At 67.4% G+C, this 57,671-nt stretch carries 47 protein-coding genes, 1 tRNA gene and 3 riboswitches (2 of these 51 cut by a window edge); of the genes, 22 read left to right on the forward strand and 26 right to left on the reverse strand.

Annotated features, from left to right (window positions below):
- Positions 1–406, reverse strand: partial view of a serine hydroxymethyltransferase gene (gene glyA / locus AC5RUK_RS16675; RefSeq protein ID WP_494152882.1) — the start only. 890 nt of this gene lie to the left of the window's left edge; only the first 406 of its 1,296 coding nucleotides appear in the window; its start codon is at positions 404–406; its stop codon lies off the left edge, out of view.
- A gap of 168 nt (positions 407–574) precedes the next feature.
- Here glyA and AC5RUK_RS16680 point away from each other — a divergent pair, with 168 nt between their 5' ends.
- From AC5RUK_RS16680 to AC5RUK_RS16715, 8 genes are all read left to right on the forward strand, one after another.
- Positions 575–1,243, forward strand: a complete 669-nt coding sequence (locus AC5RUK_RS16680; RefSeq protein WP_494152883.1) for a GntR family transcriptional regulator — start codon at positions 575–577, stop codon at positions 1,241–1,243.
- Positions 1,244–1,435: 192 nt separating this feature from the next.
- On the forward strand, positions 1,436–2,803 hold the full coding sequence (locus AC5RUK_RS16685; RefSeq protein WP_494152884.1) for an MFS transporter: 1,368 nt from the start codon (positions 1,436–1,438) through the stop codon (positions 2,801–2,803).
- A gap of 332 nt (positions 2,804–3,135) precedes the next feature.
- On the forward strand, positions 3,136–4,896 hold the full coding sequence (locus tag AC5RUK_RS16690; RefSeq protein ID WP_493987650.1) for a BCCT family transporter: 1,761 nt from the start codon (positions 3,136–3,138) through the stop codon (positions 4,894–4,896).
- A 64-nt stretch (positions 4,897–4,960) separates the two neighbouring features.
- Positions 4,961–5,773 carry a creatininase gene (locus AC5RUK_RS16695; protein ID WP_494152885.1) on the forward strand — a complete coding sequence of 271 codons (813 nt, stop codon included), beginning with the start codon at positions 4,961–4,963 and terminating at the stop codon, positions 5,771–5,773.
- Between the two features lie 181 nt (positions 5,774–5,954).
- The gene (locus AC5RUK_RS16700; RefSeq protein ID WP_493987648.1) at positions 5,955–7,208 is read left to right on the forward strand and encodes a M24 family metallopeptidase; all 1,254 of its coding nucleotides are present in this window, start codon (positions 5,955–5,957) and stop codon (positions 7,206–7,208) included.
- Positions 7,209–7,295: 87 nt separating this feature from the next.
- Entirely contained in the window at positions 7,296–8,135 is an 840-nt protein-coding gene (locus tag AC5RUK_RS16705) for an IclR family transcriptional regulator (RefSeq protein ID WP_494108324.1), read from the forward strand.
- A 1-nt stretch (position 8,136) separates the two neighbouring features.
- A complete protein-coding gene (locus tag AC5RUK_RS16710) occupies positions 8,137–8,559 on the forward strand; it encodes a cupin domain-containing protein (RefSeq protein ID WP_494152886.1) in 423 nt (140 codons plus the stop codon).
- A gap of 65 nt (positions 8,560–8,624) precedes the next feature.
- Entirely contained in the window at positions 8,625–9,434 is an 810-nt protein-coding gene (locus AC5RUK_RS16715) for an IclR family transcriptional regulator (RefSeq protein ID WP_494152887.1), read from the forward strand.
- 24 nt (positions 9,435–9,458) lie between these two features.
- On the opposite strand, the gene AC5RUK_RS16720 is transcribed toward AC5RUK_RS16715, so the two are convergent.
- On the reverse strand, positions 9,459–10,607 hold the full coding sequence (locus AC5RUK_RS16720; protein ID WP_494152888.1) for an aromatic ring-hydroxylating oxygenase subunit alpha: 1,149 nt from the start codon (positions 10,605–10,607) through the stop codon (positions 9,459–9,461).
- A 48-nt stretch (positions 10,608–10,655) separates the two neighbouring features.
- Positions 10,656–11,861 (reverse strand): NAD(P)/FAD-dependent oxidoreductase, encoded by a 1,206-nt coding sequence (locus tag AC5RUK_RS16725; protein WP_494108328.1) that lies wholly within the window; start codon positions 11,859–11,861, stop codon positions 10,656–10,658.
- A gap of 250 nt (positions 11,862–12,111) precedes the next feature.
- Here AC5RUK_RS16725 and AC5RUK_RS16730 point away from each other — a divergent pair, with 250 nt between their 5' ends.
- The 3 genes from AC5RUK_RS16730 to AC5RUK_RS16740 all read left to right on the forward strand — a co-directional run bounded on the left by AC5RUK_RS16730 (position 12,112) and on the right by AC5RUK_RS16740 (position 16,997).
- The gene (locus AC5RUK_RS16730) at positions 12,112–12,462 is read left to right on the forward strand and encodes a bifunctional 3-phenylpropionate/cinnamic acid dioxygenase ferredoxin subunit (protein ID WP_494152889.1); all 351 of its coding nucleotides are present in this window, start codon (positions 12,112–12,114) and stop codon (positions 12,460–12,462) included.
- Between the two features lie 32 nt (positions 12,463–12,494).
- A complete protein-coding gene (locus AC5RUK_RS16735) occupies positions 12,495–14,405 on the forward strand; it encodes a BCCT family transporter (protein ID WP_494152890.1) in 1,911 nt (636 codons plus the stop codon).
- 108 nt (positions 14,406–14,513) lie between these two features.
- Entirely contained in the window at positions 14,514–16,997 is a 2,484-nt protein-coding gene (locus AC5RUK_RS16740; protein ID WP_494152891.1) for a GcvT family protein, read from the forward strand.
- 31 nt (positions 16,998–17,028) lie between these two features.
- On the opposite strand, the gene AC5RUK_RS16745 is transcribed toward AC5RUK_RS16740, so the two are convergent.
- The 5 genes from AC5RUK_RS16745 to pcrA form a co-directional block, all read right to left on the reverse strand.
- Positions 17,029–18,084 carry a zinc-dependent alcohol dehydrogenase family protein gene (locus AC5RUK_RS16745; RefSeq protein WP_494152892.1) on the reverse strand — a complete coding sequence of 352 codons (1,056 nt, stop codon included), beginning with the start codon at positions 18,082–18,084 and terminating at the stop codon, positions 17,029–17,031.
- Positions 18,085–18,280: 196 nt separating this feature from the next.
- Positions 18,281–19,201: a succinate--CoA ligase subunit alpha gene (gene sucD / locus AC5RUK_RS16750; protein ID WP_493987638.1), complete on the reverse strand. Its 921-nt coding sequence runs from the start codon at positions 19,199–19,201 to the stop codon at positions 18,281–18,283.
- An 18-nt stretch (positions 19,202–19,219) separates the two neighbouring features.
- Complete coding sequence (gene sucC / locus AC5RUK_RS16755; RefSeq protein ID WP_494152893.1) at positions 19,220–20,383, reverse strand: ADP-forming succinate--CoA ligase subunit beta; 1,164 nt, start codon at positions 20,381–20,383, stop codon at positions 19,220–19,222.
- Between the two features lie 220 nt (positions 20,384–20,603).
- A complete protein-coding gene (locus AC5RUK_RS16760; protein WP_494152894.1) occupies positions 20,604–21,650 on the reverse strand; it encodes a mechanosensitive ion channel family protein in 1,047 nt (348 codons plus the stop codon).
- 76 nt (positions 21,651–21,726) lie between these two features.
- Positions 21,727–24,123, reverse strand: a complete 2,397-nt coding sequence (gene pcrA, locus AC5RUK_RS16765; protein ID WP_494152895.1) for a DNA helicase PcrA — start codon at positions 24,121–24,123, stop codon at positions 21,727–21,729.
- Between the two features lie 97 nt (positions 24,124–24,220).
- Between pcrA and AC5RUK_RS16770 the strand changes: the two genes are divergently transcribed.
- Both AC5RUK_RS16770 and AC5RUK_RS16775 read left to right on the forward strand, forming a co-directional pair.
- Positions 24,221–24,874, forward strand: coding sequence for a hypothetical protein (locus AC5RUK_RS16770; protein WP_494152896.1), 654 nt, complete (start codon positions 24,221–24,223; stop codon positions 24,872–24,874).
- Between the two features lie 17 nt (positions 24,875–24,891).
- Positions 24,892–24,964 (forward strand) — tRNA-Arg (locus tag AC5RUK_RS16775).
- Between the two features lie 438 nt (positions 24,965–25,402).
- Here AC5RUK_RS16775 and AC5RUK_RS16780 read toward each other — a convergent pair.
- The 12 genes from AC5RUK_RS16780 to AC5RUK_RS16835 form a co-directional block, all read right to left on the reverse strand.
- Positions 25,403–26,632 (reverse strand): ROK family transcriptional regulator, encoded by a 1,230-nt coding sequence (locus AC5RUK_RS16780; RefSeq protein ID WP_493987633.1) that lies wholly within the window; start codon positions 26,630–26,632, stop codon positions 25,403–25,405.
- Positions 26,633–26,746: 114 nt separating this feature from the next.
- Positions 26,747–28,627 (reverse strand): ABC transporter ATP-binding protein, encoded by a 1,881-nt coding sequence (locus AC5RUK_RS16785; protein ID WP_494108339.1) that lies wholly within the window; start codon positions 28,625–28,627, stop codon positions 26,747–26,749.
- Positions 28,628–29,365: 738 nt separating this feature from the next.
- Positions 29,366–31,675, reverse strand: a complete 2,310-nt coding sequence (locus AC5RUK_RS16790) for an FdhF/YdeP family oxidoreductase (RefSeq protein ID WP_494152897.1) — start codon at positions 31,673–31,675, stop codon at positions 29,366–29,368.
- A gap of 51 nt (positions 31,676–31,726) precedes the next feature.
- Positions 31,727–32,611 carry a formate dehydrogenase accessory sulfurtransferase FdhD gene (fdhD, locus tag AC5RUK_RS16795; protein ID WP_494152898.1) on the reverse strand — a complete coding sequence of 295 codons (885 nt, stop codon included), beginning with the start codon at positions 32,609–32,611 and terminating at the stop codon, positions 31,727–31,729.
- Positions 32,612–32,653: 42 nt separating this feature from the next.
- A complete protein-coding gene (locus AC5RUK_RS16800; RefSeq protein ID WP_494108342.1) occupies positions 32,654–33,823 on the reverse strand; it encodes a molybdopterin molybdotransferase MoeA in 1,170 nt (389 codons plus the stop codon).
- Complete coding sequence (locus AC5RUK_RS16805) at positions 33,820–34,098, reverse strand: DUF6457 domain-containing protein (protein ID WP_493987628.1); 279 nt, start codon at positions 34,096–34,098, stop codon at positions 33,820–33,822. The genes AC5RUK_RS16800 and AC5RUK_RS16805 overlap by 4 nt, the downstream gene beginning before the upstream one ends.
- A gap of 51 nt (positions 34,099–34,149) precedes the next feature.
- Positions 34,150–34,851 carry a molybdenum cofactor guanylyltransferase gene (gene mobA, locus AC5RUK_RS16810; RefSeq protein WP_494108343.1) on the reverse strand — a complete coding sequence of 234 codons (702 nt, stop codon included), beginning with the start codon at positions 34,849–34,851 and terminating at the stop codon, positions 34,150–34,152.
- A complete protein-coding gene (locus tag AC5RUK_RS16815; protein WP_494152899.1) occupies positions 34,848–35,348 on the reverse strand; it encodes an HNH endonuclease in 501 nt (166 codons plus the stop codon). Before AC5RUK_RS16815 ends, mobA begins: the two co-directional genes overlap by 4 nt.
- A 268-nt stretch (positions 35,349–35,616) precedes the next feature.
- Complete coding sequence (locus AC5RUK_RS16820) at positions 35,617–36,411, reverse strand: NlpC/P60 family protein (protein WP_494152900.1); 795 nt, start codon at positions 36,409–36,411, stop codon at positions 35,617–35,619.
- A gap of 4 nt (positions 36,412–36,415) precedes the next feature.
- Positions 36,416–36,590: riboswitch (cyclic di-AMP (ydaO/yuaA leader) on the reverse strand.
- 338 nt (positions 36,591–36,928) lie between these two features.
- Positions 36,929–37,552, reverse strand: a complete 624-nt coding sequence (locus tag AC5RUK_RS16825; RefSeq protein WP_494152901.1) for an NlpC/P60 family protein — start codon at positions 37,550–37,552, stop codon at positions 36,929–36,931.
- Between the two features lie 103 nt (positions 37,553–37,655).
- Positions 37,656–37,829, reverse strand: a riboswitch (cyclic di-AMP (ydaO/yuaA leader).
- 117 nt (positions 37,830–37,946) lie between these two features.
- Positions 37,947–38,714: a M23 family metallopeptidase gene (locus AC5RUK_RS16830; RefSeq protein WP_494152902.1), complete on the reverse strand. Its 768-nt coding sequence runs from the start codon at positions 38,712–38,714 to the stop codon at positions 37,947–37,949.
- Between the two features lie 5 nt (positions 38,715–38,719).
- Positions 38,720–38,932: riboswitch (cyclic di-AMP (ydaO/yuaA leader) on the reverse strand.
- A gap of 98 nt (positions 38,933–39,030) precedes the next feature.
- The gene (locus AC5RUK_RS16835) at positions 39,031–39,726 is read right to left on the reverse strand and encodes an iron-dependent transcriptional repressor DtxR (RefSeq protein WP_494112911.1); all 696 of its coding nucleotides are present in this window, start codon (positions 39,724–39,726) and stop codon (positions 39,031–39,033) included.
- A 248-nt stretch (positions 39,727–39,974) separates the two neighbouring features.
- Here AC5RUK_RS16835 and serC point away from each other — a divergent pair, with 248 nt between their 5' ends.
- On the forward strand, positions 39,975–41,108 hold the full coding sequence (gene serC / locus AC5RUK_RS16840) for a phosphoserine transaminase (protein WP_494152903.1): 1,134 nt from the start codon (positions 39,975–39,977) through the stop codon (positions 41,106–41,108).
- 314 nt (positions 41,109–41,422) lie between these two features.
- Positions 41,423–43,438 carry an HNH endonuclease signature motif containing protein gene (locus AC5RUK_RS16845; protein ID WP_494152904.1) on the forward strand — a complete coding sequence of 672 codons (2,016 nt, stop codon included), beginning with the start codon at positions 41,423–41,425 and terminating at the stop codon, positions 43,436–43,438.
- 77 nt (positions 43,439–43,515) lie between these two features.
- Here AC5RUK_RS16845 and AC5RUK_RS16850 read toward each other — a convergent pair whose 3' ends face one another.
- The 3 genes from AC5RUK_RS16850 to AC5RUK_RS16860 are packed head-to-tail and all read right to left on the reverse strand — an operon-like array spanning position 43,516 to position 46,023.
- Positions 43,516–44,781 carry an MFS transporter gene (locus AC5RUK_RS16850; RefSeq protein ID WP_494152905.1) on the reverse strand — a complete coding sequence of 422 codons (1,266 nt, stop codon included), beginning with the start codon at positions 44,779–44,781 and terminating at the stop codon, positions 43,516–43,518.
- A gap of 48 nt (positions 44,782–44,829) precedes the next feature.
- Complete coding sequence (locus tag AC5RUK_RS16855) at positions 44,830–45,630, reverse strand: DUF3027 domain-containing protein (RefSeq protein ID WP_494152906.1); 801 nt, start codon at positions 45,628–45,630, stop codon at positions 44,830–44,832.
- Positions 45,631–45,639: 9 nt separating this feature from the next.
- Positions 45,640–46,023, reverse strand: a complete 384-nt coding sequence (locus AC5RUK_RS16860; RefSeq protein WP_493988228.1) for a cold-shock protein — start codon at positions 46,021–46,023, stop codon at positions 45,640–45,642.
- A gap of 228 nt (positions 46,024–46,251) precedes the next feature.
- Between AC5RUK_RS16860 and AC5RUK_RS16865 the strand changes: the two genes are divergently transcribed.
- From AC5RUK_RS16865 to AC5RUK_RS16875, 3 genes are all read left to right on the forward strand, one after another.
- Positions 46,252–46,506 (forward strand): hypothetical protein, encoded by a 255-nt coding sequence (locus AC5RUK_RS16865; protein WP_494108351.1) that lies wholly within the window; start codon positions 46,252–46,254, stop codon positions 46,504–46,506.
- Between the two features lie 74 nt (positions 46,507–46,580).
- On the forward strand, positions 46,581–49,178 hold the full coding sequence (locus AC5RUK_RS16870) for a helicase-associated domain-containing protein (RefSeq protein ID WP_494152907.1): 2,598 nt from the start codon (positions 46,581–46,583) through the stop codon (positions 49,176–49,178).
- Positions 49,179–50,834, forward strand: coding sequence for a DNA repair helicase XPB (locus tag AC5RUK_RS16875; protein ID WP_494108353.1), 1,656 nt, complete (start codon positions 49,179–49,181; stop codon positions 50,832–50,834).
- A 160-nt stretch (positions 50,835–50,994) separates the two neighbouring features.
- Here AC5RUK_RS16875 and AC5RUK_RS16880 read toward each other — a convergent pair whose 3' ends face one another.
- On the reverse strand, positions 50,995–51,258 hold the full coding sequence (locus tag AC5RUK_RS16880; protein WP_494152908.1) for a hypothetical protein: 264 nt from the start codon (positions 51,256–51,258) through the stop codon (positions 50,995–50,997).
- 177 nt (positions 51,259–51,435) lie between these two features.
- Here AC5RUK_RS16880 and AC5RUK_RS16885 point away from each other — a divergent pair, with 177 nt between their 5' ends.
- From AC5RUK_RS16885 to AC5RUK_RS16895, 3 genes are all read left to right on the forward strand, one after another.
- Entirely contained in the window at positions 51,436–52,146 is a 711-nt protein-coding gene (locus tag AC5RUK_RS16885; protein WP_494108355.1) for a response regulator transcription factor, read from the forward strand.
- A 3-nt stretch (positions 52,147–52,149) separates the two neighbouring features.
- Positions 52,150–53,607: a sensor histidine kinase gene (locus AC5RUK_RS16890; RefSeq protein WP_494152909.1), complete on the forward strand. Its 1,458-nt coding sequence runs from the start codon at positions 52,150–52,152 to the stop codon at positions 53,605–53,607.
- A 120-nt stretch (positions 53,608–53,727) separates the two neighbouring features.
- Positions 53,728–54,018 (forward strand): WXG100 family type VII secretion target, encoded by a 291-nt coding sequence (locus AC5RUK_RS16895; protein ID WP_494108357.1) that lies wholly within the window; start codon positions 53,728–53,730, stop codon positions 54,016–54,018.
- A gap of 145 nt (positions 54,019–54,163) precedes the next feature.
- Here AC5RUK_RS16895 and AC5RUK_RS16900 read toward each other — a convergent pair whose 3' ends face one another.
- The gene (locus AC5RUK_RS16900; protein ID WP_494152910.1) at positions 54,164–55,171 is read right to left on the reverse strand and encodes an RNase H family protein; all 1,008 of its coding nucleotides are present in this window, start codon (positions 55,169–55,171) and stop codon (positions 54,164–54,166) included.
- Positions 55,172–55,253: 82 nt separating this feature from the next.
- Between AC5RUK_RS16900 and AC5RUK_RS16905 the strand changes: the two genes are divergently transcribed.
- Positions 55,254–56,177, forward strand: a complete 924-nt coding sequence (locus AC5RUK_RS16905; protein ID WP_494152911.1) for a DUF4031 domain-containing protein — start codon at positions 55,254–55,256, stop codon at positions 56,175–56,177.
- Between the two features lie 97 nt (positions 56,178–56,274).
- On the opposite strand, the gene groL is transcribed toward AC5RUK_RS16905, so the two are convergent.
- Positions 56,275–57,671, reverse strand: partial view of a chaperonin GroEL gene (gene groL, locus AC5RUK_RS16910; RefSeq protein ID WP_493987608.1) — the 3' portion only. 232 nt of this gene lie beyond the right edge of the window; only the last 1,397 of its 1,629 coding nucleotides appear in the window; its start codon lies beyond the right edge, outside the window; its stop codon occupies positions 56,275–56,277.

Consider the following 57,671-nt stretch of genomic DNA (forward strand, 5'->3'; position numbering starts at 1 on the left):
AGTTGATCTTCATGCCGTGGGTCAGGTGCCCGCCGTGCGCCAGGTTCAGGCCCAGGATGGTGTCGCCCGGGGACAGCAGCGCGAACATGGCTGCGGCATTGGCCTGCGCACCCGAGTGGGGCTGGACGTTGGCGGCTTCCGCGCCGAACAGTGCCTTGACCCGGTCGATGGCCAGCTGCTCGATCACGTCCACGTGTTCGCAGCCGCCGTAGTAGCGCCGGCCGGGGTAGCCCTCGGCGTACTTGTTCGTCAGCACCGAGCCCTGGGCCTCCATCACCGCGGTGGGGGCGAAGTTCTCCGACGCGATCATTTCCAGCGTGGACTGCTGGCGCTCCAGCTCCCGGGCAATGGCGCCGGCGACCTCGGGATCCGCTGCGGACAATCCGGTTGTCAGGGTGTTCACCATCCGACTTCTCCTTCTAAGAACCTGCTCAATCAAACTAATATTTGACTGATATATCAGAACTGATTGCAATAGTATGATGGGGATCACAAGACGTCAAGAGAACCCTTCCAACAGCGCATTTCGAGCTGGCGGGATCCCGAAACAGGCCACGGACGAGTCAGGAGCATCATGAGCATCACCGCGGAACCCGACGCCGGAACCGAGCCGCTGTCGCTGGCCGAGCAGGCCTACCGTGCGGTGCGGGACAAGCTGATCATGTTGGATATCCGCCCCGGCGCCCCGATCAATGACGGACAGCTGGCGGCGGAACTGGGCTTCGGGCGCACCCCGGTGCGCGAGGCCCTGAAGAAGCTGGAGATCGACCACCTGGTCATCTCCTATCCGCGCCGCGGCACGTTCGCGACCATCGTGGACATCACCGAACTGGCCGCCGTCTCGGAGCTGCGCCGGGTGCTGGAACCGCTGGCCGCCCGGAAGGCCGCCGAGTCTGCCGGCGAGGCCATGCGAGGCGAGCTTTCGCAGCTGGCCCGGGACATCGGGAAGCTCGAAGACCGCCTCCCGGACAAGCACGACCTGATGCGTTACGACCTCAGCGTGCACCGGGCCATCTACCGCGCCGCCGGCAATCCCTACCTTGAGGACACGCTGATCCGGCTGGACAACCTGGCCACCCGGATCTGGTGCCTGGTGCTGGATAAGGTGCCGTCCGTTGCCGGCCACATCACCGAGCACGTGGAACTACTGGACTCAATTGTCGACGGCGATGCCGACCGCGCTGCCCGCCTCGCCCTCGAGCACATCGCAGGCTTCGAACAGGCCATCCGCGCGGTACTGTAGGCGTTTGAACAACCCCCAAGAGGTGGACAGACAGGCGCCGCGCCCTCATCTTCCGGTGTTTGCTGACGAAACAAGCAGTCGTGCTCGCCAGCACGAGCCCAAAAACGCCTTGACAGTGATATACCTCACTCTTAGTCTGGTGCAACATTGTTGCATTGCATGCAACTCAGCTGACTAATTGGCGGTAATCCCATGACACACAGCGATAAACTTCCTTCTGTCCCGGCCAATGGAGCTGGACTAGGCCCAACGTTGAGCGGACAGCACCGCACGGACCCTTCCGGCGTCGGGAAACAAACCCGCCGGAAAGTCGTTGCCGCAAGTTTCATCGGCAATTTCGTCGAATGGTTCGACTACGCGGTCTACGGCTATCTGGCAGTGAACATCTCCGCTGTCTTCTTTCCGGAATCGGACCCCCAGACAGGGTTGCTGCTGACTTTCGGTTTGTTCGCCATCTCCTTCTTGGTCCGTCCGGTCGGCGGGTTCATTTGGGGCCACATCGGTGACCGGATCGGACGCCGATCCGCCCTTTCGTGGTCGATCCTCATCATGTCTGCCGCCACGTTTTGCATCGCGTTGATCCCCGGCTACGCCACCATCGGCATCTGGGCACCGGTGCTGCTCCTGCTCATCCGCGTCATTCAAGGCTTCTCGGCCTCTGGCGAGTATGCCGGCGCTTCCGCCTTCCTCGTTGAATATGCCCCGGCGAACCGACGAGGCCTCTACGCAGCCGTCGTTCCCGCCAGCACCGCCACCGGCCTGCTGCTGGGCTCACTGCTGGCAGCTCTCCTGACCGGCCTGCTCAGCACCGAGGCGATGAACGATTGGGGATGGCGCCTGCCGTTCCTCTTGGCCGCACCCATGGGCCTCATCGGCCGCTACATCCGCACCCGCCTGGAAGACACTCCCGCTTTCCGCGAGCTAGCCCTAGAGGACCAGGCCATCAAGGCCCCGGTGAAGAGTATGTTTCAGGAACACTGGCGCCAACTGCTGCAGGCCGTCGGTGCCGTGCTCCTTAACGCCGTCGGGTTCTACGTCATCCTCAGCTACATGCCCACGTACCTGTCCGAGGAAATCGGCATGGACGCAACAGCTTCATACATCGCCACCACGGTGGCTCTTCTGACCTACATTGGATTCATTTTCCTCACCGGCATGTTGTCAGACCGGTTTGGCAGAAAGAAGGTCCTAATCACGGCGTCCGTGCTGTTCATTGTCCTGACCGTGCCGGCGTTCGCGGCCCTCGGCACCGGGGACTTCATGACGATCTTGCTCGTGCAGATCCTGCTGGGCGGAATGCTTACGCTCAACGACGGCACGCTCCCCAGCTTCCTGGCCGAGAAGTTCCCCACCAGGGTGCGGTTCAGCGGGTTCGCCGTCAGCTTCAATCTGTCGAACGCCATTTTCGGCGGCACTGCCCCGTTCATGGCCACCCTGCTGATCGCTTCCACCGGAAGCGACCTGGCTCCGGCGTGGTACTTGATCGCCGCCGCCGCTGTCTCTTTGGTCGCCGTCGCGCTTTCACGCGAGACCAGCCGCGAGCCGCTTCGCCATCAGTAACGATTTCCCGGCCTACTCCCCATTTAGACTTTGGTGCCGGTCGCTATAGCGATCACGGCATCCTCACGATCGGACGCCGACCACGCTGTCCGCCTCGCCCTCGAGCACATCACCGGCTTCGAAAAGGCCAACCGCGCGGGGCTCCAGCTGACCGAAAGACCTTCATCCCCCATCAGAAAAACATTCCCCTTGACTGTGACGCCCCTCACTGTAGACTTTGCTGCAACCGTGTTGCCTGTATTGCAACAACACGTTCCCGGCATTGTGCTCCTCACCCATAGACACCATCGCAGCCGACCAGCCACTGGTCGCCCATTGAAAGGGACGCTGGCATGTCCGTTCATGAGCAAGAGAAACCCAAAGGAACCACCACTCCTCTCGGAGTCGGGGAGGACGATGCAGTCACCCCCGACCGAGCCGAGGACCTAACCGCGGCGGGAGACAGGGCAGCGCCTTCCACAGTGGATCTCCCGCGGTTCCGGGGTCGCTTGATCCCGCCGCTTGATCGGGCGATCATCAAGATCCTGCCGCCCGTTCTGATCATCGCCCTCATTGTCGCCGTCACCACGAATCCCAGCGGCGCAGCGGATGTGATCGGCCAACTGCGCACGTTCGTTACCTCGGGCTTCACCTGGCTCTTCGTCCTGTATTCGCTCGTTGCCGTGGTCGTTTGTGTTTGGCTAACGGTCAGCAGGGTGGGCAGGATCCGCCTGGGCGGCCCCAAGGCCAAGCCTGAACACAGCAAGTTCGCGTGGTACTCCATGCTGTTCGCCTGCGGGCAGGGCATCGGTTTGATCTTCTGGTCCGTCGCCGAACCGATCATGCTCCGTGATGAAACCCCTGTTATTCCTGCCGCCGCCGGCGAGGGCGGCATGGTGTGGACGTACTTCCACTGGGGGCTGACCGCCTGGGCCATGTACTGCGTCGTAGCAGTTTGCCTGGCATACTCGCACCATAATCTGGGCAAGACCCTCACCTTCAGGGAAGCCACGGTTGATATTCTGCCCAAGCGCGCCCAGCGTGGCGCGGGGGTCGTCGTAGAGCTCCTGGCCATCATGGCCACGGTCCTCGGGCTGGCCACCTCCTTCGGATTCGCCGCCCTGCAGTTCACGTCGGGCCTCTCCTCGTTTACCGGCCTAACATCCGGGCCCGGCCTCTGGATCGGCGTCATCGTCGCCCTCGGCGGCCTGACGGCGCTGTCCGCCTTCCTCGGCGTCAACAAGGGCATGAAGCGCATCAGCGAGGCGAATTCGGTGTTGAGCATTGTCCTCATGGCAGCCGTCTTCATCTTCGGGCCGGCGGCCTTCATCATCTCCAACATGTCGCAGACCTTCGGCTCGTTCTTCTACAACTTCATTCCGATGAGCTTCTGGACGGATGCGCCGACTTCTGCCGCCCCCTTGGAATCCTGGCAGGACAGCTGGAACGGATGGTGGACTGTCTTCATCTGGTGCTGGGTCATCGCCTTCTCACCATTCGTCGCCGGCTTCATCGCACGGATTTCGCGCGGCCGGACCATCCGCGAGTTCGTCATAGGCGTGACCGTCATCCCCTCCCTGATCGTGATGGTCTGGGTCGGGATCCTCGGCTCGGCCGCTATCCACTACGACAACACCTCGGACCGCTCCATCTCGTCCGACGTTGCGGCAGACACCTCCAGCGGCCTGTTCTCCATGCTGAACATGATTCCTGTCGTGGGCGGACTGCTCCTCGTCATCGCCACCATTCTCGTCGCGACCTACTACGTCACGAGCCTTGATTCCGGGGCCTATGCGCTGGCGGAATTCGTGTCGGCGCCTAAGAAGTCGGGCCCCTGGTTCCGGGTGGTACTGGTCGCCAGCATTGCCTCTGTTGCACTGATCCTGTTGTCCCTTGGCGGAACTTCGGTCGTCGACACAGTACAAACAGGCACGATTATCGGCGGCTTCCCCTTCGCCTTCGTCATTCTCCTCATGATCGCCAACCTGATCCGGCGGCTGAGACTGCGAAACAAGGAAGTCAAACGCCTTGAGAAAGAGATCAACGACCCGAATCACCGCGTCGAAGACGACTTTGTCGACGAAGACGGGCTGCCCACGCGGCAGATCGACTAGCCCCACCACCGTCGGCTCGGCGGGGCCGCCGCCCCGCCGAGCCCACCCCTTCAGGAGAAGCATCATGGATCCAAACCTGCCCACCCCCGCTCGCCCATCCAGTATCCACATGTCAGAAACCGACGCCCACACCTTCAATGAATGGCTGAACGCCGGTCCCGGCGGAGTCGTGCTGGTCCCGGTCGGAGCCCTGGAGCAACACGGGCCGCACCTGCCTCTGGGGACGGATACTTTCCTATCGACCCGCATCGCCGCGGCGGTTGCGGAAACCGCCGGGGCGCTGGTCGCGCAGCCCATTACCTACGGCTACAAGTCGCAGCAAAAATCCGGCGGCGGAAACCATCTTGCGGGCACCACCAGCCTCGATGCTGCAACGATGATCGGCCTTACAAGAAGCCTGACAGTTTCGCTATTTAGGCAGGGCGTGCGGAACATCGTCTTCGTCAACGGCCACTTCGAGAACTACCAGTTCCTCTACGAAGGCATAGACCTCGCGCTCGGCGAGTTGGGCATCGGCCCAGGGGACGACCGCAGCGTGCTGCTGCTGTCCTATTGGGACTACGTTTCACAGGAGACGCTCCAGACCGTCTATCCGAACGGCTTCCCCGGATGGGAGATCGAACACGGCGGAGTGTTGGAGACATCGCTCATGCTCCATTTGGAGCCGAGCCTGGTGAATCTGGACCGAAGCGTTGACCACCCACCCGCAGACCTGCCCAGGTTCGACCGCCTGCCAGTCGTTGCCTCACGTACGCCTGCCACCGGATGCCTCTCCTCTCCCACTGGCTCAGACGCCGTCAAAGGCAAGATTCTGTTCGACCAGGTCGTTGATGCTCTGGCCAAGGACATCGTGCGGGAGCTTCAGCTCGCGCGATAGCTCGCAACCTGCGCTGCAACTCTTGACGTGGGGCGCATCACACGACATACTCAATGCAACACCGTTGCAGGGAACGCAACAGGTCAACACATTCTCTAGCTTCCATCTACCCCCGCCGGCATCCCCGCGGACGGGCCGGTACCTCCAGGCCGCTTGGCCCACACACCCAGAAGGAGTCATCATGTCCATCGAAGCATCGACCGCGAATTCGGTTTCCGAGCTCGAACGCCTGAAAGTTCTGCACAACGGAGAAAAGCAGCAGCTGACCTTCTCCGACGCCGAGTTCGAGCGCCGCCTGGCCGGGCTGCGGCAGATTATGGCTGCCAAGGAACTCGACGCGGTCATCCTGACCAGCTACCACGGCATCAAGTACTACTCGGACTTCCTGTACACGACGTTCGGCCGTAACTACGCGCTGGTCGTCACCGCCGACGACTCCGTCACCGTCACCGCTAACATCGACGCCGGCATGCCGTGGCGCACCAGCTATGGCGAGAACATCGTCTACACGGACTGGAAGCGCGACAACTTCTACTTCGGGCTGCAGGAGGCCCTGCGCCAGCGCGGCGTCAGCGCCCGTCGCCTCGGTGTGGAGGACGACGCCCTGCCGCTGATGACACGCCAGCGCATCCAGGCCGCCTTCGACGGTGCCGAACTGCTCGACGTCTCCCAGGACGCGATGCGCCAGCGGATGATCAAGTCGGCCGAGGAAATCGAGGTCATTAAGCACGGCGCACGCATCGGCGACCTGGGCGGCGAGGCCATCAAGGCCGCCATCCGGGAGGGCATCAGCGAATACGAAGTGGCCCTGATCGGCACCGAAGCGATGGTCCACGAAATCGCCCGCACCTTCCCCCACCGGGAGGTCCGCGACACCTGGGTCTGGTTCCAGTCCGGCATTAACACCGACGGCGCGCACAACTGGGCCACCACCCGCAAGCTGCAGCGCGGGGACATCCTGTCCCTGAACTGCTTCCCGATGACCTCCGGCTACTACACGGCGCTGGAACGCACCCTGTTCCTGGGCGAGCCGGACGAACGCTCGCTCGAACTGTGGAACATCAACGTGGAGGTCCACCGCCGCGGGCTGGAACTGATCAAGCCCGGCGCCGTCTGCAAGGACATCGCCGCCGAGCTGAACGAGATCTACATCGGCCACGGGCTGCTCGCGAACCGCACCTTCGGGTACGGCCACTCCTTCGGCGTCCTCTCGCACTACTACGGACGCGAAGCCGGCTTGGAGCTGCGCGAGGACATCGACACCGTCCTGGAGCCGGGCATGGTCGTCTCCATGGAACCCATGATCACCGTTGCCGACGGCGAACCCGGCGCCGGCGGCTACCGCGAACACGACATCCTCGTCATCGGCGAGAACGGCGCCGAGAACATCACCAAGTTCGGCTTCGGACCGGAGCACAACATCATCGACGCCTGACCCGTATCGGGGCTGCTGAAACGCTGTGCGGCGCAACTGGAATGGTTGCGCCGCACAGCGTTTTAATCGGCCAGAATGGAACGCACTATGAATAAAGCTGCAGATGACACCAACAAGAAGGGTGCTGCCGGTTCCTCGGATGCACGCGGGGCCTCCGTCATCCTTAACGCGATCGAGGTCATGCGCTGCTTCAGTGTCGAAACGCCGCTGCTGGGCGTCACCGAAATTGCCTCTCGCGTGGGACTGCACAAGAGCACGGTCTCCCGCATCCTGGCCACACTGGAGCAGGAGGATCTTGTCGAGCGGGATCCGTCGACGCGCCGGTTCAAGCTCGGCCTCGGCCTGATCGCCGTGACCGGCCCCCTGCTGGCCGATCTCGATGTGCGCCGGGCGGCGTATCCGGTGCTGCAGGAACTCACGGACCGCACCGGCGAGACCAGCGCGCTGATGGTCTGGAACGGCAGCGAGTCGGTCTGCGTCGAACAAATTGCGAGCCCACAGCAGGTCAAACACACGACCCCTCTGGGTACCAGGTACAACACAGCTCTCAGCTCGTCCGTACAGGTCTTCCTGGCCCAAGTCAGCTCGGACACGGTCCGCAGCCTGATCGCCCAAGGGGACGTGATCCTCCCCGACAGCGGGGTCGGCGCCCTGGATGCCTACGCCGTCCGGCTCCAAGAGGTCGCAGCCAAGGGCCTGGCCACCAACTACGGCGAGACGTCACCGGAGGAAGTCGGCGTTGCTGCCCCTGTCTTCGATCACCGCGGAAACCTTGCCGGGTGCGTCATGCTTGCGGCGCCCCGATTCCGGATTTCCGAAGACGTGTTGGGCACAATATCCGAAGCCTGCCGCCAAGCTGCTCGCCGGGTTTCGGTCCGGATGGGGGGCCACCCCGCCGCAGCACTTCCTGCCGGCGAGGGGACTTAACGTGCTGGAACGCCGCGGCGAGTTCGCCTTTGCCTACAACCTCCACGACGGCAGCGCCCCGGTGAAGATGCAGTGGCTGTTTCAGGATCGGTCCCGCCTGCCCGTGGCGGTTCAGACGTGGGAGTTGCCGCCGGGCGGGACCGAAGGCATGCATTCTCATCCCAGGGGCATCCGCGCTCTCGAAGAACTCTACGTGGTGATGGAAGGAACGGCCCGGATGACCGTGGACGGCCAGGTCCACCAGTTGCACCCGGGTGATGCAGTGCTCGCCCCGGTGGGGTCTGAGCACGATCTGGCGAACACCGGCGGCGGACCGCTGCGGGTGCTCGTGGTCTGGGGAGAGCCCGGGTCGGCCGACTACTCGTCCTTCGGCTCACACCGTGCCGCCCGGGCCGCCCGCTCCCCCGGGGCAACGTCGGACTGACGGCGCTCCGGGTCATTCCCTCTGCCGCGGCGCCACGTCCCCGCCGGCAATGAGATTATGGTCCTATGGCCGATCCTGAAGAGCTCGACGACGAGGCGTCGCCGGAGAACTTGAACCGCGGCGTGCAGTCTGTGGACCGCGCCATCACCGTGCTCGAGATCCTGGCCCGCCGTGGCGCAGCCGGTGTCAGCGACATCGCCGAGGAGATGGGCGTGCACAAGTCCACCGCGTCGCGGCTGCTGGCATCGCTGGACCAGCGCGGCATGGTGCAGCAGAACAGCGAGCGCGGCAAATACCAGCTCGGCTTTAGCATACTGCGGCTCGCGAACTCGATCCCGGGGAACCTGAGCCTGGTGCGCGAGGCCCGCCCCGTGCTGGAACGACTGGCGGAACAGTACAAGGAAACCGTGAACTTGGCAGTCCTGCGTTCCAACTACGCCGTCAACGTGGACCAGGCGCGGGGCACCTCCACTCTGGCGATGTCCGACTGGATCGGCAGCCTGACGCCCCTGCACGCCACGTCCAGCGGTAAAGTCCTGCTGGCGGGGCTCACCTCCGAAGACCGACTGAAGATCGTGAAGCAAACCCGGTTGCCGGCGCAGACCGCGAACACGATCACCTCCCGGCAGAAACTGGAAAAGGAACTGCTCCAGGTCTCGGCCAAGGGCTACGCCGTCGTCGAGGAAGAATTCGAGATCGGCCTGAATTCCATTGCTGTTCCGGTATGGGACCACCTGGGAACCGTTATCGGGTCCGTCAGCATTTCCGGCCCGGCCTTCCGGTTCAAGCCCGAGCAGATTGACGGGCTGGTCGAGGACCTCAAGCAGGCCGGGCAGGACATCAGCGCCCGGATGGGCCATTCCCCGGATATCTGACGCCCCCGCCGTCGCAGGCCGCTCTCACTCGACGACGGCAGCGGCGGCTGGCTTTCCGGCCAGGCGGGCCGTGACCCACGCGTGGAACGCGCTGATGTGGTGTTCGCTGGGAACCAGCACGCCGCCGTTTGCGTAGATCTTGGAGCCCATCGCCGGCTGGCAGCGTTCGCAGGCATCGAAGTCCTGCTGGTTCACCCGGTGAAAGAGTTCCACGGAGGCCGTGAGGTCCTTTCCGGATTCCACCACGCTGGGCATATACAACCAGTCGCACTCCACCACGGTCCGGTCCGCTGCCAGCGGGAACATCCGATGGATGATCACGTGGTCCGGGACCAGGTTCAGGAAGACCGTGGGTCTGATCGTGACGGCGTAATATCGCCGGTCCTGGTCTTCGGCGATGCCCGGAATCCGTTCCAGGCCTTCCGACCCGTCCACCGTGAAGCCCTTGACGTCCTCACCGAATTCGGCGCCGTGGCCCACGAAGTACTGAGCGGCCAGTCCGTCGGCGAACTCCGGCAGCACCTCCGTCAACTCCGGATGAATCGTGGCACAGTGATAGCACTCCATGAAGTTCTCAATAATGAGCTTCCAATTGGCCTTCACGTCGTAGGTGATCCGCCGGCCCAGGCTGAGGTTGGCGATGTCGTACCCGTCGATCGCGCCGGCGTCGCCCAACCGCTCTTCGATTGCCCCGACCACATCGTCGTCGAACGACGGCGGTTCGTCCGCGAGGCACAACCACACGTAGCCCAGGTATTCGCGTACCGGGACGTCCACCAACCCGTACTTCTGCCGGTCTATGTCCGGCATCTTGGTCAAGTTGGGCGCAGCGATGAGCTTGCCGTCGAAATCGTACGTCCAGGCATGGTACGGGCACTGGAAAGAACGTCCCGCCTCTCCCTTCTCCTCCACGCAGAGTTTGACGCCGCGGTGCCGGCAGATGTTGTAATACGCCCGAACCGCACCCTTGCGGTTGCGGGTGACAATGACCGATTCGCGCCCGATCTGCACGGTTTGGTAGGCGCCGGGCTTGTCCAGATCGGCCGACCTGACCGCGCAGAACCACATCGCTTCGAGAATGTGTTCCTGCTCAGCACGGAAGACATCGTCGTCGACGTAAGTCCGGCCAGGCAACGTGGCGATCAAGCTATCCGAAACCATCTCGGCGGTCATGCGAACTCCTTTGGACAGAACTGGCAGGGAGGGAACGGGTGATTTGGGTCAGGAAGCGGTGGCGAACTCGCCCGACCGTACGTCTAGGGAGCGCTCGGCTTCCCGGTTGAGGAATTTGCGCCATCTGGTGAACTGGCGGATCTGGTTGACGCCCAGCACGGCTACAGGGTCGGCTCCGGCATAGTAGACGGCCAGGAAACTGTTGTCTTCGACGCAGCCGTGCTCAATCTCAACCCGATCGTGTCCGTGCACATGGCCGGCAAACTGAATTCGTGAGCCGTATTGGTCGGACCAGAAATAGGGCGGATTGACCGGCGCGGCGGCCGCTGTGTCGTTCAACAGCGCTGCCACGGCCACGGCTGGTTGCTCAAGGGCTCCGGTCCAGTGCTCAACCCGTTCGTGTGCCCCTGCCCGCGGGTTCCACCAGGCGGCGCAGTCGCCGACGGCCACCACCGAGGGGTGATTGGTGCGGCCCATCGAATCGCAGAGCACGCCGTTGCCCAACCGGATTCCGGAGCCGAGCAACCAATCGGTGTTCGGCTGCCCACCAACGCCCACCAGCACGATGTCCGCGGGAAGTTCCCGTCCGTCGTCGAGCACCACGTGGCTGACGTTTCCGCCGCTGGTCCGGAAGGACCGGATAGATCTGCCGCAGAGTATCTCCACCCCGCCGGCCGAATGCAGTCCGGCGACGGCCGCCCCCATCTCGGCGCCCAGGGCTCCGGACAAAGGAGCAGCGGACCGCTCAACGACAGTGACGTCGAGGCCCGCGGCCCGGGCCGTCGAAGCGGTTTCGGCGCCGATGAAACCTGCCCCGATCACCACCATTTTCCGACCTGGCAGCAGGTGCCCGCGCAGCGCCCGGGCGTCGTCCAGCGTACGGAGGGTGAACACGTTCTTGCAGCCATCGACTTCGGGCAGCACCCTGGCGGAGGAGCCGGTGGCCACGACAAATCCGTCCGCGGAGAGACTGCGTCCGTCGCTGAGGGATACGGTCATCGACTCAAGTTCGAGTCCTACGGCCTTCACACCGAGGATCCATTCGGCGTCCAACCCATCGTCCCCGCCGACCAGCGCCAAGTCCGCCTCCGACATCCGGCCGGCCAGGAAGTCCTTGGACAGCGGCGGGCGGTCGTAGGGCGGATGAATTTCCTCTCCAACGACGATCAGGCGGCCGGCAAAACCTTGGGCACGTGCTGCCCGGGCGGCAGAGAGCCCGGACAGCGAAGCTCCAATGATGACGAGGGTCTGCATGGGTAGGGCCTTTCACGGCAGGAGGATCGACGGCAGTTCCAACAAGCAGCACGTTGCGCAACTCGATGCGCTATGTGAAACAGCGTGAAGAAAGATTGCCCGTGTGTCAAGGGGTTCCGACGTCAAGCGGATAAAGATTTTCCCAAGACCCTTGACAACGGATTGTGACCCGGCACACTGTTGCCTATCGTGGACAACGTTGTTCATGACGGAACTTGCCACGCCGTGGCGTTGCGAAAGAAGCCGCTCCATGCACAAAGCCTGCCCGTTGAACCAACTAGCCCCCGGCGACGCCATCCGGCTGGATACCTCGCCTCCCATCGCGGTCTTCCACACGGAAGAGGGCGAACTCTTTGCCATCGACGACACCTGCACGCACCAAGACGCCTCGCTTGCGGACGGCTGGGTGGAGGGCTGCGAAGTCGAGTGCCCGCTGCACGCGTCGAAGTTTGATCTGCGCACCGGCGTAGTGGACGCGCCGCCGGCCAAACTCCCGGTTCGCGTCCACGGTGTCTCCGTCGTGGACGGCATCATCATGGTCCGGGAATCAGAAGAGGTCCCGAATCTCCCGCCCGGCCTGCAGGTCGACGGGCACGTGTAGCCGGTCCTTCGTCATCCAACAAAGGAATCTAGATGTCAGTGAACAAAGATCTTGCAGTTGATGATGGCCCGCCCGACCACGAGGTCCGGCAGGTGCTTGCACCGGAGCCGACGGGCGGACCGCTTGACGCGCCGCCGCGGCGGGAGGACACCGAGGATGACGCCCGGATCCTGGCCGAGCTTCGTGCGAGCGAGAACGAGCAGGCGGTCGCGGGCCGGCAGCGGACGAGCGGTGGCTTGGACAAGACGGTTTTCGCCGTGGCCGGCGTCCTCGCCGTCGCGTTCGTAGCCTGGGGCTTCCTGGCCACCGAGCATCTCGGCACCACCTCGGTCACCGTCCTGAACTGGGTGATGGAGAATACCGGTTGGCTGTTCATTCTGCTGGCCTCGCTCTTCGTGGTTTTTGTGCTGTGGCTGGCGATCGGCCGGTTCGGCAACATCCCGCTGTCCAAGGACGGCGAAAAGCCGGAGTTCCGCACCATCTCCTGGATTTCCATGATGTTCGCCGCCGGCATGGGCATCGGACTGATGTTCTACGGCGTGGCGGAGCCGATGTACCACTACATCTCCCCGCCGCCCGGCGCCGTCGACGGGCAGACTCCCGAGGCCATCCAGACGGCGATGGCCACCTCGCTGTTCCACTGGACACTGCATCCGTGGGCGATGTACGCCGTCGTCGGCATTGCCATGGCCTACGGCACCTACCGGCTGGGCCGCAAACAGCTGATCTCGGCAATCTTCACCTCCCTGTTCGGCAGCAAGACGGTGGAGGGACCGGCAGGAAAGTTCATCAACATCCTGGCCATCTTCGCCACCCTCTTCGGCACCGCCGCGTCGCTCGGCCTTGGTGCCCTGCAAATCGGCAGCGGCCTGGCCTTCAACGGCTGGGTTGGCGAGCTGGCAACGGGAGTGCTCGTGGTCATCATCGCCGTGCTCACGGCATGCTTCATCGCCTCGGCCGTCTCCGGCATCCGCCGGGGCATCCAGTGGCTGGCCAACATCAACATGGTGCTCGCCGTGGTCCTGGCGCTGATTGTGTTCCTGGCAGGGCCCACACTGTTCATCCTGAACCTGGTGCCGGCCGCCGTCGGGGATTATGCCCGCGACCTGGCCGAGATGGCCTCCCGCACCGAAGCGGTGGGGGACGAGGCGCTGCGCAGCTGGATGTCCGGCTGGACGGTGTTCTACTGGGCCTGGTGGGTGTCCTGGACGCCGTTCGTGGGCATGTTCATCGCGCGCATCAGCCGCGGCCGCACCATCCGCCAGTTCGTCACCGGCGTGCTGCTGGTGCCAAGCGTGGTGAGCGTCGCCTGGTTCGCGATCTTCGGCGGGGCCAGCTTCGGCGTGCAGGCCGCAGCAGATGCCACACCGAATCCCGGCGACGGGCTGGTGGACATGGTGGACGGCGAGCCGACCATCTCCTTCGACGGTGCCCTCTTCGATCTGCTGCAAAACCTGCCCTTGCCGAACATTCTGGCCGGCGCGGTGGCGATCCTGGCGATGGTGCTGGTGGGGATTTTCTTCGTCACCGGCGCCGACTCGGCCTCGCTGGTGATGGCTTCCCTCAGTTCCAACGGGGCCGAAGAGCCGTCCCGCGGCGTCGTGATCTTCTGGGGTGCGTTGACCGGCGGGGTGGCTGCGGTGATGTTGCTGGCCGGCGGGGACCAGCCGGCCGAAGCCCTGAACGGACTCAAGAACATCACCATCGTGGTGGCGTTGCCGTTCGTCCTGGTGATGCTGCTGATGTGCATTGCGCTGGCCAAGGACCTGCGCCGTGATCCGTTGGCGCTGCGCCGACGGCTGGCCGACTCCGTGGTGGAGCGCGCCATCCGTTCCGGGGTGGGCCAGCACCGCGGAACCAGGTTCGATCTGGTCACCAAGCACGAATGCGACGACACCTGTCCCGAAGGGAAGTGCCCGGCAGCTTCGCCGCCGCCGGCCTAGGCCGCCCTGCGGCGGGCGGACCCGTGCAACCGGGGCGCCCGCCGCACCGCACAAACGCCTGACCCTTCATCCCTTGCACCGCCCTGCTACCTCAAGGAGCATTACCGCATGAGTACTACCCCGCGCATCGTCATCATCGGAGCAGGGATCGTCGGCGCCAACCTGGCGGACGAACTGGCCACCCGCGGCTGGACGAACGTGACCGTCCTGGAGCAGGGCCCGCTGCATCTGGCCGGTGGGTCGAGTTCGCACGCCCCCGGCCTGGTGTTCCAGACCAATCCGTCCAAGACCATGACCGAATTCGCCGGCTACACCGTGGGCAAAATGCGCTCACTCACGGCCGACGGCATCTCCTGCTTCAACCAGGTGGGCGGTCTGGAGGTGGCCACCACGCCCGCGCGGTTCGAAGACCTCAAGCGCAAGGCCGGCTTCGCCGCGTCCTGGGGCGTCGAGGCGCGGCTGATCGATCCGGATGAATGCGAGAAGCAGCATCCGCTGCTGCCGGCCGGGAACGTGCTGGGCGGCCTGCACATCCCTTCCGACGGTTTGGCCCTCGCGGCCCGCGCCGTCCGGCTGTTGATTGCCCGCGCCTCCGCCGCCGGCGTCGAGTTCCGCGGTTCCACCACCGTGACAGGCATTGAGCACGACGGCGGACGGGTCACCGCGGTGGCGACCGACGCCGGGAGGGTGTCCGCCGACGTCGTGGTCTGCTGTGCCGGGTTCTGGGGGCCGAAGATCGGCGCCATGGTGGGCATGACGGTGCCGCTGCTCCCGCTGGCGCACCAATATGTCAAGACCTCGGCGTTGCCGGTGCTGGCCGGCCGGAACGAGCTGCCCAACGGCGCCCGGCTACCGATCCTGCGCCATCAGGACGCGGACCTGTACTTCCGCGAGCACGGCGACCGGCTGGGCATCGGTTCCTACGCGCACCGGCCCATGCCGGTGAACCTGGACGAGCTGTCCGCCGTCCCGCCGGCGGACGTGTCCGAAGACCGCATGCCGTCGCGGCTGGACTTCACGCCGGAGGACTTCGAATCGTCCTGGCGGGAAAGCCAGCGGCTGCTGCCGGCACTCCACGGCGCGCACATCGCCGACGGCTTCAACGGCGTCTTTTCCTTCACCCCCGACGGCGGCCCGCTGATCGGCGAGTCCCCGGACGTCGCCGGCTTCTACCTGGCCGAAGCCGTCTGGGTCACCCATTCGGCGGGCGTGGCCAAGGCTGTGGCAGAGCTGCTGGTGGACGGACGGTCGCGGACGGACCTGCATGAATGCGATGTGCGCCGATTCGAAGATGTCCAGCTGGCGCCGGAGTACATCAGCCAGACGTCGCAGCAGAACTTCGTGGAGATCTACGACGTGCTGCATCCGCTGCAGCCGCGCGAATCCCCGCGGAACCTGCGCACCAGCCCGTTTTTCGGCCGCCAGCAAGAGCTCGGCGCGGTCTTCCTGGAATCCGGCGGCTGGGAGCGGCCGCACTGGTACGAGGCCAACGCGGCGTTGCTGTCGGTGCTGCCGCAGGACTGGCGGGAACCGGAGCGCGACGCCTGGGCGGCCCGCTACCACTCCCCCATCGCCGCGGCCGAAGCCTGGAATACGCGCACCGCCGTCGCCATGTATGACATGACGCCGCTCAAGCGGGTGGAGGTGTCCGGGCCGGGCGCCCTGACCTTGCTGCAGCGGCTGGGCACCGGGCAGCTCAACAAGAAACCCGGGGCGGTGACCTACTGCCTGTTGCTGGATTCCGGCGGCGGCATCCGCAGCGACATCACGGTGGCCCGGCTGGCGCCGGAACGGTTCCAGGCAGGAATCAACAACAACGCCGACTACGAGTACCTGCGCGGCGAGGCGTCCGCACAGTCGCACGCCGACCCGGCCCAGTGGGTCCGGGTCGAGGACATCACCGCCGGCACCTGCTGCATCGGACTCTGGGGGCCCTTGGCGCGCAGCGTGATGGCCAAGGTCAGCGGCGACGACTTCAGCAACGACTCGCTCAAGTACTTCCGCACAGCCCAGGTGCGCATTGCCGGCCTGACCGTCACCGCGATGCGGCTCTCCTATGTGGGCGAGCTGGGCTGGGAACTGTACACCACGGCCGACCAGGGGCTCAGGCTCTGGGACGCGCTGTTCGAGGCCGGGCAGGAGCACGGGATCATCGCCGCCGGCCGGGCCGCGTTCAACAGCCTTCGGCTGGAAAAGGGCTACCGGCTCTTTGGCACCGACATGACCACCGAGCACACGCCGGAGGAGGCCGGCCTCGGGTTTGCGGTCAAGGCGGACAAGGGCGGATTCGTCGGCGATGCCGCGCTGGCCGCCGCGGGCGCACCGGCCCGCCGGTTGCGCTGCCTGACCATCGACGATGGCCGGTCGGTCGTGCTGGGCAAGGAGCCGGTGTACGTGGACGACGTCCCGTCCGGCTACGTCACCAGCGCGGCCTTCGGCTACACGGTGGGCCGGCCGATCGCGTACGCGTGGCTTCCTGCCCAAACCGTGGAGGGAGACGGCGTCGAGATCGAGTACTTCGGCCGCCGCATTCCGGCCACCGTCGCCGCCGAACCGCTGGTCGATCCCGGCATGGAACGCCTTCGCGGCTGACCGTCCGCGCTGGCGGGGAGACTGGCCGCGGCTAGGGCCGCAGCAGCACCTTGATGGCGCGGCGTTCGTCCATGGCCCGGTAAGCTTCAGCGGCCTCGGCGAGGGGCATGACCGCGTCGAAGACCCTGCCGGGGTTGATCTTCCCGGCCAGGACGTCCTCGAGGAGTTCCGGAAGGTATTCGCGGGTGGGCGCGGCGCCGCCGGCGACGGCAATGTTCTTGGAGAACAACACCCCGATGGGCAGTTCGGCGCCACCGGCGGGGACACCCACGAAGCCGACTGATCCGCCGGGCCTGGTGCAGCGCAGCGCCTGGTCCATCGACTCCGCCGTGCCCACGCATTCGAGCACCGAATCGGCCAGCACGCCGCCGAGCAGCTCTTTGACCCTTTCGGCGGCGGCCTTGCCGCGTTCCGCCACGACGTCGGTCGCGCCGAATTCGCGCGCCAGTGCCGCCCGGTCGTCGTGGCGGGACATCGCGATGATCCGCTCGGCACCCAGCCGCTTGGCTGCCAGCACTCCGCACAGTCCGACGGCGCCGTCACCCACGACGACGACGGTGCGTCCCGGACCAACCTTGGCGCTGATGGCCGCGTGGTGTCCCGTGCCCATCACGTCGGAGAGCGTGAGCAGGCTCTTGGCCAGTTCCTCCCCGGGATCGGTCACGCCCAGCACCGCCACCAAGGTGGCGTCGGCGTGGGGCACCCGCACGGCTTCGCCCTGGCCGCCGTCGACCGGGAGGCCATGCTCGTCGCGGCCTCCCCAACTGGCCCGGTGTTCGCAGGAGGTTTGCACGCCGTTGCGGCAGGGCGGGCACTCGCCGCAGCTGATGGCCCACGGGGCTACCACGAAGTCGCCGGCCGACAGCGTCCGCACCGCGTCGCCGGTGGCCGCGACGACGCCGATGAGTTCGTGGCCGATGGGATGCGGTTTGCCCGGCTCGCGGATGCCGCGGTAGGGCCACAGGTCGGAACCGCAGACGCAGGTGGCAGTCACCCGCACGATCGCGTCGGTGGGGGCAAGGATTTCCGGGTCGGGGCGTTCCTCGACCCGGATGTCACCCGGTCCGTGGATGATGGCAGCGCGCATGTAACCTCCTGTGCAGTGGGTGTGCTTTCCAGCCTAGCCCGGTCCCGGTGGCCGCCGGGAACAAGCGAAGCCCGCCACCTTTGCCGGTGGCCGCCGGGAACAGGCGAAGCCCGCCACCTTTGCCGGTGGCCGCCGGGAACAGGCGAAGCCCGCCACCTTGCGCAGGTGGCGGGCTTCGGTGCTGTTGGCGAGGGGCCTAGAGGTTGGAGGCTTCCTCGCGGTCCGGGTAGACCTCGCGCAGCAGGTGCGCGGTCTCGGAAGGCGTCTTGCCGACCTTCACGCCCGCCGCCTCGAGGGCTTCCTTCTTGGCCTGGGCCGTGCCCGAGGAGCCGGAGACGATGGCGCCGGCGTGGCCCATGGTCTTGCCCTCCGGCGCGGTGAAGCCGGCCACGTAGCCGACAACCGGCTTGGTGACGTTGGCCTTGATGTACTCGGCGGCACGCTCCTCGGCGTCGCCGCCGATTTCGCCGATCATCACGATCGCCTTGGTTTCCGGATCGGCCTCGAACGCAGCCAGTGCGTCGATGTGGGTGGTGCCGATGACCGGGTCGCCGCCGATGCCGATGGCGGTGGAGAAGCCAAGGTCGCGCAGCTCGTACATCATCTGGTAGGTCAGCGTGCCGGACTTGGAGACCAGGCCCACGCCGCCCTTGCCGGTGATGTTCGCCGGGGTGATGCCCACCAGCGACTCGCCCGGCGTGATGATGCCCGGGCAGTTCGGGCCGATGATGCGGGTGATCTGGTTGCCGTCGGAGTCCTTCTTGGACTGGGCCAGCGCCCAGAACTCGGCCGAGTCCTGAACCGGCACGCCCTCGGTGATTACCACGACCAGGCCGATTTCGGCCTCGATGGCCTCGACCACGGCGTCCTTGGTGAAGGCCGGCGGGACGAAAACGATGGAGACGTCGGCACCGGTCTCGGCGACGGCTTCCTTGACCGTGCCGAACACCGGCAGGGTCTTCTCGCCGTGGGTGACGGTGGTGCCGGCCTTGCGCGCGTTCACGCCGCCAACGATGTTGGTGCCGGCGTGCAGCATGCGCGCCGTGTGCTTGGAGCCTTCGCCACCGGTGATGCCCTGGACGATGACCTTCGAGTCCTTATTGATGAAGATAGACATGTTTTAGTTCCTCGGTCCTTAGGCGTTGGCCAGCTCGGCGGCCTTGTCGGCGCCCTGGTCCATGGTCAGGGCCAGGGTGACCAGCGGGTGGTTGGCGTTGAGCAGGATCTGCCGGCCTTCGTCGACGTTGTTGCCGTCCAAACGGACAACCAGCGGCTTGGTGGCCTTCTCGCCCAGGATTTCCAGGGCCTTGACGATGCCGTTGGCGACCGCGTCGCACGCGGTGATGCCGCCGAAGACGTTCACGAACACGCTCTTGACCTGCTCGTCGTTGAGGATGACGTCCAGGCCGGCGGCCATGACCTCGGCCGAGGCGCCGCCGCCGATGTCCAGGAAGTTGGCGGGCTTGACGTTGTTGTGCTTCTCGCCGGCGTAGGCGACGACATCCAGGGTGGACATGACCAGCCCTGCGCCGTTGCCGATGATGCCGACCTGTCCGTCGAGCTTGACGTAGTTCAGGTCCAGTTCCTTGGCCTTGGACTCGAGCGGATTTGCGGCGTCCTTGTCCTCGAGCTCCTCGTGGCCGGGCTGGCGGAAGGAGGCGTTCTCGTCCAGCGAGACCTTGCCGTCCAGGGCGACGATGTCGCCGGCGCCGGTCTTGACCAGCGGGTTGACCTCAACCAGGGTGGCGTCTTCCTTGATGAACACGTCCCAGAGCTTGACGATGACCTCGGCGACCTTGGGGCGAAGGTCCTCGGCGAAGCCGGCCTCGGCGACGATCTCGTCGGCCTTGGCCTGGTCGATGCCCACGGCCGGGTCGATGGCAACCTTGGCCAGGGCGTCCGGGCGCTCCACGGCGAGCTGCTCGATCTCCATGCCGCCCTCCACCGAGCACATGGCCAGGTAGTTGCGGTTCGCGCGGTCCAGCAGCACGGAGAAGTAGTACTCCTCGGCGATGTCGGCGCCCTGCGCGATCATGACCTTCTTGACGGTGTGGCCCTTGATATCCATGCCGAGGATGTTGGAGGCGTGTTCAAACGCCTCGTCGGGGGTCTTGGCGACCTTGACGCCACCGGCCTTGCCGCGGCCTCCGACCTTCACCTGAGCCTTGACGACAACTACGCCGCCAATTTTCTCAGCAGCTGCCTTGGCTTCTTCTGGGGTGTACGCAACGATTCCAGCCAGCACGGGTACTCCGTGTGCCTCGAAGAGATCGCGCGCCTGGTATTCATACAGGTCCACGGGTTGTGTCCTTCTACGTCGAAGTCGTTTCTGACTCGGAGCGGCATCCGCGGTTGGCCGTGGCGATGACCACGGACGGCGGCGGATGCCTGCAGTGCTCCATGGGGAACTCTAGCCCCTTTGGCCTCGGGAGCCGGTCCCAGAGTACCGCTTTAGTGGCCAAGGGCACACTTCTACAACTTGTAGAATCGTCACGGCTTGGGGTAACGGGGCGGCACGGCTAACGCTTGCCGCTGTCTTCCCGAGGGGCGACGGCGGTGTCCCCGCCCTGCGCTGCGGTGTCCCCGCCCTGCGCTGCGGTGTCCCCGCCCTGCGCGGCGGCGGCTGCCGGCGCGCCGCCCCGGATGACGGTCTGGTTCAGCAGCGGGATCCGCAGGCCTTCCTGGGCCAGTGCGCTCTTCAGCCGGGCCCGCATCACGCGCGCGATGCCCCACTGTTCCAGCGGCTTGGTCCGGATTGCCAGCCGGATCACCACGGATTCGCCGGTGAGCGCTTCGACGCCCCAGACCTCCGGGTCGTCCAGGATCAGCCTGCGGTAGTCCTCGTCCATGCGCAGTTCCATGGCGGTCTGGAGGATCAGATCGGAAACCTTTTCCACGTCGGAGTCGTAGGGAACCGGGATGTCCAGCACGGCCCGCGCCCAGCCCTGCGAGGAGTTACCCACCCGCAGGATCTCCCCGTTGCGAACGTGCCACAGCGTGCCGTCCACGGCGCGCACCTGGGTGACCCGCAGACCGACCGACTCCACTGTGCCGGATGCCTCGCCCAAGTCGACCACGTCGCCGATGCCGTACTGGTCTTCGGCCACCATGAACAGCCCGGACAGGTAGTCCTTGACCAGGGTCTGGGCGCCAAAACCAATAGCGACGCCGGCAATGCCGGCACTGGCCAGTACCGGGCCAAGGTTGAAGTCCAGCTCCGTGAGCACCATCAGCACGGTGATGCTGGCCAGCACGATGGTGGTGATCGAACGCAGCACCGATCCGATCGTCTTCGAGCGCTGGGCCCGGCGAACCGCGGCGATCGGCGAGTCCTGAATCAGCCAGTAGCGCGGGTCTTTTGTGTTCTTGGGCGCCGCAGGGTCGAATTTGTCCAGCTTGGCGGTCTCGCCGTCGGCGATCTTTCCGGTGACGCGTTTGATCACCATCCGCAGCACCATGTTCAGCATGAATCCACCCAGCAGGATCAGCGAAACGCGCAGCGGCTTGTCAAGCCAAAAATCGGGGGTTGCCAGCCGTTCCAAAGTCCTAATGTCCACGTGGTCCATGGATAAGAACGGTAAGCGCCGCGTCCGGCCGCTGCCAAATGCGCGGGCGCGAACGTGGCGAATCTCCCAGCGGAGGTCAGCCCATCTTGGTCAGCGGCGCATAGCGCAGCAGCAGCCGCTTCTCGCCGGCGTCGAATTTCACCTTGGCCACGGTCTTGTCGCCCGCACCCTCGAGGCCCAAAACCGTCCCGTTGCCGAAGCTGGCGTGGTTGACCTTGTCGCCGATGGACAGCGCGATGACTTCCTTCTGCGGCTGCACACGTCCGGCCCGGGTCTTGGCACTGGTGATCGAGGGCGCCGATCCGCGCATATTGCTGATGTCCTGACTGCCGGAGGCCCCTGCACCCCAGTGCGATCCCCCGTAGCGGCTGGACCCGAAGCTGCCCGCGGAGGCAAACGTCGGGCGGGCCGTGCCTTCACGCTTCCAGTCGATGAGTTCGGCCGGGACCTCTTCGATGAACTGGCTGGCCGGATTGAACTGGCTCTGGCCCCACATGCTGCGGGACTCGGACCGGGTCAGGTACAGCCGCTGGCGGGCGCGCGTCAGGCCCACATAGGCCAACCGCCGCTCTTCGGCCAGCTCCGCCGGGTCGGTCATGGAGCGCTGGTGCGGGAAGATTCCGTGTTCCATGCCGGTGAGGAACACCACCGGGAACTCCAGCCCCTTGGCGGTGTGCAGGGTCATCAGCGTCACCACGCCTTGGTCCTTGGCCAACTGCGCCGCCTTGGCGTCCGGGGCGTCCGGAATCTGGTCCGCGTCGGCCACCAGCGCCACCTGCTCCAGGAACTCGGACAGCGACCCTTCCGGATTGTCCCGTTCGTATTCGCGCACCACGGCCACGAGCTCGGCCAGGTTCTCCACCCGGGATTCATCCTGCGGGTCGCTGCTCTGGCGCAGCATGGCCAGGTAGCCGGTCTGCTCCAGCACGGCCTCCAGCGCGGCGGCCGCACCGGATCCGGCGGCGACTTCGGCCAGGTCGTCGATGAGCTTCACGAATCCAGCGACCGCGTTCACCGACCGGGTGGCCATGCCGGGTGCCTCCTCGGCACGGCGCAGCGCGTCCATGAACGAGATCCGGTCCCGTTCCGCCAGCGCGGCGACGGCGTACTCGGCACGGTCGCCGATCCCGCGCTTCGGTTCGTTGAGGATGCGGCGCAGGTTCACGACGTCGTCCGGGTTCGCCAAGACCCGCAGGTAGGCCAGCGCGTCCTTGATTTCCTTGCGCTCGTAGAAGCGGGTGCCGCCGACCACCTTGTAGGGCAGTCCCACCCGGACCAGCAAGTCCTCGATGGAACGGGACTGGGCGTTGGTGCGGTAGAAAATGGCGATGTCGCCGGGGCGGATCCCTTCGGAGTCCTGCAGCCGGTCGATCTCGCCGGTGATGAAGCGGGCCTCGTCGTGCTCGTTTTCGCCCACGTAGCCAATGATCCTCTCGCCGTCTCCCTCGGCGGTCCAGAGCCGCTTGGCCGGGCGGTCCGGGTTCCGGGAAATCACCGAGTTGGCCGCGGTCAGGATGGTTTGGGTCGAGCGGTAGTTCTGTTCCAGCAGGATGGTGCGCGCGCTGGCGTAGTCCTTCTCGAAATCGACGATGTTGCGCACGTCCGCCCCACGGAAGGCGTAGATGGACTGGTCCGAGTCGCCCACCACGGTCAGTTCACCGGCGGGTACCGACCCGTCCTCGGACTCCTTGGTCAGCTCGCGCACCAGCCGGTACTGGGCATGGTTGGTGTCCTGGTATTCGTCCACCAGCACATGGCGGAAGCGGCGGCGGTAGGAGTCGGCAATCGCCGGGAACGCCTGGAAAATGAAGACAACCTGCGCGATCAGGTCGTCGAAGTCCATGGCGTTGGCCTGGCGCATCCGCTGGGTGTAACCGGTGTAGACCGAGGCCACCGCCTGCTCGAACGGATCCGAATAGTTGGCGCTGGAGGCGTAGGACTCGTCGTCGATCAGTTCATTCTTCAGCGCCGAGATCTTGTGCTGAATGGACTTGGGCGGGAAGCGCTTTGGGTCCAGGTCCAGCCCCTTGGCCACCTGGCTGACCATCCGCAGCGTGTCGGCCGAATCGTAGATGGAGAAGTTCGAGTTCAGCCCCACGTGCTTGGCTTCGCGGCGCAGGATCTTCACGCAGGACGAGTGGAACGTGGAGATCCACATCCGCTTGGCCGGGTCCCCCACCAGCGACTCGATCCGCTCCCGCATCTCCGCCGCGGCTTTGTTGGTGAAGGTGATGGCGAGGATTTCCCCCGGCCGCGCGCGGCGGGTGGCCAGCAGGTACGCGATGCGGTGGCTGAGCACCCGGGTCTTGCCGGATCCGGCACCGGCGACGATCAGCAGCGGGGAACCGGCATGCTTGACCGCCTCTTCCTGCTGCGGGTTCAGCCCCGAGAGCAGCTCTTCGGCGCCGGGCAGATGCGGAGCGGGCGGAGAGGCAACATGCGGGTCGAAGTCCGGGTCGGTGAGGAAATCCATGGTTCCCTAAGTCTATTAGCCGCCACCGACACTGCGGGACGCCGGCGGCGACTTCCGCCAACGGCCGACGCAGGACCTCCAGCGGCATAATGGTTGTATGTCCAAAACCCCCGCACAGCGCGCGAAGAAACACGGTGCGGCGGCGGCCCCGGCCCCAGGCGGCGCCGCAGCCAAGCCTGCCGTTCCCGGCAGCACCCGGTCTCCCCAGCGCGCTGCCGGCAACGCGAACCTGATCGTCATCGCCGGAGCCGCGGTCTCGGCCTTGCTGTTCGGCTACTCGTTCCTGCTCGTGATGCCGCAGTTCTCCCAGCTGACCGGAGGGCTGGCCATGCCGGACACGCTCATCGGCGGATATTCCACCGAGTACGTCCAGCAGGTGCGCACCGCGTTCGGCGAAGACGGCGCCGGGCAATACAACTACTGGCACAAGACCGCAGACACCATCTTCCCGTTGCTGTTCGGCTTCACCTGGCTGATCCTGCTGGGGCAGCAAATCCGCCGCCTGCGCGGGCGCTGGCTCGCCTGGGCCGTCGTCGTGCTTTATGTGGCAGCGGACCTGGGCGAAAACACCGCCCTCGACGCCGTGCTGGCCACGGACCCGGTGGGCGACGCGTCGCTGGCGAGCTTCCTCACGGTAGCCAAGTCCATCCTGTTCGGGCTGAGCCTGGTCGCCGCCGTCGTCGCGGTCTTCACGCGTAACCCCAAGCGGGCCGGAGAATCGGCCGCCGCGCCAGCCGGCAGCGCCACTTAAGCTAAGCTTTTGGCGTTGCCCCCGTAGCTCAGGGGATAGAGCACCGCTCTCCTAAAGCGGGTGTCGGCAGTTCGAATCTGCCCGGGGGCACTTCCTGCCGGACCTGCCGGCGAAACGCCAGGCGTCCTTGAGGGCGGCATGCGGGCGACCGAGAGCGGCCGTTAAAAGGGCAGCCGACCGCCGCCTGTGCAACCCCCCACGGAAGCACAGACGGTAGCCGGCTGTGGTGCCTTCCACCGAAGCGGCCAGGAATCCCTGTCAGCTGGGACCGCTGGTTCCGGTTCTTCCCGTTCGCCGGAGCCAGCAGCATCTTCCCGCCGCTTGTTGGCCGACGGCCGCGCCGTTCCCCTGAAGCACGTAAGCCGCTCCGGGACCGTTCCTTCCCGGAGCGTACGCACCGCAGGCACTGCCGTCACCATATATCTAAATCGATTGGATTTAATAAAGCAACTCCGGGGACCGTTTATGGCACGAGGACGCGCCCATTCACGCCGGGGTCGCGTGGTAAAACACGGGCCTGCGTCCCGGCTAGTTGCCCAGGAGCAGCCCGCTGGCCTTGGGTGAGAGGGCGTCGTCCAGCACCAGGCAGGCGCCGCCGACGGCTCCCACCTCGAATCCCAGCGAGGACGACACCACGTCGACCCCGTGGATTGCCCGCGAGACGAAGCGCTTGTTGATCTCCTCGCGCAGGATCGGCAGCGCCAGTTCGTCCAGGCCGTCCCACAGCGGGCCGCCAAAGATGACGCGGTCCACGTCCAGGATATTGGCCACCTGCGCGACGGTTCCGCCCAGCAACCGGGCCGCCCGGGCGATGATGGCCGCGGCCGCCGGCTCGCCCTCGCTGGCCATGCGGAAGAGCGCGAGGATCCTTTCCGTGGCCTGGTGACGGTCCCCCAGCTCGGCATCGGCCGGGAACAGCCCGGCCTCCACGGCCTGTTGGAACAGCGTGCCGAAGTTCAGCGCCATGCCAACGCAGGTGCGTTTTCCGCAGTCACACGGCGGGACCTCCGCCTCCACCGGGAAATGGCCGATCTCGCCGATGTTGCCGGAGGCGCCGCGCAGCACCTGGCCTTCGAGCACCACGCCGGCGCCCAGGCCCGTGCCCAGGTAAACGAACACGAAGTTCTCGGGCTCCGGCCGTCCACTGGCCCATAGTTCCGCCACCGCCGCGGTTGTCGTGTCCTTGTCCATCAGCACCGGCAGGCCCGTCAGGGCACGCAGGGGTTCGCGCAACGGCACCGACGTCCACTCGCGCATCATCGGCGGATCCACCACCGTCCCTTCGGCCGCGTCGATCGGCCCGGGTGCAGCCAGCCCGATGCCCAGGATGCGGTTGCGCTTGATGCCGGAGGCGGTGATCAGCGCCTCCGTTGCGGCGGCCATGGCAGCGGCTATGCCGTCCGGTTGGCCGGCAGTGGGAACGTCGTGCCGGGCACGCGCCACCACCTCGCCGTCGAGGTTCAGCACGACCAGGGTCATGACCACGGGGTCGAGGTGGATGCCGATGGCCAGCCGGCTGGAAACCTCCAACTGCAGCACGGTGCGCGGCTTGCCGGGCCCGCTGACGGTCTTGCGGTCTTCGCGCACCAGGCCTTCGTCCACCAGCCGGCGCACCACATTGGAGATTGTTTGCGGGGACAGTCCGGTGCTCTCCACCAGTTCCACCCGGGCGATTCCCTCGCGGGCACGGCGGATGGCGTTAAGGATCACGGCCTGGTTATAGCCGCCCAGGCGGCCAAGGTTGGTTCCGCGCTGCATCGCACCCGCTTTCCACTCATTCGATGTGTGGGACCCAGAGCAACTCTAGCCATTGAGCGGGCTGACCACACCCGCGGCGCGGCCGCCTTTCTCGCGCAGTCCGGACCGCCGCCCTCAGGCCAAGCCGGCCACCCGGGTATCGCTGAGGAACTGGGTCCGGTACAGCTCGGCGTAGCGGCCCTCCAAGGCCAGCAGCTGGGCGTGCGTGCCCTGCTCCACAATCCGGCCGCCCTCAATCACGAGGATCCGGTCAGCGGAGCGCACGGTGGATAGCCGGTGGGCAATAACGACGGCGGTGCGCCCCTCGAGCGCCTCGGTGAGCGCCGCCTGCACGGCCGCTTCGTTGGTGGAGTCCAACGCGGCTGTCGCCTCGTCCAGGATGACCACCCGGGGATGGCCCAGCAGCAAGCGGGCGATGGTCATCCGCTGCCGTTCGCCGCCGGAGAGCCGGTAGCCTCGCTCCCCCACCATGGTGTCCAGGCCATCCGGCAAGGACCGGATCAGGTCCTCCAGCCGGGCACGGCGGAGCACGTCCCAGATCTCGTCATCGCTGGCCTCCGGCCGGGCCAACAGCAGGTTGGACCGGATGGTTTCGTGGAACAGGTGCCCGTCCTGGGTCACCATGCCGATTGTTCCGCGCAGTGCCTCGAAGCTCAGGTCACGGACATCGGTGCCCGAAAGCTTAACGGAACCGGAATCCACGTCGTACAGGCGGGCCAGCAACTGGGCCATGGTGGACTTCCCGGCCCCCGAGGACCCCACCAGCGCCACCGTCTGGCCCGGTTCCACCCGGAAGCTGATCCCGTGCAGCACCTCCTCGCCGCCGCGGGCGTCGAGGGTCGCTACCTCCTCCAGCGAGGCCAGCGACACCTTCTCGGCGGACGGGTAGGCGAACCGCACGTCCTTGAACTCGACGGAGACCGGGCCCGGCGGCACGGCGCCGGCGTCGTCCTTTTCCGTAATCAGGGGCTTCAGGTCCAGCACTTCGAAGACGCGCTCGAAGCTGACCAGCGCACTGGAGATCTCCACCCGGGCGTTCGCCAAGGCCGTCAGCGGCGCATACAGGCGGGTGAGCAGGAGCGCCAGCGTCACCACGTCGCCCGGATCCAACCGGCCGATGATCGCGTAGAAGCCGCCGAGCCCGTAGACCAGGGCCAGGGCCAGGGCGGAAACCAGGGTGAGCGCCGTGACGAACACCCACTGCATCACCGCGGTCTTGATGCCGATGTCGCGCACCCGCTGGGCCCGGAGCTTGAACTCGCGGGATTCGTCGGCGGGCCGGCCGAACAGCTTGACCAGCGTGGCTCCGGGCGCGGAGAACCGTTCGGTCATCTGCGTGCTCATGGCGGCGTTGTGGTTGGCGGTCTCGCGGCGCAGTTCCGCGAGCCTGCTGCCCATCCGGCGGGCCGGCAGCAGGAACACCGGCAGCAACAACAGCGCCAGCACGGTGACCTGCCAGGAGGTGTTCAGCATGACGATCAGCGTCAGGATCAGCGCCACGAGGTTGCTCACCACCCCGGAGAGCGTTCCCGCGAAGGCCCGCTGCGCCCCGATCACGTCGTTGTTCAGCCGGCTGACCAGCGCGCCCGTGCGGGTGCGCATGAAGAAGGCGATCGGCATCTTTTGGACGTGGTCGAACACGGCGGTGCGCAGGTCCAGGATGATGTCCTCGCCCAGCCCGGAAGAGATCCAACGGGTCACCATGCTGAGTCCGGCGTCGGCGATGGCCACCAGGGCGATGACCACGGCCAGCCAGGCCACTACCTCGACGCCGGTCCTGGCCACGATCGCGTCCACCACCTGGCCGGCGAGCACCGGCGTGGCAACGGCCAACGTGGCGGTCACCACGGAGAGCAGCACGAAGATCACGATCTTGCCCTTGTAGGGCGCGGCGAACGCAAAGGTCCGGCGGACTGTCTCCCGCGAGAAGGACTTCTGGTCCTTCGAGTGCGAAAGCCGGTACAGCGAACTCCAGGCTGCCCCTTCCATGGACATGATGGCTCCTAACGGCTGATGGTGCTACTGCAACCCTAGAACCATTCCGGGCGCCCTGGTGTTCCTGCCGTTGGCCATGCGGCCGGAAGCTGTCCTGGATGGCGGGGCGGGACAGACGCGAGGCGTCCTGGGCGGTTTGCCGGCGCGGGCGGAAAGCTGTCTCTGTTGGCGCCCCCGCCCGGTTTACGGGCGCGAGCTCCCGCCCGTTCTGGTTGGCACCCCCGCGCGGTTTACGGCACAGGCTTCCGCCCGTTCTGGTTGGCACCCCCGCGCGCTTTACGGCGCGAGCTCCCACCCGGTTTTGCAGCCGGTTCGGCGAGTACAGGGTTTAGCGTCGAGATCGCCTGCTATAGTCCCCGATCTGGACGCCAAAGGGAGACCTCGCCGCGAGCTCAGGGGCTGCAACCGGTGATCTGGACGCCAACCCCTGAGCCCGACTGAACGCTGTCATCCACCGCGTCTCCCGCCGGCGGCCGCTGCCCGGGTATCGCGCCACCGCCCACGGCGCCTCCCGCCGGCGACCGCTGCCCGGGTGCCGCGCCAGCCGCCGTCGCGCCACGCCCCCCGCCGGCGGCCGCTGCCCGGATGCCGCGCCAGCCGCCGTCGCGCCTTCGCCCGGTGCCTCGCCAGCCGCCGTCGCGCCACACCCCCCGCCGGCGGCCGCTGCCCGGATGCCGCGCCAGCCGCCGTCGCGCCACCGCCCGGTGCCGCGCCAGCCGCAGTCGTGCCAGCCCGGCGTCAGCTGAGCTGCTTCTCCTCGTGCGGGACGAAGCGCACCGTCATGGCCTTGAACCCGGGCGTGTTGGACTCCCGGGCCACGAGGTCCCGGTGGACCAGCACGTTGGCCTCCGGGAAGTAGGCGGCCGCACAGCCGCGCGCCGTCGGGTAGGACACCAGGCGGAACTCGTCCGCGCGACGCTCGTTGCCCTTGAACGTACTGATCACATCCACCAGGTCGCGGTCCGCGAAGCCCAGTTCGGCCAAATCGTCCGGATGCACCAGGATGACCCGCCGCCCGTTGGAGATGCCCCGGTAGCGGTCATCCAAGCCGTAGAACGTGGTGTTGTACTGGTCGTGGCTGCGGATGGTCTGCAGGATCAGGTGCCCCTCGGGCGCCTCAAGGTACTCCAGCGGGCTGACCGTGAAGCGGGCCTTGCCGATGTCGGTGGCGAAGGACCGGGTGTCGCGCGGCGGGTTGGGCAGCACGAAGCCGCTCTTGTTCCGGATCCGCGTGTTGAAGTCCTCGAATCCGGGCAGCACCCGGGAAATGTGGTCCCTGATCACGTCGTAGTCCTCGGCCATCGCCCGCCAGTCCACCGGGTGGTCGTCCCCGAAGGTGGCCTGGGCCATCCGGGCGATGATCACCGGTTCGGCCAGCAGGTGCTCGCTGACCGGTTCCAGCCGGCCCTGCGTGGACCGGACGACGGACATGGAGTCTTCCACGGAGAGGAACTGCGCGCCCTTGGGGTGCTTGTCGTCCCGGTCGGTGCGGCCCAGCGTCGGCAGGATCAGCGAGGTCTTGCCGTGCACCACGTGCGAGCGGTTGGGCTTGGTCGACACGTGCACCGTCAGGCCGGCCTTCTTCATGCCTTCTTCCAGCGCCTCGGTCTCCGAGTTCGCCAGGGCGAAGTTGCCGCCCATGGATACGAAGACATCCACCTTGCCGTCGGCGAAGGCGTCGAGCGCCTCGGTGGAGTCGACGCCGTGCTCCCGGGGCGAGGTGATGCCGAATTCCTTGTCCAGCGCGGCCAGCAGCCATTCCTTCGGCTTTTCCCAGATGCCCATGGTGCGGTCGCCCTGGACGTTGGAGTGGCCGCGGACCGGGCAGGCGCCCGCGCCGGGCTTGCCGAAGTTGCCCTGGAGCAGCAGCAGGTTGATGATCTCGCGCAGGGTGTCCACCGAATGCGGCTGCTGGGTCAGGCCCAGCGCCCAGCAAATGATGGTGGCCTTGGACTTGGCCAGCAGCCCTGCCACCTTGGCGATCTCCAGCCGGGACAACCCGGTCGCCTTCTCGGTTTCGGCCCAGTCGATGTGCTGGCGGGCTTCGACGTACTCCTCGAAGCCTTCGGTATTCGCCGCGATGAAAGCCTTGTCGACGACGGTGCCCGGGGCACGGTCTTCTTCTTCCAGCAGCAGGTGTCCCAGCGCCTGGAACAGGGCGAGGTCCCCGCCCACTTTGATTTGCAGGAATTCGTCGGCCAACGCGGTTCCGCCGCGCAGCAGCCCGTCCACCGACTGCGGGTCCTTGAACGCCATGAGTCCGGTTTCGGGCAGCGGATTCACCGCCACGATGGTGCCGCCGTTGTCCTTGCACTCCTTGAGCGCCGACAGCATGCGCGGGTGGTTGGTCCCCGGGTTCTGTCCGACCACGAAGATCAGCTCCGAGTGGTGGATGTCCTCCAGCGACACGGTGCCCTTGCCTATGCCGATGGTCGGGTTCAGTGCGCTGCCGGAGGATTCGTGGCACATGTTGGAGCAGTCCGGCAGGTTGTTGGTGCCCAGCGAGCGCGCGAAGAGCTGGTACATGAACGCGGTCTCGTTAGCGGTGCGGCCCGAGGTGTAGAACACGCAGCGGTCCGGCGTCGTGGCGTTAATGCGTTCGCCGATCAGGCTGAACGCGTCCGCCCACGAGATCGGCGAGTAGTGCGTCTCGCCCTCGCGGATGATGACCGGTTCGGTGATCCGGCCCTGCTGGCCCAGCCAGTACTCGGTCTTCGTGGAGAGCTCTTCGATGGAGTGGCGCGCCCAGAACTCGGGCGTGACGGTGCGCTTGGTGTTCTCCTCCGCCACGGCCTTGGCGCCGTTTTCGCAGAACTCGGCCGGCTTGCGCGGCCCGGTGATGGATTCGGGCCAGGCGCAGCCCGGGCAGTCGAAGCCGCCACGATGGTTGATCCTGAGCAGCGACCGGGCGGTGCGGACGACGCCGGCCTGCTCAATGCCGCGCTCCAGCGCAACCTTTACAGCCGAAAGACCGGCGGCGGCCTTCTTCGGTTCCTTGACCTTCAGGGTGCTTTCATCAATGTCATTCACGGGTCCGGGACGAGTCATACCCCTAATGTATCCCGGCTCACACCGGTTCTCCGACACGCTCGGCGAGTCTTACACCAAATGTCCGACGGCGGCGCCGACCCGCCCGGGGTGCGCATACACGTTAATGCTGCGTCCGCGGCTGAAACCGGCCAGCGTCAGCCCCACCTTTTCCGCCAGTTCGACGGCGAGCGAGGACGGCGCGCTCACGGCCGACAGGACGGGGATACCCGCGAGATAGGCCTTCTGGACGAGTTCGAACGACGCCCGGCCGGAGACCTGCAGCACCGTGTTCCGCAGCGGCAACCGCCCCTCGCGCAGCGCCCAGCCCACGACCTTGTCCACCGCGTTGTGGCGGCCCACGTCTTCACGCAGGCAGAGCAGGTCGCCCTCCACGCTGAACAGGCCGGCCGCGTGGACGCCGCCGGTGCGCTCGAACACCTGCTGCTGTTCGCGCAGCCGGTCGGGCAACTGCAGCAGGATGTCCAGCGGTACTTCGCCGCCCCCGCCGGCGCCGTCCGCGCCCGGGGAGGCTCCGCCGTCGTCATTCTGGAGCGGGAAACGGGAGCGCTTGCTCACGGCGTCAATCGAGGCGGTGCCGCAGATGCCGCACGCGCTGCTGGTGACCACCTGCCGGTCCAGCCGCGGATCCGGCAGCGCCACCCCGGGCGCCAACTGGGCCTCCACCACGTTGAAGGTCTGCCGGCCGTCCTCGTCCTCGCCGGCGCAGAAGCGCATCGAAACGAGGTGTTCGGGCGACCAGACGATGCCCTCGGAGACCAGGAAGCCGGCCACCAGGTCGAAGTCGTCACCCGGGGTGCGCATGGTAATCGAGAACGCGCGGCCGGCCAGCCGGATTTCCAGCGGCTCTTCCACCGCCATCACGTCCTCGCGGCGGCGCGCCGGCGCATCGAGACTGAGTTTGAGCACCTTGCGGCGCTGCGTCAAGCGGCCCATGAAGTTCTCCTCTACTGCCTTGTAACAAGGGTAAGGCACCCATTACCAGGGCAGGTCGAGGGCAGGCAGCTGTTCGCCGGGCTCGGCGCCGGCGGCGGGCACCACCATCACGCCGTCCGCGGCCGCCAGTCCCCGCATCATGGCCGAACCGATGCGGTCCGCGGGGACGGCGCCCCCGTCCGGTGACAGGCCGTAGGGCAGCAGCCGGTCTTGGTCGTGCAGCGGCGGCATGGCAGTTCCGGCGGGCACGGTGCGCAACCGGGCCAGCGGCCGGCCGGTCATGCCCGCCAGCAGCGGAGCCGCCAGGGTCAGCAGCGCCATCATGGCGGCCAGCGGATTGCCCGGCAGCCCCACCAGCAGCCGGCCGTCGGCCAGCCGGGCCAGCAGTGCCGGATGCCCCGGGCGCATCCGGATGGACGGGACCAGGATCGTGGCGCCGTCCGCGTCCAGCACCCGGCGCAGGTGGTCGGCGGAGGAGTGGCCGGTTCCGCCGGTGGTGATGACGACGTCGCCGGCGCAGCCGGCGATGGCTTCCTCGGTGGCAGCGAAGTCGTCGGGCAGCCGCCGGCTGTCCATCACCCGGCCGCCGAGCCGGGCGATGATCGCCGGCAGCGTGGGTCCGAACGTGTCCCGGACCCGGCCCGGTGCCGGTATGCCGGAGGTGACGACCTCGTCGCCGGTCAACAGCAGGGAAACCTGCGGCACGGGGGCAACGGGGAGCACATCGTGGCCGCACACCGCCGCGACGGCCAGATGCGCAGGGGTCAGCACGGTGCCGGCGGAGACCACGACGGCGCCGGCGGCGGTCTCCTCGCCGGCCGGACGGATGTGCCGCCCGGGGGCCAGTTCCCGCCCGTCCGTGCCCGCACACAGCTCCAGCCGGTCCGTCGCCGCGGCCCCGCATTCACTGCGCAGCACGCTGTCCGTGCCCTCGGGGATCAGCCCTCCGGTGACGACCGGGGCGGCCAGCCCGGGCCGCAAGGCGCTGCCGGTCGGCACCAGCCGCCAGGGCCCGGTGCCGGCGACGGCCCAGCCGTCCATGGCGGAGGACGCGTAATGCGGGACCGGCACCAGCGCCGTCAGATCGCGGGCCAGCGTGCGGCCGGCGCAGGCGGCCAACTCTACGTCTGCGGGGTGCGGCCGCCCCGCTTCTTTGCCGGCGGTGTAGGCTGCGCCCCGGGCATCGTCCCAGCGAAGGCCGGAGCCGCTCACTCCTGCACTGCGCCGTGCCGGCGCGCCACTTCGTCGGCCACGCGGGAGGCCGCACGCATGGCCACCTCGGGTGTGGCCTGTCCGGTGGCCGCGGCCAGGCCGGCGGCGTACCCCACCACGAAGGTCGTCAGTGGCGCCGCCGGGCGGACCACACTGTGCGCCGCGACGCCGGCCAGTCCCAGCACGGCGTCGATGTCAACCGGCGTGTCCTCGATTTCCAGCGCCTGGAGCAGTTCGCTGACATACGGGGAGAGCTTTTCGGCCGCTCCGGACACAATGGCCTCCGATCCGCCCGTGCGCGGGCTTTGTACAACGTTTGTTTCAGGCTACGGGGCGGGCCGGGCAATGCCAAAGCGGCCCGCGTCCTGCCAAGTGTCGACGTCGGAGGTGTGGTCCCCTGACGGACCCTCGAGCCGGATCTCGGCAGCCGGCAGGCCGCCGAGCAGCCGCCGGACCGGCTGGCCGGCCAGCCCGGCGGCTCCCCCGGCGTTCCGCACCGCCGCCTCCAACGCGGCGCTGTCCGCGCAGCAAGCCAGCGGCTGCTGTCTGCCGTCGGCGTCCACCGGGATCCAGAGCCTGGCCTCCGGCCGAAGGACGGCGTGGCGCAGCAGCAGTTCCGGCAGCCCGGCCAGCATCGGCATGTCGCAGGCAAAGAGCAGCGTGAACGGCGCCCGCACGGAGGCACCGCCGTCGCCGTCCTGGACCCGCCCGGAGGCACCGCCGTCGTCGTCCTTGACCAGCGCCTGGATTCCCGCAGCAATGCCCGCCGCCGGTCCGGAGAACGGCGGGTCTTCCCGGGTGAGCTTCAGCCGAAGCGGCTGCGGGGCGGCCGTGCGGCGGAAAGCTTCCACTTCCTCCGACAGGTCATCGGGGCCGACGACGGAGATCCGCTGGGCCCCGCGGACAGCCTCCAGCGTGCGGCGCAACAAGGTAACTCCGTCGAGCTGCAACAGCGCCTTGGGGCTGCCTCCCAAGCGCGAGGAACGGCCGCCGGCCAGCACGACTGCGTCGAAAACCGGAGCCGTCACGCGGCGGTATGGGTGTCGAGGAACTGGCTCCAGGCCGGGGCAGGACGGTCCAGGTCGCGGATCCGCCAGCGGGCGCCGCTGGGCGGCCGGGGCGTGAAGCGCAGGCTCCAGCCCATTTGGGCCAGCGTGCGGTCGCCCTTGGCGTTGTTGCAGCGCAGGCAGCAGGCCACCAGGTTCTCCCAACTGTCTTCTCCCCCGCGCGACCGGGGCTTGACGTGGTCCACCGTGGTGGCCGTCTTGCCGCAGTAAGCGCAGAGATGGTTGTCGCGGCGCAGGACGCCGCGGCGGGTCACCGCGGCGTTCTTGTTGTACGGCATCTTAATGTAGCGGTTGAGCAGGATGACCGAGGGACGGCCCAGGATGTCGTTGGGGCCGACGACGGGGTCTCCGTCTTCGGCAATCACGCTGGCTTTTCCGGTGAGCACAAGAAGCAGCGCCCGGCGGAAGGTGACAACCGCCAGGGGTTCGTAACCAGCATTCAGAACGAGTGTGCGCATGCACATTCCTCTAGGTCTGGCCAACCCGACCGGTGCTTCAGATCCCGGTCCGGGACTGGATTTTCTGCACTGACAGTCAAAGAGTATGACGGCGGGTGCGTTCTGCGCTAACTTTTTACCGCCTGTGGGCCGTCGGGATGATGCCGCCAGCGGTCTAGCGGCTGGTTCGTGGGCGCCTATCCGCCGCAACAACGCCGCCGGCCCCGGTGCACGCTGTGAGCGTGTGCCGGGGCCGGGGGTCGGTCCTGGGGACCGGGAAGGCTGATGCCTAGTTGACGCGGATGGCTACATAGCCGGATCCGACGTCCGCACTGGCCAATGCGGTGGTGTAGCCGGTCCAGCCGCCGTGGATGGCCTGGCCGTTGCCCACGTAGATGGCGATGTGCGCGACGCCGGCACCGCCGTCGGAGTAGTACAGCAGATCGCCCGGCTGCGGGGTGGAAACCTGGGTGCCGTAGCTGAAGAACTGCGCGGGGGCGAGGTCGCCCACCGAGAATCCGGCGGCGCGCAGGGCCTTCTCCACCATGGCGGTGCAGTCCTGCGAGATGCCGATCTGGCCGTACGCGGAGGACACCAGGGTGGAGGCTACTCCGCCGGCGGAAGCTTCGGCCTTGGCCGGCTCCGCCTTGACTGCGGGGGCGGCGGCGGCGGCCTTGACCTCGACCGCGGGAGCGGGGGCTTGGACGGCGCCCTGTGCTGCGCCTGCGGCCTCCTCGACGACCGGGGCCACTTCTTCGGCCACGGCTTCGACAACAGGCTCCGGCTCCGGGGCCGGAGTGGACTTGATGGCGGGACGCGAGAAGGTCAGCTCGACGGCACTCGAAGCCTGGACGGTGTCCACCTGCACGCGGCTGGGAACGGACACGGTGGATGCGGTGCGTTCGATGGTGGTTGACTGCGCGGGAACCGCGGCGGTCAGGGCCAGTCCGGACGCGGCAGCGATGACGGCTGCTGAGCGACCCATGGATCCGGCATTGGACGAGACGGCTTTGGAAATCGTCTCCAGCGGGTTGGTGCGGACGGAAACGGCGCGGTGGCGCCCCGTAGCGGTGTCATTGAACACGTTAAAGGCCTCTCCCAATGCCTGCGAGGTGAGCTGTCGGATTCGGATGGGAGTGCATCCGGCCGCAGCCCTCTCCGGCAAAGCCTGAGAGTGCTAGCGACTTAACCCCAAGGGTTCCTGTACGAAACCCGGAATTGGTTCCCCCGCCTCTGCCCGCGAAGTTTTTGCGAACGGACTCCGGACGGTGGCAGAGCTCGGCAATCCACCCGGAGGTCCCAGCCGTTTGGCAACTGGCACGCGTTAGAGCGTATACGATCAATCACGCATTGTCACATTCTGATCACGGCGCGGTGATGTTTTGATTACGGGAGGCCGCGGGCCGTGCTTCCGGACGGTTCCGGGATGGTGCTGGTACGAAGGGTGCCGCGTGGGGCCTCGCGGCTCCGGACGGTTTCCGCGCTCCGTTTCCGCCCAGGTCTTCCGCGCTCCGTTTCTGTTCAGGTGGTCCAGGCGCCGTTAACGGCCGCGGCGCGCCCCGAAGGACGCGCCGCGAGAACAAGACCGTGGAAGGAAGGGATTAGCCTGCCGGACGGATGAAGACCGGGCCGGAACCGATGTAGGCGCTGCCCAGGACGGTGTTGTAGCCCGCCCAGCCGCCGTGGATGGCCTGGCCGTTGCCGACGTAAATAGCCACGTGAGCCACACCGGCACCGCCGTTAGCGTAGTAAATGATGTCGCCCGGCTGCGGGGTGGACACCTGCGTGCCGTAGGCAAAGAACTGTGCGGGGGCAAGGTCGCCCACCGCGAAGCCTGCCGCGCGCAGGGCGTTCTCGACCAGGGCGGTGCAGTCCTGGCCGACACCGATCTGGCCGTAAGCGGCCGCGACGATGGCGCCGGCGGCTCCGCTGGCGGCAGCCTCGTCGGCCTTCTTGATGGTCTTGGTTTCGTTCGACCCGGCGTCGTTGCCGGTCGTGGGGGTGATCTCGTTGGAGACGGCCTGAACAACTGCCTCCGGCGCGGGGGTGGAGGTGATCCCGGCACGTTCGAAGGTCAGCTTCACGGCTGCGGAGGCCTGCACGGCTTCCACCTGCACGCGGGCCGGGGCGTCGACCCCTCGGTCAGCGCTGACAGCCTGGGCCGGGATGGTACCGGTCAAAACCAGGCCGGTAGCGGCGGCGATCACGGCACCCTGACGTCCCATGGTTCCCGCATTCGCGGACACAGCCTTGGAAATCGTCTCAAGCGGGCTCGTGCGGACGGGGGTCGCACGATGGCGGCCCGCAGTAATGCTCTTGGACACGGTCTGTACCTCTCCCAAATGCCTGCGAGGTGAGCTGTCGGGTTCGGATGGGAGTTCATCCGGCCGGCCGGCGTGCGGGCTGGTGGCCCGGGCCTGATCGGCTTTACCCCAAGGACACCGTGCGATGTCCGGGAAGTGGTTCCCCCGCCTCTGCCATGCGAATCGGTGCGAACGAACTTCGGGCGACGGCAGAGTTCGGCATTCCGCCCGAAGGTGCCAGGCTGTGGGCGACTGGCACGGGTGAAACCTTATAACAGTTTGCGGGTTGTGTCACGTTCCGGTTACGGCGTGTTGGTCACAGCCAGCCGGTGGGGTCCACCAGCTTGTCGTTGACCATCACTTCGAAGTGAAGGTGGCATCCGGTTGAGGCTCCGGTCGTGCCGCTTTGGCCCACCATCTCCCCGCGCTGCACGGTGGCGCCGACCGACGTGTCGATGGTGCTCAGGTGGTTGTAGGTGGTCTTCAGGCCGTTGCCGTGGTCCACCACGATCCGGTTGCCGCCGCCGCCGACCTGGAAGCCTGCCTCGACGACGGTTCCGCCGGCTGCCGCGTGGACCGGAGTGCCACAGGCTGCTCCATAGTCCTGGCCGGTGTGCAACTCCCCGGCATAGCCGGTGATCGGACTGACGCGGTAGCCGAACGGCGACGTCATGGTCATCTCGTCCATCGGCTGCGAGAGGGAACCTTCGCTGCTGACAACCTTGGCGTTGCTCCCGGAAGCGACCATGACCTGCTTCAGCTTCGTGTCCGGGTCGAACTTGCTGGTCAGCCCGGCACGCTCAAACGTCAGGCGCGCTTCAGTGGCGGCGGAGATACTGCTGGCGGCCGGAGCCTCCTGCGGGGCGTCGGCCGTGGCGCCGGCCGTCGTCGGGAGCATCACTGTCAGGGCCATCCCGGACGCGGCTGCGACGATCGCGGTTTTATGCCCGACGTCGCGTGCGGCTGCTGCTACCGGCGACGGCGCCGGCTGGGCGCGGCGGCGGCCGGGTGTCGCGGCACGTGGGCGTGAGTGTTCGACCGGGGCGGATGAACGGCGCCGTCCCGAGGCTTTGTGACCTGCCAAAATTCTTTACCTCTCCAAAGCGCCTGCGAAGTTAGCTGTCGGATTCGAGTCAAGAGAAAACTCGGCCGCACCGCACCCAGCGTGAGTGGAACGATTCACCTACGCTTTGCCCGCTGCGGCTTCACCCCAAGGCAGCGTACAAACTGCCGCTTGGTGGGTCCTCCGCCCCTGTCTCACGGATACACGCCTCCGCCGACAGGGTTCGGCTTGCGGAGGGTGTGGGATCGATGTCTCGATACCCCGGTCAACTATACGTAAAACTCCCCGAAAGTAATAAATCCGTTATCCGTGGTGCGTGTTTTCAGGGGACAACGTTTCATCGCATTGATACAAAGATGTGCGCGGCAACTTCCGGAGGCAGTTCCAAGGCACCTTCGATCCCCGGCACGCGCACGGAAATGTACTCGCCGGCGGTCTCCAGTTGAAGGCTTGCGCCGGGCTTCAAGCCGCCCTCTTCCAGCTGAAGCAACAGTTCCGGCTCCACCTGGATGGGCTCCGCCAGCCTGACAATGCTCACCTGTTTATCGGCCGTGTAGCTGCCCATGGCCTGTGCCAGATTGAGCACGCCGGAGGTGAACTCTTCGGCCGGCTGGCCCCCGAGCGCTTCCAAACCGGGGATGGGATTGCCATACGGCGAAACCGTTGGCCTGCCCAGCAGTTCGTAGAGCCGCTGCTCGACCCGCTCGCTCATCACGTGTTCCCAGCGGCAGGCCTCGTCATGCACGTAGGCCCAGTCCAGTCCGATGACGTCGGAGAGCAACCGCTCGGCCAGCCGGTGCTTGCGCATCACTTCGGTCGCTTTTCGCCGGCCCAGTTCGGTCAGCTCAAGATGCCTGTCGCCGGTGACGACCACGAGTCCGTCCCGCTCCATCCGCCCGATCGTCTGCGAAACCGTCGGGCCAGAGTGGCGCAGCCGCTCGGCGATCCGGGCGCGCAGCGCAACGATGTTCTCTTCTTCGAGCTCGAGGATAGTGCGCAGGTACATCTCGGTAGTGTCGATGAGATCAGTCAATGGCTTCTTGCTCCTCGGCGCGGTTAAAAGGCTGCTCCAGCAGCATGCATGAGGGTGTTTTCCCCTCACCAGCCTAGCCTGTTTTCCGTGCCCGACCGGCAGCTACGCCGCGGGCTGAGGCGCCATGCGGCCAACGCAACAATGCCGGGTTCAACTAACGGCGGCCCTTGGCGTTGGGGCAGAATGAAACGGGCGTTCAACGGCGAACCGCCATCGAGATCATTGCCCCCACGCCAGGAAAGGTATTCATGAGCGATACCCAGTCCATCAGCATTCCCGCCGACCTGCTCCCGAAGGACGGGCGCTTTGGCGCCGGACCGTCCAAGGTCCGTCCGGAACAGGTCGACGCCCTGGTCGCCGCCGGCCAGAACCTGCTGGGCACGTCGCACCGCCAGGCACCGGTGAAGAACCTCGTGGGCAGCGTCCGCGAGGGGCTTAAGACGTTCTTCAAGGCGCCGGAGGGTTACGAGGTCATCCTGGGGGTTGGCGGCTCGACGGCGTTCTGGGACGTTGCATCCTTCGGACTGGTGGAGCAGAAGGCGCAGCACCTGTCCTTCGGCGAATTCAGTTCCAAGTTCGCCGCGGCCACCAACAAGGCCCCGTTCCTGGCCGAGTCGAGCATCATCACTTCGGAACCCGGCTCCCGGCCGGAGCCGCGGGCAGAGGCCGGCGTGGACGTCTATGCCTGGGCGCAGAACGAAACCTCCACAGGTGTGGCCGCGCCGGTGCAGCGCGTGAATGGTGCCGACGACGGCGCGTTGGTCCTCATCGACGCCACCTCCGCAGCGGGCGGGCTGGACGTGGATGTCACCCAGAGCGACGTCTACTACTTCGCGCCCCAAAAGAACTTCGCCTCCGACGGCGGCCTGTGGCTGGGCGTCTTCTCCCCCGCAGCGGTGGAACGGGCGGCCCGGATCGGTGCCACCGATCGTTGGATTCCCGACTTCCTCAATCTTGAAACGGCCATCGACAACTCGCTGAAGAACCAGACCTACAACACGCCCGCGCTGGCCACCTTGGTCACGCTCAATGCGCAGATCGAGTGGCTAAACGGCAACGGGGGCCTGGACTTCGCTTCCGGCCGCACCGCCGATTCGGCAGGACGGGTGTACCAGTGGGCGGAGGCTTCCGCGGTGGCGACCCCGTACGTGGCGAACCCGGAGCACCGTTCGAACGTCATTGCGACGGTGGACTTCGACGAGTCAGTTGATGCCGCTGCGGTCGCCAAGGTGCTGCGTGCGAACGGAGTGGTGGATGTGGAGCCGTACCGCAAGCTCGGCCGCAACCAGCTGCGCATCGCCACCTTTGTCGCCGTGGAGCCTGAGGACGTCAGCGCACTGCTGGCCTGCATCGACTACGTGGTGGACCGGCTGCAGGGCTGACTCCAGCGACGACGCGTCGATTCGCTAAGGTCCGGCTTCCGTTCGCGGCGGCCGGACCTTTTTGGTTGGCAGTTGGGTGCAGCCCTGGCAGCGTTACGCAGCCAGCGCTACCTGAGCAGCGTTACGTTGCCAGCGATGCGTCAGCCGCGCCGCGTCACCAGCGATGCGTCAGCAGCGCTTCATTGGGATCTTTACGGGCAGCATTGCGTCACCCGCGATGCCTCAGCAGCGAAGCGTCACCAGCGTTACACCGCCCGTCCAGCGAGCGCGAGGCTCCACCTCAAACTGTCCGAAGCAGCCGGTAGCGTGAGGATATGGACGGCGAGGGCGGCGAGCTTCGGTTGCCGGTTCCGGGACAGGGACTGGTGATGGACCTTGGTGTGCCCTCGCGTCCGGACAGTTCCCTGCTGGAAGCGCTGCTGCAGCAGGTGGTGGCAGCGGCGCTGCTGCGACGTTATGGCATCGGGCCTGATCGCGCCGGACTCTTTCCGGCGGCCTCCGACCTGGGTGCGTCTGCCGCCGTTGACGCCAGCTCTGCAGGGGTTTCTTCCCCGACCGAAGCCGCCGGCGGGCAGCCGCCCATGCCCGAGGACGCCGGAGCAACTCAGGGATTGGGCGCCGGGCTGCAATCGGCCGGGACCGTGGAGGGCGACGACGCATCCCTGCTGCTGGTGCCGGAGGGCACCGGGGGCGAGCCGGTGGTGCCCGAGGGTGGCGTGGGCGTGCCTGCCGTGCTGGCCGGCCTGTTGGCGGGGGTGGAGCCGGCGGAACTGGATGACGCGCAGACCATGGATTATCTTTTGGCCGCGGCGCGGGTGGAGGCGTGGGTGCAGTCCTGCCAGGTCAAGGCGTTGGACCGCTTCGCCCGGCTTCGTCCCGGCGTTGGCGCCGACTGCGACCCGGAAGGCTTTTCCCGGTTCGCGCCGCAGGAGATTTCGGCGCACCTCTCCACGGGGGATGCCGCGGCGCGGGCCATGCTGGCCGATGCCCGGCACATCTGCTCGCACCTGCCGGGCACTCTCGAGGCGATGGGCCGCGGTGATTTGGACTTGCCGCGCGCGAAAGCGCTGGCCCGCGGCTCCGCCGACCTCCCGCCGGAGTGTCTGCAGGACTTCGAAGCCGCTGTGCTGCCGGGTGCCGGGGAGATCACGCTGGACGCGGTCCGGTCCCGTGCCCGGCGGATGCGGGTCCGCCTGCACCCGGAGTCCTTGGCGGAGCGGCACCGGCGGGCGAACGAGTCCCGGGACGTGCAACTGACGGACCAGGACGACGGGATGGCCGAACTGTGGATCCGGACCAGCGCGGATAAGGCGCACCTGGTCTTCGACCGGATCCAGGCCACGGCCCGCTCCCTCCAAGGCCCCGGCGAGGCCAGGAGCCTGCCCCAGCTGCGCGCCGACGTGTTCACCGACCTGCTGCTGGCCGACGGCACTGGCCTGGCTGACGCCGCGAACACCGCGGCAGCGGCAGCGGAAGACACGGTACCGGCAGCGCCGGCACCGGCACACGCATTTGCCGGCAGCGACAGCGAAAGCTTCGCTGGAGGCATGTCCGGGGACGGCACTGTTGCGGTTCCAAGGCCGGCACCGGCCGGCGGCGACGATGGTCGGTCCGCACCCGCCTGCGGCGGCAGTGGCCGGGCCGCACCTGTCTGCGGCGGCGCGGGGCCGGGGATGCTGGTCACGATGCCCTTGACTACGCTGCTCGGACTCAGCGAGGAGCCCGGGGACCTGGCCGGGCGCGGGCCGATTCCACCGGATATGGGACGGCGGCTGGCCCAGTTGGCGAAATCCTGGTTGCTGGTGCTCACCGACGACCATGGTCAGGCGATCGCGGCCGCCCGGAAACTGCGGATTCCGCCCGAATGGCTCAAACGCCTGGTCCGTGTCCGCGACCGGCACTGCCGCTTCCCTGGCTGCCGCCGGGCGGCCAGGTATTGCGAGATCGACCATGTCCTCGCGTGGGACGACGGCGGGCCGACCGTGCTGGAAAACCTGCAGTGCCTGTGCAGCGCGCACCATGCGGCGAAGACCGGCGGGCACGCCCGGGCCGCTGCCGGGCCAGGCGGCGAGATCAGATGGACCACGCGCACCGGCCACCGCAAGACCACCCATCCGGACGAGGGCTGGGACACCGTCCTGCCCCGACCGAAGGAAACGGAAGCCGCCGCCAACGGCGGCAGCGGATACACCACCGACGGCACCGGAGAAGACGTCACCAGCGGCACCATTGACCGCATTGACCGCGGCGACCAAACGCCTAAACGCACTCTCGGCGGCATCGAGCTGCCCGATGACACCACCGACCCCAACGCACCACCGCCTTTCTGAGCTTCCCGCGGCAAGAGAAGATGTCGGGGGCACCAGCAGAAGATGCCGAAGGCGGGTTGTCTGGGTCCCGAAAGCTCTTAGGCGGGCCGGTCCGGCACGCCGTAGGTGATGCTCAGTTTCCGCACGGCTGAGCGGTCGAAGCGAAGGCGCATGTGGTGCGCACGCCAGGCCCATATGATCCCGATGGCGGCGGCGGCCACGCCCGACAGCGCGGCAACGCCCAGTCCCCAGCGCGGTCCGAAGCTGTTGGCCACCAAACCGACCAGCGGCGCACCGAGCGGGGTTCCGCCCATCAGGATGGCCATATACAAGGACATGACGCGCCCGCGCATCATGGGAGCAGTCGTGGTCTGCACATAGGCGTTGGCGCTGGTCATGATCGTGATGGCCGCAGCTCCGACCGGCACCAGCGCCAGCCCGAAGAGCCAGACCGTCGGGGCCAGCCCTGCCACGGTGCAGGCGATGCCGAAGGCCACGGACGCGCCGAAGATATAGCGCAGCCGGGGCCGGTCCCGCCGCGCGCTGAGCAGCGAGCCGGTGACCGAACCCGCTGCCATCACCGAGGAAAGTATGCCGAAATCACCGGCGTGCCCGCCGAATTCCGTGCGCGCCATGGAGGCGACAAAGACGGAAAAGTTCAGGCCGAAGGTACCGATGATGAAAATGGCGGCCAGCACCACCACCAGGTCGGGCCGCTGCTTCACATACCGGAAGCCTTCGAGGATCTGGCCGCGCCCCTTGGCGGCCTTCTCCCGCAGGTGAAGCTCCTGCCGTCGGATAGCGAGCAGCGCCGCGATCATCGCCGCGAAGGTGGCGGTGTTGATGAGGAACACCGGCCCGGGGCCGATGGCGACGGTGAGCACACCGGCAATGGCCGGCCCGACCATCCTGGCCAGGTTGAACGAGGTGCTGTTCAGCGCCACCGCATTCGGCAGGTAATCGTCGCGCACCACGTCCGAGACGAACGTCTGCCGTGCGGGCGCGTCCACTGCTGTCACCATCCCAAGTGCCAGGGCGAAGGCGTAGACGTGCCACAGCTGGGCGACGTCGGCGATCACCATCAGACCCAACGCCAGACCCAGCACGGCCATCGAAATCTGGGTGGCCATCAGCAGCTTTTGCCGGTCAAACCGGTCGGCAACCAGCCCGGCCCAGGGAGCCATGACCAGTTGCGGTCCCATCTGCAGAGCCATCACGATGCCCATGGCAGCAGCGTCCTGCTCGGTCAGGATGTCGTAGACCAGCCAGTCCTGCGCCGTGCGCTGCATCCACGTGCCGATATTGGAGACCAACGCTCCGATGAACCAGATCCGGTAGTTGAACAACCTCAGTGAACGAAACACGCTTTACCGCCCTTTCCGGCTGCAGACCTGCCTCGTCGATGGGTCGCGTCAGGACGTAGTTTCGGCGCCGTCCTCGGTCGCGGCGATGTCGGACGTCTCGGTCGCGGCGATGTCGGAGGCCTCGGCGCCGTTCCCTTCGGATACGTCCTCGGTAGCCGGACGGAGGTCCTCGGCTGCAGCCACGCCGTCCGCGGCTACTCCGGCGTCGTCGGAGACCGCACCCGTATCGGGGGCTGCACCGCCGTCGTCGGAGGCCGCACCCGTATCGGGAGCTGCACCGGCGTCCTCTGCCTCATCCGTATCGGGAGCTGCACCGGCGACGTCTGCCGCATCGGCCGCAGCAACTGCCTCGGTGGTGTCCGCCGCCGCATCGGCCGCAGCATCTGCCTCGGCTGCCTCAATGCGGTCCGCCGCCTCTGCTTCCGCCGCGGCCGCGGCTTCTTCAGGCCGAACCCGGTCGGCCCACGGCACCCACTCGGGAGCCAGGAGCGACTTCTCCGAGGGAAGCAGGCCTACTTCGCAGACCGTGGCTTCCTTGCCGCGCGGCACCCGGGCAAGCGTGGCGTACCACTGCCAGCCCACGTAGCCCGCCAGTTGCGCCTCGAACCGATGGGTGACCAGGCGGTCGCCGTCGGCAAAGCTGCCGACGTGTGCACCGATTTGCTCGGACGGGGCGATCTCCAGCACACCGTTGCGCGCACGGTCCACCGCGGCGGCCAACACAGCATCCAGCTTGGGAGCGCGCTTCGCGGGACGACGCCGGGGCGCGGCCTCGGCCTGCGGCTCGCCGGCGGCCGCCGGCTCCGCGTCAACCGTTTCAGCGCTGGCGTCGGTCATGTTTTCAGTCATCAAGGCCGCTTACGCGTCCAGGTCGTCGGCCACGCGGCGGAGCACCGCTGCGACCTTCGACGCGTGGGAGCGCTCCGGGTAGCGGCCCTTGCGAAGGCCGTTGGAAATTTCGTCCAGCAGCTTGATCAGGTCCTCGGTGATCACGGCCATGTCCTCGGCCGGCTTGCGCGTTGCCCGGACCACCGAGGGAGCGGCGTCGAGGATGCGCGCTGAGAGGGCAGATGGGCCACGCCGGCCATCGGCTATGCCGAATTCCATCCGGGTGCCTGGCTTGACGTCCTTGACGCCTGCCGGCAGCGCCGACGCGTGCAGGAACACTTCCTGTCCGTCTTCGCTGGCCAGGAATCCAAACCCTTTATCCGTGTCAAACCACTTGACTTTGCCGATGGGCACTTTGCTTACCTCGTTCTGCTTCATGATGCAGCGGTACCGCACGCTGCTGCGTTCTTACCATGGGCCCCGCCGGTAGCACAGCGGCCGCACACGCGACCGCGCCGAATCGGGGAAAGTCTGTCTCTAGGTTATCGTGTTCCGCCGACGGCCGAGCCCGCTGCCCACAGCTTTCCGCTCGTGGCGTGAGCGTCGGGAATCGGCCACGGCAGGCCGCTGTAATCTGGTGTCATGCCCGGAACCGTCCCCGCCCAGAATGCGTCCCGACCCGCCGAGTCCGGTGCGTTGCACCGAGCGCTGGTCGTTGCCGCCGTCGTCGTGCTGTTGGTTGGGCTGGGCAGCCTGGGCGTGATTCTGGCCGGCGCCATGGCCGGCACCGAGGTGTGGACGGGCTTCCTGGGACTGGCCTGGTTCTGCTTTCCCATCGCCTTCGTGCTGATGGTGCTGCTGGTGGCTGGCAGCGTCCGGCGGCGCCGCCGCAGCTAGCGGCAGCAGCCGCTCCCGAGACCGGCCCGCCCCGGCACCGTTGCACCGCAGAGGCGCGGGGTAACGTTAATCCGGTGTCCTCCATCCGCGCCTTGGCTGGCCAGCTGGCCGCCCGCAGCGACACAGAGCTGCGGCAGTTGTTCAGCGCCCGTCCGGACTTGTGCCTGCCAGCCGTGCCGGACTTTTCCGCCCTGGCGGCGCGCGCGTGCACCCGGATCAGCCTGCAGCGGGTGCTGGAACAGCTGTCCCGGCCCGAACTGGACGTGCTCGAAGCCGTAGTGCTCAGCACCGATGTGGATGCCGGGCGCGCCGCCGATGCCCGCTCCCTGCGGCCGCTGCTCGTGCCGCCGGAAGGCACCGCGACGCTTCACGAACTGGACTCCTGCCTGGCCCGGCTGCATGGACTTGCCTTGCTGCTGTCCGCGGAACCGCCCTCCCACGACGACGGCGGTGCCACCCCTCCTTCCCCGGCCTACCTTCCGGTGGCGAGCCTGGCGGAAGCACTGGGACCGTACCCCTCCGGCCTCGGCCGCAGCTACGCAGCCCTGGCCGCCGCCAGCCCCGTGGCCGCCGACCATCTGGTCGGTACGGTGCGGCTGCTGCGGGAGGCCGGTTACGCCCTCCCGGCAGATTTTCCGGAGCCGGGCACGGACGAAGGCCCCGGCGCGCCGTCCCCGGGCGTCCGGGCAGCCGCCGTGCTTGAGAGCTGGCTTGCCGACCCGCGGACCTGGCCGGCGCTGATGGCCAAGGCGCCGGAGCATACGGGCGAGCTGCTCGGGAAGTTCCGCCGCTCCCCGCTCGGGGCGCTGCCGCCCCGGCTGGCCGGAACGGGCCCGCGCGACGCCGCCTCACCGATCGACTGGCTGGCAGCCCATGCACTCCTGGTGCCCATCGACGCGTCGCACGTGGAACTCCCCCGGCCGGCGGGCCTGGCGGTGCGCGGCGGCGCCGTGGCAGATCCCTGGCACACGCATCCGCCGGCAATTGCTGCCCGGCAGGTCCGCAATTCCCTGCGTAACAACGCGGCGTTCTCCGCCGCGGCCGAGACGCTGCGGCTGGTGGCCGAGCTGCTGGAACAGATACGCCGGGTACCGGTGACCACCCTGCGGGCAGGCGGTGTGGGCGTCCGCGAAGTACGGCGGCTGGCCGAGGCTCTGCGGATCGAACCGGGCGTGACCAGTTGGCTGCTGGAGCTGTCCGCCGCGGCCGGACTAGTCGTCTTGGACGTGGATACCTCCCGCTGGGTGGTTCATGCGAACGCCAGGTTCGGTTCCCTGGAGCGCCGGGACCAATGGCACCTGCTGGTCTCGTCCTGGCTGCAGCTGGACCGGGCGCCCTCGCTGGTGGGCGGGCGGACGCCGTCGGACACCGCCACTAATGCGCTGGCGGCCGAAGCGTCCCGGCCCGACGCCCCGGCAGTCCGGCGCCAGGTGCTCGAGGCGCTGGAGGAGCTTTGCGGGGCGGCTGATTCCACCGGCGGCAGCACGCCGGCGCCCTCGCCGGAAGAGGTTACCGCCTATCTGGTCTGGCGGCGGCCCCGGCAGCAGCGCCGGTTCAAGCGGCTGGTTCCGGGCATCCTGGCCGAGGCCGCGCGGCTGGGTCTCGTGGGCTCCGGCGCGCTGACCGGGCTGGGTCGGGCGACGGCGCAGGGCCGGCTGGCCGAGGCCGCCGCGCTGCTGGCCGAGCAGCTGCCGGAACCGCTGGACAAATTCATGCTGCAGGCGGACCTGACGGCCGTTGCTCCCGGTTATCTGGCCCCGGATATCGCCGCCGAGCTGTCCTTGCTGTCCGATGCTGAAGGCCAGGGCCCGGCAGCCATCTACCGGTTCTCGGCCGACAGCATCCGGCGCGCCCTCGACGCCGGCCGGGACGCCGCCGGGATCCTCGGCTTCCTGACCCGCCATTCGGCCACCGGCGTGCCGCAGCCGCTGCAGTATCTGGTGGAGGACACCGCTTCCCGGCACGGTGCGCTGCGGGTCGGAGCGGCCGCCAGCTTCCTGCGCAGCGATGACGAAGATGCCTTGACGGACCTGCTCGCCGACCCGCGCGCGGCCCGGCTGGGCCTGCGCCGGCTGGCGCCTACGGTGCTGGTGTCGCGTACCGGAGCCCGCGATCTGCTCGCCTCCCTGCGCCAGCTCGGTTACGCGCCGGCTCCGGAGGCCGACGACGGCGTGGCGCTGGGCAGCGGGGCGGGCGCCGGCGTGGCGCTGGGCAGCGGGGCGAGCACCGGCGGGGCCGGCACCGGCTGGGCGGGCTCCGGCGGGGCGGGGGCCGTCGGCCGTGCTGCCGCAGACAGCACCCCGGCGGATGGTTCCGCAGCTGCGCAAGCCGGCCGCGCGCCGTCGTCGTTCCCGGTGAGGACGAATCCCTGGGAACTCACCGCCGAAGATGCCGATGCCCAGCTGGCAATGCTCCGGAGCAGCGGCGTTCCCTCCCTCCCGGCCGCCGAGTCCGGGCCGCTGCTGGCGCTGGAAACGCTGCGCACCGCGGTCCGGTTGAAACAAAAGGTGCGGATCGGCATCGTGGACCCGGACGGCAACCACCGGCGCCAGGTGATGCTCCCGCTGTCCGTCAGCGGCGGGCGGGTGCGCGTCTTCGACCCCGACCGTGACAGCGAGCGCACCGTCTCCATCCACCGCGTGATGGACATCGAACTAGTGGAGGGCAGCTGAATGGCCAACGGACCCCTGATCGTCCAAAGCGACAAGACGATCCTGCTGGAGGTGGACCACGAACAGGCCACCGAGGCCCGGCACGCCATCGCCGCGTTCGCCGAACTGGAGCGCGCACCGGAGCACATGCATTCCTACCGGATCACTCCGCTGGGGCTGTGGAACGCCCGCGCCGCCGGGCTGGACGCCGAACAGGTGCTGGACACGCTGCTGAACTACTCGCGCTTCCCGGTGCCGCACGCGCTGCTGGTGGATATTGAGGACACCATGTCCCGGTACGGGCGGCTGCGGCTGGAGAAGGACCCACAGCATGGCCTGGTGCTGCGCACCAGCGACTACCCGGTGCTCGAAGAGGTCATGCACGCCAAGAAGATCCAGCCGCTGCTGGGTCCGCGGATCGATGCCGAGACCACCGTGGTGCACTCCTCGCAGCGCGGCCAGCTCAAGCAATTGCTGCTCAAGCTGGGTTGGCCCGCGGAGGACCTGGCGGGCTACGTCGACGGCACGCCGCATCCGATTGCGCTGGCCGAATCCGCGGAACCGGGCGGCTGGCAGTTGCGGCCGTACCAGCGCCTGGCCGTGGAGAATTTCTGGGCCGGTGGTTCCGGCGTCGTCGTCCTGCCCTGCGGGGCCGGCAAGACGCTGGTCGGCGCCGCCGCGATGGCCACCAGCTCCACCACCACCCTGGTGCTGGTGACCAACACCGTCTCCGCACGGCAGTGGAAGGACGAACTCGTCCGCCGGACCTCCCTGACCGCGGAGGAGGTGGGCGAATACTCCGGCTCGGTCAAGGAAATCCGGCCGGTCACCATCGCCACCTACCAGGTGCTGACCATGCGCCGCGGCGGACTGTATCCGCACCTGGAACTATTGGACGCCAACGACTGGGGCCTGATCATCTACGACGAGGTGCATCTGCTGCCGGCCCCGATGTTCCGGATGACCGCGGACCTGCAGGCGCGGCGGCGGCTGGGGCTGACCGCCACGCTGGTGCGCGAGGACGGCCGCGAGGGCGAGGTGTTCTCGCTGATCGGCCCGAAGCGCTATGACGCGCCGTGGAAGGACATCGAGGCGCAGGGCTACATCGCGCCCGCCGACTGCGTCGAAGTCCGGGTGGACCTGCCGCGGGACGAGCGGGTGGCGTACGCCATGGCCGACGACGGCGACAAGTACCGGCTGTGCGCAACGTCCCCGATCAAGACCCCGGTCGTCGACGCCTTGGTGCGGGCGCACCGGGGCGAGCAACTGCTGGTGATCGGTCAGTACATCGACCAACTGGACGAGATCGCCGCGCACCTGGACGCGCCCGTGATCAAGGGCGAGACGTCGGTGAAGGAACGGCAGCGGCTGTTCGACGCTTTCCGCCGCGGTGAACTGCAGACGCTGGTGGTCTCCAAGGTAGCCAACTTCTCCATCGACCTGCCCGAAGCCACCGTGGCCATCCAGGTGTCCGGCTCGTTCGGCTCACGGCAGGAAGAAGCCCAGCGCCTGGGCCGGCTCCTGCGCCCAAAGGCGGATGGCCGGGCCGCCCGGTTCTACACGCTGGTCGCGCGGGACACGCTGGACCAGGACTTCGCGGCCAAACGCCAGCGTTTCCTGGCCGAGCAGGGCTACGCCTACACCATCAAGGACGCCAACGACGTGCTGCAGCCGTAGGTCGGCCCGCGCCCCGGGGACCCTCGCGGCACCGCGACCGTTGTGGCGGGCGCCTGGACATCGAGATCGGCGTCACCGACCGCTGCCGGCGCCCGGAAGGGCAGCTCATCAAGGGCTGTAACGCCTGATGATCATGCCCCTCCGGGGGTTGCCGCCAGCCTCAGCGCAGGCCGCCGTTTCGGTACAGCTGGCGGAAGGCCTCTTCGCGGACCTCCTCCAGACGCTGGTAATCAACCGCCCAGCGGCGCCGGTCCATGCGGCGACGGGCAAGGCTGCGGCGTGTGCTGGCCGCCGCCGCGCTCAGCGCGCTTGCCGTGTCGTGGAGCAGCTGCCGGAGGTCCAAGGTTCGGGAGCCCTCGAACTCCTCAACCGTTTCGTAGATATTGGCTGCTTCGGATTCGCTGGCCACTACTGCTGACTGCATGATTTCCCTTTCGGCTTTGCCGGACTTTCGCCGACCACTCAAGAATCCGCCTCCGACAGGTGGGGCAGCATCGGGCAAACGCCCCATTTGCCCTGGCCCGGAATGGGTCATCAGGGCCGCCGTGCGCGCGCAGCATTCTTTCAGCAAACTCCCAGAAACCGGGCGCACACTGGAAGAGTGAAAAAGCCTGAGCCCGAAGCCAAACTGCTGGTCGTCGACGACGAGCCGAACATCCGGGAACTGCTGTCGACCTCGCTGCGGTTCGCAGGATTCGAGGTAGTGGCTGCCGCCAACGGCCGCGAGGCGCTGGACGCCGCCGAAGAGCATTCACCCGATCTGGCGGTGCTGGACGTGATGCTTCCGGACATGGACGGCTTCACCGTCACCCGCAAGCTCCGCGCCTCCGGCCGTCATTTCCCGGTGGTCTTCCTCACCGCGCGCGACGATACCGAAGACAAGGTCACCGGCCTGACGGTCGGCGGCGACGACTACGTGACCAAGCCCTTCAGCCTGGACGAAGTGGTGGCCCGGATCCGCGCCGTGCTCCGCCGCACCCGCCCGCTGCTGGCGGACGACGCGATCATCCAGGTGGACGACCTGGAGCTCGACGACGACGCGCACGAGGTGCGCCGGGGCGGCGACGTCATCGACCTCTCCCCTACCGAGTTCAAGTTGTTGCGCTACCTGATGCTGAACCCGAACCGGGTGCTCTCCAAGGCGCAGATTCTGGACCACGTCTGGGAATACGACTTCAACGGCGACGCCTCAATCGTCGAGTCCTACATTTCCTACCTGCGCCGGAAGATCGACACGAATCCGGACACTCCGCCGCTGATCCAGACCAAGCGCGGCGTGGGGTACCTGCTGCGCACGGCCGACCGCCGCTGATCCATGCTGGATCGATGGAAGTCAGCATCCCTGCGGTCGCAGCTGGTGCTGATCATGGGCGTGCTCATGGTCGCCACCCTGACCCTGACCTCGGCGCTGATCCTGACCCAGCTTCACGACACGCTGGTGAGGCAACTCGACGAGGACCTGCTCAATAACCGCCAGTCCATCTCGTCCTTCCTGGTCCGTGAAGCGACCGCCCCCAGCGGGATGTCCTACTCGTCGAGGTATTACGGCGCCTTGTTCACCCGGGACGGCGAGCTCACGATTGACACCAACCCCGCCGGTGACCGCCCGGTTCTGAAGGACATCACTCCGGACAGGGCCCAAGCACTCGAGGGCCGGGGTTTCCACGTGCCCGGCACCGAACGGGACAGCCAGGGCTGGCGCGTGTGGGTCACGCCCCTCCAGAACGATTCCGGCTCGGTCGCCGTGGCAGTGAGCTACAACGAGGTGAACAGCACCTTCGACAAGGTCGCGGCGAGCACGCTTCTCATCGCCGTCTCGGCCACGGTCGCCGCCATCGGCATCGTGTGGCTGGCCGTCACCCGGTCCTTCCGGCCGTTGGCCCGGGTGGAGAAAACGGCCGCGGCCATTGCCGCCGGGGACCTCTCGCGCCGCGTCGACGTGCTGAACCCGGCGACCGAAGTGGGCCGGCTCTCCAGTTCGCTGAACGCCATGCTCGCCCACATCGAAACCGCCTTCGCGTCCCGGACCGCATCCGAACAGCGAATGCGGCGTTTCGTTCAGGATGCCTCGCACGAACTGCGCACCCCGCTGGTCACCATCCGCGGCTTCTCCGAGCTGTACCGGCACGGCGCGCTGCAGACGCCCGACGACGTCGGTGCCGCCATGGGCCGGATCGAGAGCGAAGCCAAGCGCATGGGCCAACTCGTGGAGGACCTGCTGACCCTGGCACGGGTGGATGAACAGCGTCCGCTCGAAACCAAGCCGCTGGATCTCCTCATGCTCGGCAACGATGCGGCTTTGGATGCCCGCGCCAGCGCCCCGGACCGCGCCATCACCGTCGTGGGGCTCGACGGCGGAGCGCCGCGGCCGGCGCCGATCGTGGGCGACGAGGCCCGACTGCGCCAGGTGGTGGCCAACTTGGTCACCAACGCCCTGCGCTACACGCCTGAAGGCTCACCGCTGGAGATCGCCGTCGGCGTTCAGCCGGTGATCGACGACCGCTTGGATTCTGTCCTGGAAATCCGCGACCACGGACCGGGCATCTCCGAAGACGAGGCCTCCCGTGTGTTCGAACGTTTCTACCGGGCGGACACCTCCCGGTATCGCGAGACCGGAGGCACCGGGCTGGGCCTGGCCATCGTCGCGGCCCTGGTGGCCCAGCATGACGGCACCGTCAGGTTGACCGAGACCCCGGGCGGCGGCGCGACCATGTCCATCCGGATCCCGTATCATCCGCCCGCGGACGAGGACGGCGCCTTCAACCTCGAGTGACCGCAGGGGCATTCCGCGCCGGGCTTTTCCACAGCCGGCGGCTTGGGCCTCGCGGCACCTTTGGCCGCTGCCTAGTCTGAACCGTGTCGGATAGATTCACCCCCAAGAGCGGAGGACACCATGGCCGTATTCCAGGTAGACAGCGAGGCTCTTGCCGCCAAGAGCATGGCCGTGCAGGGCACCATCGGACGGCTGCAGGCGGAGGTGAACACCATGCAGTCCGGGTTGCGCGAATTGGAGTCGCTGTGGACCGGTTCGGCGGCGGCCAACTTCCAGCAGCTCATCACGGACTGGCGGGCCACGCAGCTGAAGGTGGAGGAATCCCTGGCCAGCATCAACGCGGCGTTGTCCCACGCCTCGCAGCAGTACTCGCAGGCCGAGGAGGCCAACGCCCGGATGTTCCTGGCCTGACCATCGTCGGACCGGGTGAGGGCGCACGGCCGCGGGGTGCGGACGCGGGAACTGGTGTGGGGGCGCGGGTGCCGGCGCGCGGCTGCACGTCGCCGGGCCCGGGTGCCGGCGCGCGAGTGCACGTCGTCGGGCGCGCGGTCTCCGTTCAGGCCTGCTCGGGTGTGCCCTGGTGGAAGCGCAGGCGCCACCGCCCGCCATCGCGCAGCCAGAGCGAACTGCGCAGTGCCGAAGCGTCGCGGCGGATGCTGCGGTACGTCAGCAGGATGCTGTCTTCGCCGAGCCGTTCGACGGCGAAGACCTCCAACGAGGCGTCCAGCTCAGGGCTTTCCTGGAGTTCGCTGATCATGGCGTCCCGCGTCCACATCCGGCCGGCTTCCCCAATCTCGGCGAAGTCGGGGTGCAGCAGCATGGCCAGGCGCCCGTAGTCCGCCCGGACGGCGGGACTGAGCAGCTCCTGCTCGAGCCGCACCACCAGCTCTTCCGCGGCGTCCCCTTCTGCGGCGGCATCCGCGAAGTCTTCCAGCTCGGAGAACAGGTCGGGCTCCGGCACGACTGCGGCTGCCGGCCGCCCTGCTCCGTCTCCGGGAGAACCCGGCTCCGCTGCCGCCCGGGCCGTCGGTGCGTTTCCTCGGCGGCCGGCAGCAGCCGGCGCCGATTCGAAGACAGCGCTGCCGGAGGTTCCCGGTCCGCCGGGAAAGCCCGGGCCGGCCGGTGCGCCGGAGCCGTTCTGGAAGGCGAGTGCCACCGCGCGGGCGCGTTCGTCGGCCGCTTCGTTCAGCTTGTGTCCGGCGTGGCCCTTCACCCACTCGAACTCGTAGCTGCGCCCCTTGATCGCGGCGTCGATGTCCTTGAGCAAGTCGACGTTCAGCACCGGCTTGCCGTCGGCCTTTTTCCAGCCCCGCCGCTTCCAGCCCGGCATCCACTTGGTCACGCAGTTGATCACGTACTGGCTGTCGCACAACACGCGCAGGTGTTCCTGCGGCAGGTGAGCCGTGGCCCGGAACAAGTCCAGCACGGCCATCAGCTCGCCCTGGTTGTTGGTGCCGTGCGGCCAGCCGCCGGCAGCCCACGCGGTGTCGTCGATGTACCAGGCCCAGCCGGCCGGGCCGGGATTGCCGAGCGCAGAGCCATCGGCGGCAGCAGTGATAGTCATGATCTCCATCTTTTCAGATCAGGCCAACATTCCTGGCCCTGGGCGGGCACATGGCAAACACTCCTGGCCCTAGGCTGGGCACGTGGCAATACTCATCGATCCTCCGCTCTGGCCGGCGCACGGCACCCACTTTTCCCACCTGGTCTCTGACACCTCGCTGGCCGAACTGCACCGCTTCGCCGCGGCCGCCGGTATCCGCGAGCGGGCCTTCGACCGGGATCACTACGACGTGCCGGCCAGCCGCTACGGCGAGCTGGTCCAGCTGGGTGCCGTCGAGGTCAGCGCCGGCGACCTGACCCGCCGGCTGCAGGCGAGCGGGCTGCGCGTACCGGCCCGTCAACGCCCGGAAAAACTGCGCCGGGTACTGCTGCGCCGGTGGAACGAGCTCCTGCCCGGGCAGCCGGACCTCGGCCGCGACCTGCTGGACCGCTGGGCAGAACCGCACCGCCACTACCATGGCCCCGGCCACCTGCTGGCAGTCCTGGAGGCGCTGGAGCAGCTCACTTCCCCCGCCGCGTCCGGTCCGCGGCCGCGGGCGGTGTGGTTGGCGGCCTGGTTCCACGACGCCGTCTACAACGGCCGGCCCGGCGTGGATGAACAGGAATCGGCAGACCTGGCGGCTGCCTGCCTGCCGGCGGCCGGCTGCAGCGCTGACGAGACGGCCGAAGTGGTCCGGCTGGTCCTGCTCACAGCCAGCCACTCGCCCGGCCCGCAGGATGGGTCAGGCGCCCTGCTGTGCGACGCCGATCTGTCCATCCTCGGCGCACCACCGGCGGAGTACCGCAGCTATGTCCGGGACGTCCGCAAAGACTATGCGCACGTGCCCGACGCGGACTTCGCCGCCGGGCGCACCGCCGTCGTCCGCCGTCTGCTGACACTGGATCCGCTGTACCGGACACCCGCGGCCCGGGAGAAGTGGCTGGAGCGTGCAAGGCAGAACCTCGCCGCGGAGCTGGAAGCCTGGCGGCACGAGGGGCCGGTCTGGCTCCGCCCGGAGAGGCGGTAAGGCGAGGGGTTAAGGCCGCGAGGCGCGGCTCCCGTGACGGGAACCGCGCCTCGCTAAACCGTGGCCTGTTATCGGGCCGAGGTGGTGGCGGGGAAGCTTAGAAGCCGCCCATGCCGCCCATCTCGTCGCCGCCCGGCATGGCCGGAGCGGCCTTCTCCGGCTTGTCGGCCACAACGGCTTCGGTGGTCAGGAACAGGCCGGCGATGGACGCCGCGTTCTGCAGGGCAGAGCGGGTGACCTTGACCGGATCGTTCACGCCCGCAGCCAGCAGGTCCTCGTAGACACCGGTGGCAGCGTTCAGGCCGTGGCCGTCGGCCAGCCCGCGCACCTTGTCGGCCACGACGCCCGGCTCCAGGCCGGCGTTGAGGGCGATCTGCTTCAGCGGAGCGTCGATGGCAACCTTGACGATGTTGGCGCCGGTTGCTTCGTCGCCTTCGAGGGTGAGGTTGGCGAACGCCTTGGCGCCGGCCTGGATCAGGGCCACGCCGCCACCGGCGACGATGCCTTCCTCAACGGCAGCCTTCGCGTTGCGGACGGCGTCCTCGATGCGGTGCTTGCGTTCCTTGAGCTCGACCTCGGTTGCAGCACCGGCCTTGATGACTGCAACGCCGCCGGCCAGCTTGGCCAGGCGCTCCTGCAGCTTCTCGCGGTCGTAGTCCGAATCGGAGTTCTCGATCTCGGCGCGGATCTGGTTGACGCGGCCGGCGATGGCGTCGGCTTCGCCGGCACCTTCGACGATGGTGGTCTCGTCCTTGGTGACAACCACCTTGCGGGCCTGGCCCAGCAGGTCCAGGGTGGCGTTCTCCAGCTTGAGGCCGACCTCTTCGGCGATGACCTGGCCGCCGGTCAGGATGGCGATGTCGGCCAGCATGGCCTTGCGGCGGTCGCCGAAGCCCGGAGCCTTAACGGCAACGGACTTGAAGGTGCCGCGCATCTTGTTCACGATCAGGGTGGCCAGGGCCTCGGCCTCGACGTCCTCGGCGATGATCAGCAGCGGCTTGCCGGACTGCATGACCTTCTCCAGGATGCCAACCAGGTCCTTCACGTTGGAGATCTTGGAGTTGACGATCAGGATGTACGGGTCCTCGAGGACCGTCTCCTGGCGCTCGGCGTCGGTCACGAAGTACGCGGACAGGTAGCCCTTGTCGAAGCGCATGCCTTCGGTGAGCTCCAACTCCAGGCCGAAGGTGTTGGACTCCTCGACCGTGACGACGCCTTCCTTGCCCACCTTGTCCAGGGCCTCGGCGATCAGCTCGCCGATCTGCGGATCTCCGGCGGAGATGGACGCGGTGGCGGCGATCTGTTCCTTGGTCTCGATTTCCTTGGCGGAAGCGATGAGCTCGGCGGTGACGGCGTCAACAGCCTTCTCGATGCCGCGCTTCAGGCTCAGCGGGTCGGCGCCGGCAGCAACGTTGCGCAGGCCTTCCTTGACCAGGGCCTGGGCCAGGACGGTCGCGGTGGTGGTACCGTCACCGGCGACGTCGTCCGTCTTCT

The sequence above is a fragment of the Arthrobacter sp. Y3223065 genome (genome assembly GCF_059090885.1).

Bases quoted from the DNA above. Each gene is read 5' to 3' on its own strand.
- pcrA (WP_494152895.1), bottom strand. From the start codon at position 24,123: ATGGATTTCCTCACCGACCCGGACTTCGACCCGCATGTTGCCTCTCCG.
- AC5RUK_RS16695 (WP_494152885.1), top strand. From the start codon at position 4,961: ATGGATCCAAACCTGCCCACCCCCGCTCGCCCATCCAGTATCCACATG.
- AC5RUK_RS16740 (WP_494152891.1), top strand. From the start codon at position 14,514: ATGAGTACTACCCCGCGCATCGTCATCATCGGAGCAGGGATCGTCGGC.
- AC5RUK_RS16865 (WP_494108351.1), top strand. From the start codon at position 46,252: ATGCCCGGAACCGTCCCCGCCCAGAATGCGTCCCGACCCGCCGAGTCC.
- AC5RUK_RS16785 (WP_494108339.1), bottom strand. From the start codon at position 28,627: ATGTCCATGGAAGGGGCAGCCTGGAGTTCGCTGTACCGGCTTTCGCAC.
- AC5RUK_RS16845 (WP_494152904.1), top strand. From the start codon at position 41,423: ATGGACGGCGAGGGCGGCGAGCTTCGGTTGCCGGTTCCGGGACAGGGA.
- fdhD (WP_494152898.1), bottom strand. From the start codon at position 32,611: ATGGGCCGCTTGACGCAGCGCCGCAAGGTGCTCAAACTCAGTCTCGAT.
- AC5RUK_RS16900 (WP_494152910.1), bottom strand. From the start codon at position 55,171: ATGACTATCACTGCTGCCGCCGATGGCTCTGCGCTCGGCAATCCCGGC.
- AC5RUK_RS16790 (WP_494152897.1), bottom strand. From the start codon at position 31,675: ATGACTCGTCCCGGACCCGTGAATGACATTGATGAAAGCACCCTGAAG.
- AC5RUK_RS16690 (WP_493987650.1), top strand. From the start codon at position 3,136: ATGTCCGTTCATGAGCAAGAGAAACCCAAAGGAACCACCACTCCTCTC.
- AC5RUK_RS16895 (WP_494108357.1), top strand. From the start codon at position 53,728: ATGGCCGTATTCCAGGTAGACAGCGAGGCTCTTGCCGCCAAGAGCATG.
- AC5RUK_RS16725 (WP_494108328.1), bottom strand. From the start codon at position 11,861: ATGCAGACCCTCGTCATCATTGGAGCTTCGCTGTCCGGGCTCTCTGCC.
- AC5RUK_RS16715 (WP_494152887.1), top strand. From the start codon at position 8,625: ATGGCCGATCCTGAAGAGCTCGACGACGAGGCGTCGCCGGAGAACTTG.
- AC5RUK_RS16880 (WP_494152908.1), bottom strand. From the start codon at position 51,258: ATGCAGTCAGCAGTAGTGGCCAGCGAATCCGAAGCAGCCAATATCTAC.
- AC5RUK_RS16705 (WP_494108324.1), top strand. From the start codon at position 7,296: ATGAATAAAGCTGCAGATGACACCAACAAGAAGGGTGCTGCCGGTTCC.
- AC5RUK_RS16855 (WP_494152906.1), bottom strand. From the start codon at position 45,630: ATGACTGAAAACATGACCGACGCCAGCGCTGAAACGGTTGACGCGGAG.
- AC5RUK_RS16780 (WP_493987633.1), bottom strand. From the start codon at position 26,632: ATGCAGCGCGGAACCAACCTTGGCCGCCTGGGCGGCTATAACCAGGCC.
- AC5RUK_RS16770 (WP_494152896.1), top strand. From the start codon at position 24,221: ATGTCCAAAACCCCCGCACAGCGCGCGAAGAAACACGGTGCGGCGGCG.
- AC5RUK_RS16700 (WP_493987648.1), top strand. From the start codon at position 5,955: ATGTCCATCGAAGCATCGACCGCGAATTCGGTTTCCGAGCTCGAACGC.
- AC5RUK_RS16815 (WP_494152899.1), bottom strand. From the start codon at position 35,348: ATGCGCACACTCGTTCTGAATGCTGGTTACGAACCCCTGGCGGTTGTC.
- AC5RUK_RS16745 (WP_494152892.1), bottom strand. From the start codon at position 18,084: ATGCGCGCTGCCATCATCCACGGACCGGGTGACATCCGGGTCGAGGAA.
- AC5RUK_RS16685 (WP_494152884.1), top strand. From the start codon at position 1,436: ATGACACACAGCGATAAACTTCCTTCTGTCCCGGCCAATGGAGCTGGA.
- AC5RUK_RS16720 (WP_494152888.1), bottom strand. From the start codon at position 10,607: ATGACCGCCGAGATGGTTTCGGATAGCTTGATCGCCACGTTGCCTGGC.
- sucD (WP_493987638.1), bottom strand. From the start codon at position 19,201: ATGTCTATCTTCATCAATAAGGACTCGAAGGTCATCGTCCAGGGCATC.
- AC5RUK_RS16875 (WP_494108353.1), top strand. From the start codon at position 49,179: ATGGCCAACGGACCCCTGATCGTCCAAAGCGACAAGACGATCCTGCTG.
- AC5RUK_RS16730 (WP_494152889.1), top strand. From the start codon at position 12,112: ATGCACAAAGCCTGCCCGTTGAACCAACTAGCCCCCGGCGACGCCATC.
- AC5RUK_RS16760 (WP_494152894.1), bottom strand. From the start codon at position 21,650: ATGGACCACGTGGACATTAGGACTTTGGAACGGCTGGCAACCCCCGAT.
- serC (WP_494152903.1), top strand. From the start codon at position 39,975: ATGAGCGATACCCAGTCCATCAGCATTCCCGCCGACCTGCTCCCGAAG.
- AC5RUK_RS16825 (WP_494152901.1), bottom strand. From the start codon at position 37,552: ATGGGACGTCAGGGTGCCGTGATCGCCGCCGCTACCGGCCTGGTTTTG.
- AC5RUK_RS16735 (WP_494152890.1), top strand. From the start codon at position 12,495: ATGTCAGTGAACAAAGATCTTGCAGTTGATGATGGCCCGCCCGACCAC.
- AC5RUK_RS16680 (WP_494152883.1), top strand. From the start codon at position 575: ATGAGCATCACCGCGGAACCCGACGCCGGAACCGAGCCGCTGTCGCTG.
- AC5RUK_RS16890 (WP_494152909.1), top strand. From the start codon at position 52,150: ATGCTGGATCGATGGAAGTCAGCATCCCTGCGGTCGCAGCTGGTGCTG.